The following is a 57671-nucleotide window of genomic DNA, read 5'->3' on the forward strand; positions in this document are numbered from 1 at the left end:
ATCAATTAAGATCATTACGTCATCAGCAGGAGGAGCATTATGCTTGAACAAATTCTTGAAACAAAAAAAGAGGAAATTAAACAGTTAATCATACCGGAAAATGAAGGACTGCCACATCGTTCTTTTTTACAGGCTTTAACCAAACCGAATCGTAGATTAGCATTGATTGCTGAAGTGAAAAAAGCATCACCTTCAAAAGGATTAATTAAACCTGATTTCCATCCGGTTACCATTGCAAAAGCATATGAACGAGGAGGAGCGGATTGTTTATCCGTTCTTACCGATACCCCATATTTTCAAGGGAAAAAAGAATACCTTACAGAAGTGAAAAAAGCTGTGAATTTACCTGTCTTAAGAAAGGACTTTATTATTAACTCTAAACAAATAATCGAGGCAAAGCACATCGGTGCAGATGCTGTATTGTTAATAGGTGAAGCACTAGAGCCGGCTTTATTAAAAGAATTATATATCCATGCAGAGGAAAGTGGACTGGACGTTCTTGTGGAAGTACATGATCAACATCATCTTGAACAGGTTTTGAAGGTAATTAAGCCAAAAATTCTTGGGGTTAATAACCGAAATTTGAAAACATTTGAAACGAATATTCATCAACTAAGTCGAATGATTTCATCTATTCCACAAGATACACTTCTTGTTAGTGAAAGTGGTATTTACACAAATAATGATTTGGACTTGGTCCAACAATTTGGGGCGAATGCTGTTTTGGTCGGTGAATCATTAATGAGAAAAGAGGATCAAACAATCGCTATAAAAGAATTATTCGGAGAGCCTGTTTATGAATAAACCTGTTATCAAGTTTTGCGGCGTTCAAAGTCTAAATGATCTTAAAGTGGTCTGTCATTCACTTGCTGATTATATTGGATTTATATTTGCTGAAAGCAAGAGAAAGGTCGATCCATTATTAGTTGCAGAATGGTTAAAGGAAGTAGACACAACAAAGAAAGTTGTCGCAGTCTTTGTAAATCCTACTGATGAAGAAATTGAGAACGTTTTGAAACATGTGCCTGTTGATGTTATTCAATTTCATGGTAACGAAACAATTGATCAAATCAGACGCATTGGTCATTCCTTCGATGGTCAACTTTGGAAGGCACTTCATCATCATGACAAAACAATAGACGAGATGGAGCATTATCATTCGGTTATTGATGGTTTTGTTATTGACTCTAGAACGAAGGGTCAGTGGGGTGGAACGGGTGTAAGGTTTGATTGGGATGCTGTTCCACAATACATTGATTTGACAAATCGGCTCAAAAAGCTTTGCTTGATTGCAGGTGGTGTGAATGAAAAAAATATTAGTGAATTATTATCCCTGCATCCACAAGGAATTGACTTATCCAGCGGAATTGAAATAGATCAAAAGAAGAGTAGCGAAAAGGTCAATAAGATCGAAGAAAGGGTGTTACAGTATGTCAATATATCCAGATGAAAATGGTCGTTACGGTGATTTTGGAGGACGTTTTGTTCCGGAAACTCTTATGACACCATTAGCACAAATTGAACAAGCGCATAAAGAAGCTATGAATGATCCTGAATTTTTAGAGGAATATCATTATTTGCTAAAAGAGTATTCAGGTAGACCAACAACGGTTACTTTTGCCGGGAATGTAACCAATAAATTGGGTGGAGCAAAAATCTATCTGAAGCGTGAAGATTTAAACCATACTGGAGCACATAAAATTAATAATGCAATCGGGCAGGTTTTATTGGCTAAACGCATGGGAAAAACGAAAGTCATTGCTGAAACAGGAGCAGGACAGCATGGAGTTGCTACTGCTACAGTTGCAGCAAAGTTTGGCATGGAATGTAAGGTATTTATGGGAGAAGAAGATGTTAGACGCCAAGAGTTAAATGTGTTTAGAATGCAACTTCTAGGTGCTGAGGTAATTCCTGTAACAAGTGGAAATAAAACGTTAAAAGATGCAACAAATGAAGCTATGCGCTATTGGGTACAGCATTGTTCAGATCATTTTTATATCATAGGTTCTGTAGTAGGACCACATCCTTATCCATATATCGTTCGAGAATTTCAACGTGTGATAGGGGATGAAGCAAGGGAACAATTCTATAATATCGAGGGCTCTTTACCAACAAAGGTAGTAGCTTGTGTTGGTGGTGGGAGTAATGCGATAGGAATGTTTGCAGCTTTCTTACCGGATGAAGTTGAATTAGTAGGTGCAGAAGCAGCAGGAAAAGGTGTGGAAACTGATTTACATGCTGCTACAATCACAAAGGGGACAAGGGGTGTTCTCCACGGATCATTAACATATCTCCTGCAAGATGAATATGGTCAAATTATCGAACCATATTCAATTTCAGCGGGATTGGATTATCCAGGTATAGGACCTGAACATGCACATTTAGCAAGTACAGGGCGTGTGAAATATGAAAGTGTTACAGATCAAGAGGCACTCGATGCATTAGAGCTTCTAGCAAGAGAGGAAGGTATTTTAGCTGCAATAGAGTCAGCACATGCTCTTTCCACCGCGTTTAGTCATGCAAAGAAAATGAACCAGGACGAAAGTATATTGGTTTGTTTATCTGGAAGAGGAGACAAGGATGTTCATACATTAATGGCTCATTATAAGGAGGTTGGAAAAGCATGACCCTTTTTAAACAGTCGGTAAACAGCCAATTATTTATCCCGTTTATTACAGCAGGTGATCCACATTCTGATGTAACTGTTGACTTGGCTATTGCACTTCAAGATGCCGGAGCATCAGCGATTGAGTTAGGTATCCCATATTCTGATCCAGTTGCAGACGGGCCGGTTATTCAAAAAGCATCTAGTCGTGCGTTGAAAAATGGAATGAACATTATAGAAGCAATGAAACTAGTTCCGAAAATGAGAAAAAAAGGCCTGAACATTCCAATAATACTCTTTACGTATTATAATCCTGTGTTACAATTAAATCAGGAATCCTTTTTCGCTTTACTGCGGGAAAATACAATAGACGGTCTATTAATTCCCGATATTCCATTTGAGGAAAGTGAAGAATTAAGACAAAAATGTAAGGAACAATCTATTAATTTTATATCGTTAGTAGCTCCTACATCATCAAGTAGAATTAAGATGATTGCAGAGGCTGCAGAAGGATTTATTTATTGTGTTTCATCTTTAGGGGTAACAGGTGTTAGAAAGAATTTTGATGAATCAATAACATCGTTTCTTAGAGAAGTAAAAAGTTACAGTTCTGTTCCTGTTGTAGTTGGTTTTGGTGTATCTTCACGCGAACAAGTAGAACAACTCTCAAACATTTGTGACGGAGTTGTAGTTGGAAGTGCTTTAGTACGAGAAATTGAACGCCTTCAAACAACTCTAATGGATAAAGAGGGGCGTCAACAAGCAATTGAAGACTTTCAACAGTTTGCCAAAACATTTGTTTTGGTCAACGAAATGAAATGATTTTCATAGAATGATAATTTCATGATAGTAAACAATAGGGAGTGTTTAATAGGTATTTGAACTCAAATATTGTTTACTTACTTAAAAGAGGTGTTTGCTTTGCATGTAAAAGAACAGTTATTAAATTTAAAACCGTATCAGCCTGGTAAACCTATAGAAGAGGTAAAAAAAGAATTTAATTTATCTAAAGTTGTAAAGCTTGCTTCAAATGAAAACCCTTATGGGTGCTCACCAAAAGCAAAACAAGCAATTATAGATGAGTTGGAGCAGTTGGCTATTTATCCTGATGGATATAGTGCTTTGCTTCGTACGAAGCTGGCTGACCATCTAGGTGTAAAAGAGGAACAATTGATCTTTGGAAATGGATCAGATGAGATTGTTCAAATAATTTGTCGTGCTCTATTAAACCAAGAAACAAACACAGTGATGGCTGCTCCAACATTTCCCCAATATAAACATAATGCTGTGATAGAAGGAGCTCAAATTAGAGAAGTTCCATTAGTAGAGGGACATCATGACTTAGACGCAATGCTTAAGCAAATTGATGAAAAAACAACAGTTGTATGGGTATGTACACCTAATAATCCAACGGGTACATATATAAACCGGGAAAATTTATTGGATTTCATAAATAAGGTACCTAAACATGTACTAATAGTCGTAGATGAGGCTTATTTTGAATACGTAGTTGCAGATGATTATCCACAAACAATAGAATGGCTTAATGATTATCCAAATCTTATGATCCTGCGTACATTTTCTAAAGCGTATGGACTTGCTGCATTACGTGTAGGTTATGGAATTGGGAATACAGAACTAATAAGAAAAATAGAACCTGCCAGAGAGCCTTTCAATACAAGCAGAGTTGCCCAGGCTGCTGCAATAGCTGCATTAGATGATGGAGAATTTGTAGCTGAGTGTCGCGAAAAGAATAAAAAAGGCTTAAAGCAATTTTACGATTTCTGTGAAGCGCTGGGCCTTGAATATTATCAATCAGAAGGGAACTTTATCTTAATTAACTTTAACAGAGATTCTGATGAGGTCTTTCAAGCGTTACTGAAAAAGGGATATATTGTTCGCTCAGGTAATGCTCTTGGTTTCCCAACACACTTACGTATTACAGTAGGAAATACGCAGCAAAATGAAGAAATCATTGAAGCATTAAAAGATTTTGTTCAATAAGAATCCAGAGGGTACTAGTCTAAATTTAGTCTAAGCTTAGAAGTACCCTCTTTTTAAATGAAACATTAATTAATGAATAGCCTCATTGATGATAGGCCAAAAAAGGTGATTAGAGAAATGGTAAATAAAGTTTATTTAATAGGCCTTGGGTTAATAGGAGGCTCAATAGCATTATCTATAAAACAAAAAAATCCGTCTATCCATATCATCGGTTTTGATATAAATGTTGAACAAGCTAATCTTGCCAGGAGAATAGGTGCCATTGATGAGGTATCTACAGAGCTATTTCCTGACCTTTCAACAATTGATATGATTTTTCTTTCTACGCCAGTTCAACAAACAATAAACATTATTGAAGAACTTAAATCACAAAACCTAAAAAAAGATGTGATCGTGACAGATGTTGGGAGTACGAAAGTAAAGATTGTAGAGTGTGCAAACAAACATCTGAATGGAAAAATAAAGTTTATAGGCGGTCATCCAATGGCCGGCTCACACAAATCAGGAATTTTAGCAGCAAAACCACATTTGTTTGAAAATGCGTTTTACATATTAACTCCTTCTAAATATGTAACCCCCCATGATGTACAAAGCTTAAAAGATGTCCTTGAAGGGACAAAAGCTAATTTTATTGAAATGACTCCAGAGGAACATGATGAAGTAACAGGAGTAATTAGTCATTTTCCACATATTGTTGCTGCCAGCCTGGTGTATCAAGCAAAGAATCATGAGGAGGAATTTCCACTTGTTAAGAGATTAGCTGCTGGTGGTTTTCGGGATATTACTAGGATAGCTTCAAGTAATCCTTCTATGTGGCGTGATATTTTGCTTCACAATAAAGGCCCATTATTACATTTATTTGACGAATGGATCTTAGAAATGGAACGAATAAAGGATCTTGTTGCAAAGGAAGAAGCAGAAAATCTATTTACTTATTTTCAACAAGCTAAACAATATCGTGATGGCCTTCCTGAAAAACAAAAAGGGGCAATTCCTTCCTTCTATGATTTATATGTAGATGTTCCTGATTATCCGGGAATTATTTCAGAAATTACTGGATACTTGGCGAAGGAAGAGATTAGTTTAACGAATATACGTATTATTGAAACACGTGAAGAAATCTATGGTGTTCTAGTATTGAGCTTTCAAACTGAGAAGGACCGGGAGCTTGCTATTAAATGTATTAATAAATACTCTTCTTATGAAACGTTTATGATGTAACAAGTTAAAATATCCAATAGGAAGAATGGATGAGGTGGAGTCATGGTAGAGACAAAAAAACTATCGAAGATCAATCAGCTTACAGGCACAATCGAGATTCCTGGTGATAAATCTATATCTCATCGTGCTGTTATGTTTGGATCGATAGCAAATGGTAAAACAGAAATATCCAACTTTTTAATGGGAGCCGATTGCCTAAGTACGGTTTCGTGCTTTAAAAAAATGGGAGTAGCAATTGATATTCAAGAAGGACATGTAACTGTTGAAGGAAATGGTTTTGATGGCTTAAAGGAACCTTCAGATATATTGGATGTTGGAAATTCAGGTACAACAACCAGATTAATGATGGGAATATTAGCAGGAGCACCTTTTCATTCGTGTATTATAGGTGATGAATCCATCGCTAAAAGACCAATGTCCCGTGTAACAAACCCACTAAGAATGATGGGAGCAAAAATTGATGGGAGAGAAGATGGTCAGTATACACCACTATCTGTTAGAGGGGGAAACTTGCAAGCAATACATTACCATTCACCAGTTGCAAGTGCTCAGGTAAAATCAGCCATATTGTTAGCTGGTTTAAATACTAAAAATGAGGAAACAACGGTAACTGAACCTCATAAATCCAGGGATCATACTGAAAGAATGCTAAGAGCGTTTGGTGTAGACGTGAAGGAAGACGAAAACTCTGCTTCAATTATTGGCGGACAAAGCCTACAAGCAACAAATATATTTGTACCAGGTGATATTTCTTCTGCTGCCTTTTTTCTTGTCGCTGGAGCCATTGTTCCAAATAGTGAAATTTTATTAAAAAATGTTGGCATTAATCCAACAAGAACCGGCATTTTGGATGTTCTGGAACAAATGGGTGCTTCAATTGAAATTACACCAAAAGAAGGTCACACTTTTGAACCTGTAGCTGACATTGTTATAAGAACTTCTTCATTAAAAGGTACGACAATTAGTGGAGACCTTATTCCTAAATTAATTGATGAAATACCAGTAATTGCTTTATTAGCTTCACAGGCTGAAGGAGACACCATCATTAGGGATGCGAGTGAATTAAAAGTTAAAGAAACAAATAGAATTGATACGGTTGTTGGTGAATTGAAGAAAATTGGTGCCTCAATTCAAGCAACTGACGATGGAATGATTATTAGCGGTAAAACTAAACTAACAGGAAATGCTAAAGTATCCAGTCATGGTGATCACCGAATTGGCATGATGCTTGCAATTGCATCGTGTATTACGGAAGAACCAATTGAATTGGAAAGTGTGGATGCAATTGATGTTTCGTACCCTACATTTTTTGAACATTTAGATTCATTAGCAAAATAATAAAAAGGCCTTTCACATTTTAAGTGAAAGGCCTATTTGAACATAAATTATCCCCATCTGGCAAACCCCATAGTTATGACATAAATATTCGTCTTTCATCATAGCTTGTCTTAAGAGGTTGAAAGGAGGGGACTTAAGATTATGTGTTATATTATGGACAAAGTCGGTATACTGAAGAGTGATCGTATTGAACAGACCACACTACTAGTAAACCAAAATAAAATTGAATTTATGCGGCAGTCGATGGATAATATCAAGTTTATGAGGATGGATTTAAGTTCGTATCTGATTACCCCTGGCTATGTTATGCTCGATTTTTCTCTTCATTCATTACTTCCTTTTCAAGACTTTAAACAACAAATCATACGGTATTTAAAAAAAGGCTGTACTTCTCTTTTAACAGTTGTCGACATTAAGTATGAAAAAGAGTTAGTATCAAATGTGAAAAAAAGAAGACATTTAATGATTAATTCCCCGATTGATTATTTTATGGCAGTTAAACTTTCGTTAAAAAGTTTAAATCAATCTGTGCTGAGAAAATGCAAGCAACAACAAGTTTCAATTGTTTTTGTTGAAATAAACAAGGATGATAGACTGGATTTAACTTCCTGGGGGTGGATAAGAGATGCGATGTTTTCAAATCCGATAACTCTTATTCCATTCACGAGTGATGAGTCGTTGTCTCCATTTAAAAAAAATAGACTGTTACAGGAATGGAATCGGATCGTTAGAGAGCATCGAATTTCCTCATTATATGAATTTCTAGAAGAAGGAACACCTCTTTCAAAAGAAATACTAATGAAATTAGGCATTTATCCGGTTAAAGGAGATATTCGAGTAGGTAATAAATTGAATTATAACTTGTACAAACTAGAGGAACTTAAATACCATATAGATGGGAAACCAATTATTCAACATAATGAAATCTCACCTACCTTTACTTCTCATAATGGCAAGCTTATAAATATTAATGGCAATATTTTATTTCTCCCTGGAAAAGGAGAGGAATGTTTTATTTCCATTTCAGGTCGTTTTATACCACAATCAGCTTCATTTTGATGTATGATATAGACAGAATATAATATAGCTAGAGAACATAAAACCAGTTATGGTTAAGGAAAGGATCGTTTATGTTTAATCAAGTATTAAATGAAGCAATAAACCTCGTAAATAAAGGAGAAACAGAAGAAGGACTGACTCTTTTAGAAAACATAACACCTACATTACATGATGAAGAAAAGCTTCAATTAGCAGATCAGTATTATCAGTGGGGTATAATTGATAAAGCACATGAAATAATTGAAGAACTTCATTTCCTATACCCTGATGAAATTCAAATCACTTTATTTTTAGCAGAGCTTAAGATTGATTTGGAAAATGAAGAAGAAGCGATAGAACTTTTAAACATGGTTTCTAAAGAACATGAATCATATCCACATGCTTTACTCTTATTAGCAGACTTATATCAAATGCAGGGTTTGCCAGAGGTGAGTGAGCAAAAATTAAAAGAGGCAAAAGAAATATTACCCCAGGAACCGGTACTTGACTTTGCATTAGGGGAGCTCTATTTTCATCAGGGACAGTATAAACATGCTATTTCATATTATCAGGGTCTTTTAGAAGAACATGACCTGATTTCCGGCGTTAATTTGCATCAAAGAATGGCAGAATGCTTAAGTGCAAATGGACAGTTTGAAGAAGCACTTGATCATTATAAGCAAACAATTGAGTCTCAAGAAGATGCTGATACACTGTTTGGTTATGGATTTACCGCCTATCAAGGGGGGTTCTACAAAACAGCTATACAACAATTCCTAACCTTAAAAGAAGCGGATCCTTACTATACTTCCTTTTATCTATACTTAGCAAAGGCATATGAACAAGAAGGTCTTTTAGAAGAAAGTCTTGAGACAGTTCAAGAAGGTATAAAGGTAGATGAATACAATAAGGACTTATACTTATTTGGAGGAAAGATAGCGATAAAAGTTGGGCAAATTCCAACTGCAGAGAATTTATTACGTGAGTCACTGGCAATAGATCCTGGTCATATCGAAGCTGCGATAACCTTATCCCATGTTTTCCTTCAGGATGAACGATATGATGATGTGGTTGATCTTATTACCGAAATTAAAAGATATGGTGAAGATGATCCGCAATTTGAGTGGAATTTAGCCAGAGCTTATCATCAAAAAGAAGAATATACACAGGCATTAAAACATTATGACCTTGCATATACTTCTTTCAAGGATCAACGAGATTTCTTACATGAATACGGTTATTTCTTGTTAGAAGAAGGAAGAAGACAGCAAGCGAAGGAAGTTTTTCAAGAAATCCTTAAACAAGACCCATCAAATGTCGAAATCGATGAGATTTTGCTACAATTAGAAGATGAATTTTAATGGAAAAGAGAAGGATTTTATTTTTATTTTGTGGAATTATCAAAGTAAGAATATACTCGATATTGCAGAGGAGGGAATAGTATGGTGGCCCCTGTATCTGTCCATGAAAAGAAAGACTTCATCAGGTGGTTTCTAAACCATTATCAATTAAAAAGAAGAGAATGCGTATGGATATTAAATTATCTAATGAGTCATGACACTCTAATGGAAAAGGTACATTTTGTCGAGCAGGCTCAATATTGCCCAAGAGGAATTATTATGTCCACGCATTGTGTTGAAGAAGTTCCATTCCGCTTTTATAAAGAAAATGTGATGACGACAGATGCTGAGAAGTCTTTTCATGATATAAGACTAAATAAAGACGAAGAGCTTTTTATTCAGCTTAATTTCAGGTCAGCTTATCAGTCGCCACAATATGCTGCAGTTCTCGAATCAAATCCTTTCATGCCGGAACATTTGAATGAAAATGAAAAAGATAAAGAAATAGCAGAACAAATTCTTGATTACTCTATCCAGCGTTTTCAAAAAGAAAAGCTTCTACATTTAATTGATCAAGCACTTGACCAACAAGATAAAGAAATGTTTCAAACGTTAACACATCAATTAAAGCAATTAAAAGAAAAATAATCCATATAGGTAACTCATTAGAGTAATCACCGGGACAAAAGAATGTTGATGTCCAGTGTGTGATTGACTTAAAGTGAGTTACCCTTTTTATTTTAGAACATGTTTTAAACTACTTACTTTACTAATCATTTAACAATATTTCGTACAAGCTTTATAATAACAATATAAAAAAATGCCAATAGGGAGTTGTGGATAATGAAGTGGGTTTCAAATGATGTAGATTTATATAATCAAACGAAGGAATATATTGATACGGCGGTTATACCGCTGATAGCTATTTCAGTCGGTTCAGATTTTAAGAACACCGTGTCAAAAGGAGAATTTATCAATTTGGTAAGTATGGACCTTGAAAGACAGTTGAAGGGGAGAGTTTATCTATTTCCAACGTATTCTTACTTAAAAAAATCAGAAAATGTGATTGAAAATTTAATAGAGTGGAAAACTGAATTACAACAAGAATTTAAACATGTAGTCTTCTTAACGAGTGATACGGAATTAAAGGAAGAAAAGAATGAACAATTGGAGGGAAAACTAATTTGGCTTCCAACAATACCTCTTGAGAATATGGATGAAAACTTAAAAAGAAAGCTGTTACAAGATCAAGTCGAACAAATTTTGAACATTTTATTACAATCTTGGAACAAATCATAAAAACCTTTTCATTTCCAAGATTAGAAAACAGGATTTTATTGACCTCATGGAAAGATTGATATATCATGAGTATGTCCTAGTTTTATATATCATTTCCGTATGTCCGTAACGGACAGAGCTTAAGATAGAGGGGGGAAAATGATGAGCGAGAAAAAACATCGAGTTTCTAGACGTCAATTCTTGAACTACACGCTTACCGGTGTAGGCGGTTTCATGGCTGCAGGTATGCTTATGCCAATGGTCCGCTTTGCACTTGACCCTGTGCTCCGACCAGCAGAGGAAACCGATTTGGTTCAAGTAGTAAAGGTTGACGAAATCACTGAAGAACCTCAACGCTTTGACTTTAAAATCAAACAAAAAGATGCTTGGTATGAATCAGAAGAAACAAAATCAGCTTGGGTTTTTAAGGAAGGCGATAAAATTACAGCCCTTTCACCAATCTGTAAGCATCTTGGATGTACAGTAGGATGGAATAATGATCCAGGAAATCCGAACAAATTTTTCTGTCCATGTCATTATGGATTATATGAAAAAGATGGTAAAAATGTTCCTGGTACACCGCCTCTTGCACCACTTGATGTTTATGTACATGAAGTGAAAGATGGCTATTTATTCTTAGGTAAAGCGAAACCACGAGGGGAGGCGTAATCAAATTGCTTAACAAAATTTATGATTGGGTTGACGAACGGTTAGATATTACGCCTATGTGGCGCGATATTGCTGACCATGAAGTTCCAGAGCACGTAAACCCTGCACATCATTTTTCTGCCTTTGTATACTGCTTTGGCGGATTAACGTTCTTTGTTACCGTTATCCAAGTTCTTTCTGGTATGTTTTTAACGATGTACTATGTACCGGACATTAAAAATGCTTGGGAATCAGTTTTTTATCTTCAAAATGAGGTAGCTTTCGGTCAAATTGTTCGTGGTATGCACCACTGGGGAGCCAGTCTGGTTATTGTCATGATGTTCCTACATACACTTCGTGTCTTTTTCCAAGGGGCATATAAAAAACCTCGTGAATTAAACTGGGTAGTTGGTGTACTTATTTTCTTTGTTATGCTTGGACTCGGTTTAACAGGTTATTTATTACCATGGGATATGAAAGCATTATTTGCTACAAAAGTTACTCTGCAAATTGCAGAATCTGTTCCATTAATTGGACCAACAGTTAAGACATTGTTATCAGGACACCCGGATATTGTAGGTGCTCAAACACTTACCCGTTTCTTTGCTATCCATGTCTTTTTCTTACCTGCTGCATTATTCGGTCTAATGGCAGCTCACTTTATTATGATTCGTAAGCAAGGTATTTCTGGTCCACTATAAGAAGAAATATGATTAATCAGTGTAATTTTATTTATATCGGAAACCACCTTAGTAAGGAGGGGAAATCATGCATCGCGGAAAAGGTATGAAATTTGTCGGTGACTCTCGTATTTCAGCCGAGAGAAAACCTAACATTCCGAAGGATTATTCGGAATACCCTGGGAAAACAGAAGCATTCTGGCCGAACTTCCTCCTCAAGGAGTGGTTAGTTGGTGCTGTTTTCTTAATCGGATTTTTATGTTTAACCATAGCGCATCCATCACCGCTTGAGCGTGTAGCAGATCCTACGGATGCTGGCTATATTCCATTACCAGACTGGTACTTCTTATTCTTATACCAATTGTTAAAATATTCGTTTGCATCTGGTCCATATACAGTAATCGGAGCAATCGTTATTCCGGGACTTGCATTTGGTGCATTAATGTTAGCTCCATTCTTGGATCGAGGGACTGAACGTCGCCCTGCTAAGCGACCTGTTGCAGTAGGTATGATGATTCTTGGTGTTGCGGCAACATTCTTCTTAACTTGGGAATCTGTTGCAACACACGACTGGGAAGCAGCAGCTGAACAGGGGAAAATAAAAGCTGAAGCGGATATTGATAAAGAATCTGAAGGATATGCTATCTATCAGGAGCAAGGCTGTATTTCATGTCATGGTGATAACCTTGAAGGAGGAGCTGCCGGTAAAGCTCTTGTTGACAATGGTTTAGAGCCTGATGCTATTGCAGATATTGCTAAGAATGGTCAAGGTAGTATGCCTGCTGGAGTATTTAAAGGTACTGACGAAGAATTAAAAGTACTTTCAGAGTTTATCTCTGGTGTGACTTCAAAATAAAAGCTGACATTTGTCAGCTTTTTTTTGATAAAAATAATATAATTTGGTGTAAGAAATTAGCTAGTATCAAAAAAATACTAAGTGTGGTGTGTGGAATTAATGAGAGTATTCCAATATCTATTAGGACAGAGGCCAATCATATTTGTTATGTTCATCATTAATTTGTTTGGTACGATATACGGATATTATTGGTACAGATATCAATTGGCAGAAACACCTGCTCATTTTTATATATTTGTTCCAGATAGTCCAACAGCAAGTCTGTTTTTTACGATTGCCTTATTTGCTTTCTTATTTAAACGGAATTTACCAATTATTGAAGCCTTAGCAATTGTTACGTTATTTAAATATGGTATTTGGGCTGTTATTATGAATCTGCTTGTATTAGCGGTAAATGGTACTTTACCTTGGGAAGGTTATATGCTTATTGCCTCTCATTTTGGCATGGCTGTTCAGGGGTTATTATATGCCTCATATTACCGGTTTAAAGCATGGCATTTGATAGTAGCTGCAATTTGGACTTTACATAATGATGTCATAGACTATGTATTTGAAATGATGCCCCGCTATAGTGTTTTAATGGATTATTTAAATGAAATCGGTTATATGACATTCTGGTTAAGTTTAATGTCAATAGGAATAGCTTACTATTTAGTGATAAAAAATCAACTCAAGCAACTCGAAATAACCTAGCACTTTTGCTGCTAGGTTTCTTTAATTAGTCTAATAAATAGATAACAAAAATTACAGACATTCAAGGTAAATTGTTGGTCTAACCTTGTCCCAATGAACATACGTTTTAATAGATGTTCTAGGGGGGACAAGGATGAAGAAATTATTAGTCGTCATTATTTTTAGTATGTTGCTTCTACATATAAAACCAGCATTTGCAGATGAATCGTACGACTGGAAATCACTTAATGAGATAGCTGATACGGCCCTGCAACTAGCAAAGCAGGAACGGTTTAACGAGTCTGTCCAACTACTAGAGTACTTTGCTGTCAAATTTGAAGAAATTCCAATTGACAGACAAGTACTATCACTCGATCATTACCGGACTCTTTCGAATACCCATCAAAATGCACACGAGCTGTTATTAGACGATAAAGTAAGTACGACCGAAAAGGTAAGATCTTTAACGAAATTTCGTTTAGTGGTCGATGCAATGGTATCTGAGCATCAACCATTATGGGGCTCAATGGAATCGTCCATAATGGAGACTTTCTCTCAAATGAAAAGCGATGTACAAGAAGGAGATAATCAATCCTTTCAACATGATTTTAATGAATTTCTTGCACTTTATGAAGTCATATATCCCAGTATTCAAGTGGATCTGGATATACAACACATAAAACGTATGGATGAACATATCTCTGTTGTGGAAAATCAACTCTTTCAAGAAATACCTGAAACGAGTCAAGCAAAACAATTAGCTATTATGGAAGAAGAATTAAAAGCAATTTTTGAAAGAGTCAAAGAGGATGAAGCAGACCCATCATTATTATGGGTTATGATCTCAACAGGAAGTATTATCTTTTTAGCATTATCTTACTCTGGTTTTAGAAAGTATCGAGGAGAAAAAGAAAAGCTTGTAAAACGAGAAAAAGACAATAGTAAAGAATAAAGTATCACCAATAAGAGAGTGACTTTTTTATCACTCTCTTTTAGCATGTTACCTTGATAAGGGTTTTTTATTTTCGTCTAAGGTAAAACCTTCACCTAACACATCATGAACATCACTCACCGCAACAAATGCATGAGGATCTACCGAAGTAATAACATTTTTCAAACGAACAATTTCATTTTTTCCAACAACACAATAAAGGACATTTCGATCTTGTTTGGAATAAGATCCTTGCCCTTTTAAAATTGTAACTCCACGATCCATTTCCTTCATTATCTTAGCAGATATTTCTTCAGGAAGATTTGAAATAATCGTTGCACCTTTTGCAGCATAAGCACCCTCCTGCATAAAGTCGATTACTCTGGCTCCAACAAAAACAGCTACAAGTGTATACATAGCTTCCTTATAAGAAAGGTATGCTACCCAGGATATCGTGATCACGCATAAATCAAATAAAAACATTGTTTTTCCCATGCTCCAACCAATATATCGATGAGTCAACCTTGCAATGATATCTACACCACCAGTTGTACCTCCGTACCGGAAAATTGTTCCAAGGCCAATTCCGATTGAAACACCTGCAAATAGTGCGGCCAAAGTAAGGTCATCTTTCAATGGCATCTGGATTTGGTATCTCTGAAATATCCATAAATATAAAGAAAGACTAACTGTTCCAATAATTGTGTAAACAAAAGAAGTCTTCCCAAGTACCCGCCAACCTATTATGAAAAGAGGGATGTTTAAGACCAGGTTAGATATGGAAGGGTCAATATGAAAAAGAAAATAAAGCAAAAGTGTTATACCGGTAAATCCGCCTTCTGCCAAGTTGTTCTGAATGTTAAAATGAACAAGACCAAAACCAAAAATACCTGAACCAATCAAAATAAATACGATGTTTTTTATCCTAAGATCTTGTAGCATGTTCCACCTCCGCTAATACATCACAGCGTAAATATTATAGTTGATAGAATGTCAAGGTGCAAATTTTGATAAATTCATGACGAAATAATTGTAAATTAATGATGATTTAGCTAACATTGAATAGAAAAGAATGAGGTGATAAAAGTGGAGAATAAATCTATGAAAGACCTTCAAAAAGAAGTAGATGATTACATAGGTCAATTTAAGGAAGGTTATTTTTCACCATTAGCCATGATGGCTAGAATTACTGAAGAAGTTGGAGAATTAGCAAGAGAAATAAATCACTCCTATGGTGAAAAACCGAAAAAAACATCGGAAGAAGAGAAAAAGACTGAGGAAGAGATTGGAGACGTATTATTTGTCCTGATTTGCCTTGCTAATTCTTTACAAATAGATTTGGAACAAGCCCATAATCTAGTTTTGGAAAAGTTCAATACTAGAGATAAGGACCGTTGGACAAGAAAAGAAAATTAAAGGAGATTTATTTATGTCAGAAATTAAGATTGTTATTGCTGGTGCACGTGGGAGAATGGGCAGTGAAGCTGTAAAACTCGTAGAAGACACAAAACAATTTCAACTAGTTGCAGTTGTCGACCATAAATACGAAGGAATGAGACTTAATCAAATTGAAGGTTTTAATGCAGATGTTCCGGTTTATACAGATATAGAAAAATGTTTTTTTGAGACAAACCCTGATGTCTTAATTGATTTAACTACACCTGAAATTGGGAAGGTACATACAAAAAAAGCGTTACTGCATGGCGTACGCCCGGTTGTTGGCACAACTGGTTTTTCTGAAGCAGATTTAAAGGAGCTTCAACAACTAACAGAAGAAAAAGGGATTGGTGCGATTATTGCTCCTAACTTTGCAATCGGCGCTATTTTGATGATGAAATTTTCACAGATGGCTGCCAAGTATTTTCAAGATGTTGAGATAATAGAACAACATCATGATCAAAAATTAGATGCTCCATCAGGAACAGGTTTAAAAACAGCGGAAATGATTTCTGAAGTAAGAGAAGAAAAACAACAAGGTCATCCTAATGAACACGAAATCTTACCAGGTGCACGAGGGGCGAATATGAATGGTATTCGTATCCATAGTGTTCGCCTTCCGGGTTTAATTGCTCATCAGGAGGTTCTTTTTGGAGGCGATGGTCAAACATTAAAGATTCGTCACGACTCCTATAACCGTGCTTCATTTATGTCTGGAGTTAAATTAGCTGTTGAAAATGTTATGAATGTAGATTTATTAGTATATGGATTAGAGAATATTATTGAATAATAGATAAAGGGGAAATGTTCATGAAAATTGCATTAATAGCTCACGATAAAAAGAAAAACGATCTTGTTCAATTTGTGATGGCTTACCAACCGATTTTTTCCGAGCACCAACTGTTTGCTACAGGTACTACAGGTTTTCGTATTAATGAGGCTACTGACTTACCTGTTCATCGTTTTCAATCAGGCCCTCTTGGAGGAGATCAAGAAATAGGGGCTTTGATCGCCAAAAATGAAATGGACATGGTTATTTTCTTTAGAGATCCTTTAACAGCACAACCACATGAACCGGATATTACGGCATTAATTCGTCTTTGTGATGTTTATTCAATACCACTAGCAACAAATATGGGGACAGCGGAGATATTAGTACGTGGATTGGATCGCGGAGATTTCCAATGGCGTAATGTCATTCACGAAAAGAAAGAAAAATAAACTTTATATGATTGTATACTATGTTACAAGGAGAGGAAAATGAGTAAACAATTGGATTTCCTTGCGATTGGTGCCCATCCTGATGATGTCGAAATCGGGATGGGGGGAACAATTGCTAAGTATAGTCAAAAAGGATTAAAGATAGGTATCTGTGATTTAACTAAGGCTGAATTATCGTCAAATGGCACAGTTTCAACTAGACAAAAAGAGGCAAAACTTGCTGGTGAAATTTTAGGCATTACAGAGAGAATTCAGCTATCAATTCCAGATCGGGGTCTCTATTTATCAGATTCAACCATAAAAGAAATTGTTGAAATTATTAGAACATACAAACCACGAGTAGTCTTCGCTCCTTATTTTAAAGATCGTCATCCAGATCATGGGAATTGTTCGAGACTGGTTGAAGAAGCAGTTTTTTCAGCAGGGATCAAAAATTATCAAGACAGTCAGGGTTTACCTGCCCATCGTGTTCAACATGTGTATTTTTATATGATTAACGGATTTCATAAACCGAATTTTGTAATTGATATATCTGATACTATTGAGATCAAACTAAATAGTTTACGTGCATATGATAGTCAATTTGAAAAAGTAGAAGGTTCAGCAGATACACCTTTAACAAATGGTTATATCGAAGCTGTAGAAAGTAGAGAACGAATTTATGGAAAAGAGGTTGGTGTCATGTTTGCTGAGGGGTTTTTATCAAGAAAGCCAATCCTACTTTCTAATGATTTGATAGGTGATGCATAATGAAAAAGAAACTAAAAATAGGAATAACATGTTATCCATCTGTTGGCGGTTCAGGTGTTGTAGCAACAGAGCTCGGAAAATTATTAGCCGAAAAAGGACACGAAGTACATTTTATTACCTCAAGTCTTCCTTTTCGATTAAATAAAGTATATTGTAATATTACATTTCATGAAGTAGAGGTTAATCAATATTCAGTCTTTAAATATCCACCATATGATTTAGCGTTAGCGAGTAAAATGGCGGAAGTTGCAAACAGAGAGGATTTAGACCTGCTTCATGTCCATTATGCTATTCCACATGCAATTTGTGCATATTTAGCTAAACAAATGGTGAAAAAAGATTTAAAAATAGTTACAACATTACATGGTACCGATATTACGGTGCTCGGGTACGATCAATCTCTGGCTGATATGATTCGATTTGGAATTGAATCATCAGATCAGGTAACGGCAGTATCAAATGCATTGGTTAATCAAACACATGATTTGCTGCATCCTGATAAAAAAATTGAAACAGTCTACAACTTTATTGATGATCGTGTTTATTATAAAAAGGATGCCATGCATTTGAAGAAAGAGTATAAAATTGCAGAAGATGAAAAGGTTATTATCCATGTATCAAACTTCAGAAAAGTAAAACGGGTCCAAGATGTTGTTTACGCTTTCCACAAAATACATAGAAAAGTAAATTCAAAGCTTCTTCTGGTTGGAGACGGTCCTGAAATGACATATGTCAATAGACTGGTACGAGAATTAGGCCTTGTTGAACATGTTTTATTTCTTGGTAAACAAGACAGTTTAGAAGAACTTTACTCAATCAGTGATTTAATTTTATTATTATCAGAAAAGGAAAGCTTTGGCTTGGTGCTCTTAGAAGCTATGGCGTGTGGTGTCCCTTGTATCGGGACGAATGCAGGTGGAATACCTGAAGTAATCCTTGAAGGTGAAACAGGATACATATGTGACGTAGGTGATATTGAGACTATTGCTATTAGAGCCATTCAAATATTATCTGATCAAGATTTACATAACAGAATGGCAGAAAGCGCCACAATTCTTGCTAAGGAACGTTTTCATTCTGATAAAATTGTTTCTCAATATGAATCAATTTACTATAAGTTACTAGAAGGTGTAAAAATTGGAGACTCCATTTGATGAAGCCAAACCGATTTTAGAAAAACTACATCAATCAGGCTTTGAGGCCTATTTTGTTGGTGGGGCAGTCCGTGATTTCTTATTAGGAAGAGAAATTGGAGATATAGATATCGCGACCTCAGCTAAACCAGAAGATATTAAGAACATCTTTCCTAAAACGATAGATGTTGGAGCAGAGCATGGCACAATTATTGTTTTGCATGAAAAAGAGCAGTATGAAGTCACGACATATAGGGCGGAATCAGGATACGAAGATTTCAGACGTCCAAAAAATGTCCAATTTATCACCTCATTAAAAGAGGATTTACGTAGAAGAGATTTCACCATTAATGCAATGGCTATGAACATTAATGGTGAAGTTTTTGATTATTTTCACGGTAAAAATCATATGAAACAAAAGTTGATTCATACTGTAGATTCGCCCAAAGAAAGATTTAATGAGGATGCCTTAAGAATGCTGAGAGCTCTTCGATTTGTAAGTCAATTACATTTCACCTTGGCTTTAGAAACAGAAGAAGCAATCAAACATCACGTTCATTTACTTGACGCAATCTCAGTTGAAAGAAAGACAACAGAAATAGAGAAGCTGTTAAAAGGTGTAAATGTTAAATCAGCTTTAAATCTTGTTATTCAATGCAAAGTATATAACTATTTACCAGGTTTTGTTGGAGGAAAATTGATGTTAGAAAAGCTTTCCTCCTTTCCGTTTAAATACCTTACTACAAGGGAAGAATTTTGGACTGTATTAACATATTATAGAAGCCCTTCTTCAGTTGAAATTTTTTTGAGAAAATGGAAACTACCAAATAAATTAATAAATTCTGTAAAAAAAAATCTTTCCTTCCTTACTATACAATTGAAAAATCGAGTATGGACAGATTTATTATTATATGAGGCTGGTCTTGGTACAGCAATTGCTGTTGAAAGGATCCGGTCTATTTTACTAAACTCGCAACAAATAAATGAAAATGTAAGTAAATTGAAAGTTTCTTTTAATCAATTACCTATCAAAACAAAAAAAGAAATAGCAGTTAATGGACATGATTTAATTAAATGGATAAATAAAGAACCAGGTCCTTGGGTCGCACAGGTAATGGAAGAAATTGAAAAAGCAATATTGTTGAAGAGAATAGAAAATAAAAGATCAGAAATAAAGGAGTGGCTATCAACATGCAGTCAGGACTTCGATCAAAATTATTAGAAGCCTTTTCAAACGCAGAAGGCGGTTTTGTATCAGGTCAAAAACTTAGTGAATATATTGGCTGCTCTAGAACAGCAGTATGGAAGCATATAGAGGACCTAAGAAAAGACGGATACGAATTAGAAGCAGTAAGGAGATTGGGCTATCGCATAACAAAAAAGCCAAATAAAATTAGTGATAATGAAATTAAAATTGGGCTTAAGACTATGAAAATGGGGCACCATGTTCATTTTGAAGAAACAGTATCTTCTACTCAAAAAATAGCTCAAACATTAGCAAATGAAGGAGCGGAGGAAGGGACCATTGTAGTTGCAGAACGACAAACAAATGGCAGAGGGAGAATGGCGAGACAATGGTATTCTCCCAGCGGGACAGGAATTTGGATGAGTCTTATTATCAGACCAAATATAGCTGTTCAGGCAGCTCCACAGTTGACCCTTTTAACGGCAGTAGCCATTGTACAAGCTATTGAGGAGATTACTCCACTAAAGCCTGATATAAAATGGCCAAATGACATTTTAATTAATGGAAAAAAGCTGGTTGGTATTTTAACAGAATTACAGGCTGAAGCCGATAGGGTACATTCGATCATAATTGGAACAGGAATAAATGTAAATCAATCCATATCTGATTTTCCAGAGGAGCTGCATCATGTTGCAACGTCCATTCATTTAGAAACAGATAAACAATGGGATCGAGCCCAATTGATTCAAGAGATACTCTTGAAATTTGAGAATCTCTACTCACTTTATTTAGCACAAGGTTTTAGACCAATTAAGTTACTTTGGGAAGGCTATGCTGTTAGTTTACAAAAGCCAATTACGGCAAGAACAATAAATGGCACTGTTGAGGGGAAAGCAATTGGGATAAATGATGCTGGCGTTTTATTAATTCAAACAAGTGACGGTTCGGTAAAACAGATTTATTCAGCAGATATTGAACTTCAGTAATATAAAAATGAATGTTTTTTATGCTGTAACACAATGGTGTTTAGCAAATTTTTCTGCTATACTTTTCTATGGGTAGTATCTAAATTAGAACTACACCGTTAAAAGAAAAATATTGAGTAATAATTGCTTATTATCAGTAATAATAAGAACAAAAATTTCGTTAATTTAACCTGCCTTGATCCATGAATGGACTAGGACAGAGGGATGAATCTGACTATAAAAACTTCTAATCCTTCTATCTTTGTTGATATGAAGGATTTTTATATTAAATTAATTAAGTGATTATGGGAGCATATTTTTTACCAAATATTCAGGTCATTCATCTTCTCTCCTTAGTTTTTCTTTTAATGTACTACCCAACAATACTGTTAAAGTCATAAGTTCCACATCTATTGACTGGGAGGGAAAACATGAAAACAAGACAAGATTTTATGAAGATGAAGGAAAGAAATGAGCCGATTACCATGTTGACAGCATATGATTTTCCTAGTGCTAAGCAAGCTGAACTTGCAGGAATTGATATGATCCTTGTAGGAGATTCACTGGGGATGGTTGTACTTGGTTATGACTCTACAATCCCGGTAACCGTTAATGATATGATTCATCATACTAAAGCTGTTAAACGTGGTGCAAAGGACACTTTTGTTGTAACAGATATGCCGTTTATGTCCTACCATCTTTCAAAGGATGAAACAATGAAAAATGCGGCTAGAATTATGCAGGAAGGTGGGGCGGATGCTGTTAAATTAGAAGGAGCTGATGGTGTAACTTCTGTTATCGAAGCGCTTACTTTCGGAGGGATTCCAGTTATTTCCCACTTAGGTTTGACACCACAATCAGTTAATGTACTCGGTGGATATAAAGTGCAAGGAAAAGATACGGAAGCAGCAAAAAAACTAATTGCTGATGCTAAACGATGCCAGGAAGCAGGTGCGATCGCTCTCGTATTAGAGTGTGTTCCGCAACAATTAGCAGAAGAGATTACAAAATTACTAACAATCCCTACTATTGGAATTGGTGCTGGCCGTCAAACAGATGGTCAAGTCTTGGTGTACCATGATTTAGTAGGCTACGGATCTGGATATGTCCCGAAATTTGTCAAACAATACGGAACCATTTCTGAAACAGTTCAGACCTCAATTAGTCAATATATATCAGATGTCAAAAATAGAGCATTTCCTGAAGAAAAACACTCTTTTAATATGAAAGAGGAAGTATTGCACAGCTTGTACGGGGGAATAAGTAAATGATTGTCGTTGAAACAAAACAAGATCTTATAAATAAATTGGATAGCTATCAAAGTTATCAGACTATTGGATTTGTACCCACAATGGGCTTTTTACATGAAGGACATGTAAAGCTTATTGAAGAAGCCAGGAAGGCAAACGATATTGTGGTCTTGAGTATTTTTGTTAATCCTCTGCAGTTTGGTCCTAATGAGGATTTTGAGTCATATCCAAGAGATGCAGAACGCGATGAAGCGATTGCCAAACAAGCGGGTGTAGATATGCTGTTTAGACCTCAAGTAGATGAAATGTATCCCAAGAAACCTTCATATACAGTTTCTGTTCAGAATCGCGTAAATGTTCTATGTGGAAAATCCAGAAGTGGGCATTTTGACGGAGTTGCAACTGTACTTACAAAGCTATTTCATTTAGTGCAGCCTAATCGGGCTTATTTTGGAATGAAAGATGCTCAGCAGGTTGCTGTTATTGATGGATTAATCAAAGAGTTTCATTTTCCAATTGACTTAGTACCTGTTTCGACAGTTAGAGAGGAAGATGGCTTAGCAAAAAGTTCTCGCAATGTTTATTTAAATGAAGAAGAACGATCACAGGCACCTATCTTATATAAAAGCTTAAAAATAGCAGAGGAAACGATTTTAAATGGAGAAAGAAATAAACAGGCAATCATTGAGCAAGTTTCATCATTAATTAAAACAGAAACTTCCGGTATAATTGATTATATTGAAATTTTATCGTATCCCGAGCTTAAGGAACTAGATGTAATTAACGGTAAAATCATTATTGCCTTAGCAGTTAAGTTTACAAATGCAAGACTAATTGATAATATAACGATTGAAATTTAATGAAATATAAAATAATGACAATATAGATAAAAAAATTGTTTGGGGGAAAAAATGAATGTTTCGTACAATGTTGAATGCTAAAATTCATCGTGCACGAGTAACAGAAGCGAATTTAAACTATGTTGGCAGTATAACAATTGACCAGGATATTATAGATGCAGTAGGTATGCTTCCAAACGAAAAGGTGCAAATAGTGAACAATAACAACGGTGCCCGCCTTGAAACTTATATCATACCCGGAGAAAGAGGGAGCGGGGTAGTATGTCTAAATGGGGCAGCAGCAAGACTTGTTCAAGAAGGTGATGTTGTCATCATCTTAACTTATACAATGATAGCTGAAGAGAACATTACTAGTCACCAGCCAAAAATAGCAATTATGGATGAGAATAATAAAATTGTTGAAATCTTAGGGCAGGAACCAGCTGCTACAATCCTGTAAAGGTAAAAGACCTACCTCATAATTGACTCTTTCGGACAGTAACCTTCGAAAAAGTCTTTTATAGATAGGTCTTATTTAATTTTTACATCATTTTATAGATAAGCCGCCCTTTACATTTTTGAAAAGTTATTCAAAACTCCTTCAGATTAGGGTAAACTATTACAACAGGCAATGAGAAAAAGATACTTCGGTGAATATTATTCGGTGAAGCTTTTTGAAATAATAGAGGTGTTTAATTTGAAAGTACAACGTTATGTTGTTATTGACTTAGAAACGACTGGAAATTCTCCCAAAAAAGGAGATAGAATTATACAAATTGCGGCTGTCGTCATTGAGAATAATAAAATTGTTGATCGATATATGAGCTTTGTTAATCCATTACAAAGCATTCCTTTGTTTATTGAACAATTAACAGGGATAACAAACGAAATGGTTGAGAATGCACCGACATTCGATGAAATTGTAAAGGATATTCATACATTACTCAAGGACTCGTATTTTATAGCACATAATGTGTATTTTGACTTATCATTTTTACAGGAAGAATTTATGAGATGCGGTTACCAATTTTCGGGACCGGTAATTGATACAGTGGAATTATCAAGAATGGCATTTCCTACTGAGAAAAGTTATAAACTCTCGGATCTTAGTGAAGAGTTCAAAATGGATCACGAAAACCCTCATCGCGCTGATAGTGATGCCGAAGCCACAGCCTTGCTGTTTTTACATATTATAAAAAAATTAACTGTGTTACCAATTATCACACTTCAACAGCTTTCAAAGTTGTCAAGGTCATTTATTAGCGATATGGAAGATGTATTTGAACAGATCCTCTCAGAAAAATTAGTGAATTTAGAACAACAAATACATCCTGAAATTGAGATTGTAAGAACATTGGCATTGAGAAAAAGAATGAAAGAAAATGAAGCATCATCGACTCCAATTTTATCAAAAGAACAATTTTTGGACCTTTTTTCGAATAAAAATGATGAGATAAAAAGAGCATTCCCTTTATTTCATGAAAGGGTAGGCCAGATAAAAATGATTGAAGATATCATTGAGGCCTTCTTAACTCATCAACATGTATTAATTGAAGCTGCAACAGGAATCGGGAAAACGATGGCTTACCTGGTCTCAGCCATCTTTTATTCTCTACAAGAATCAAGACCCATTGTTATTAGTACGTATACGAATAACTTGCAGATGCAAATAATGGAGCAGGAAATTCCTGTTTTAAAGAAGCTTTTACCAGTATCTTTTTCAGCAACACTTTTAAAAGGCCAAAGCCATTATTTATGTTTGCAAAAGTTTGAACAATCGTTAAAAGATTCAGATGATAATTATGACTATATTTTAACTAAAGCTCAAATATTAATATGGTTAACAGAAACTGTCAGCGGAGACTTGGATGAATTAAATTTACCTTCTGGCGGTAAAACAATATGGGATAATCTACATGTTGATCAATCATCATTTTTAAACAATCCTTTTCAAATGTTTTGTTTTTATCAACAAGCAAAGGAAAAAGCTTTATCCGCAAATATAATCATTACGAACCATGCTATGTTATTATCCGACTTATCCCGTGACCAAAAGCTTTTACCAACATACCAGGAAGTAATCATTGATGAAGCACATCACTTTCACCATGTAGCAACTGAACAGCTTGGTGTAAGATTTCATTATTTAGATCTGCATCACTTGATACATAACCTTGGAAATACACATTCAACAGGACTATTAAAGCAATTTGTGAAAATTCAAAATGAGCATAAATTCTCAGCTTCATTTTATAAAATTGACGATCTACTTATTCAGTTACAAGAAGAAAATCACCAATTTTTTGCAGGGTTGCATTCATATGTATTAAAACAGAAAAAAGACAACCCATTAAACCGAGCATCCTATCGATATCTTCCAAATAAGGAGAATAACCGGACTTGGGATTCATTATTAGAGTTAGCTAAAAGACTTCAATTCATGATGAAAGATATCATTCATTTAATGGAAAAAGAAAGTCAGGGAATTGATGAATCTTATATAATGTCTAAGTCTATAAAGGAAAAGTTAGTTCTTGAAGACTTTAAGCAGAGCATTTCATTGCTGGAAACGTATAAAAATCACTTTGACTTTTTATTTTTTGATCAAAATGATTTGGTCGTAAGGTGGATTGAAATAGATACTAAAGGTGCGAAAAATGCAGTATCTATTTATGCACAACCTATAGAAGTAAACGATTATTTAGCTGATGAATTTTTTTCACACATTCAAAGTGCAATTTTAACATCTGCAACATTAACAATAAAAAAATCGTTTTCATACATGTTGCAAACTATAGGCCTGTCAGATTTTTATCCAAAGCAATTACGAATTGAAACACCATTTAACTATGAAAAACAAGTTAAAATGTTTATTCCTAGTGATATGCCAAATGTGAATGATGTTACACTTGAGGAGTATTCAGAAGCAATTGCTGTACATATAAGTACTGTTTCACAGATAACAGAAGGTAAGCTGCTTGTTTTATTTACCTCTTATGAAATGTTAAGAAAAACATATGCATTGTTAAAGGAAGATGAAACACTAGAGGATTTTGTTATCATGGGACAGGGTACAGGAAGTGGAAGCCGAAGTAAGTTAACCAAAAACTTCCGTCAGTTTGATAAAGCCATTTTATTAGGGACAAGCAGTTTTTGGGAAGGTGTTGATTTTCCCGGTAATCAACTAAAAGCACTAATGATTGTGCGTCTTCCGTTTGCTTCTCCAGATGAACCAACTGTTGCAGCTACATGTCAACTTTTAGAAAGCAAAGGAATGAACTCTTTTTACCACTATTCACTTCCAGAGGCTATTTTACGATTTAAACAAGGATTTGGAAGATTAATTCGAAATGAAAAGGATAAGGGAATTTTGTTTATATTAGATAATCGGATCCTATCCACTAAATATGGAAGAGATTTTATCACATCTATTCCAAAATTAGAAATTGAACATAAACCAATGCACCTTTTAACACATTCAATCGATGATTGGATTAATGAGTAGCATGTCTTTACGATATGATCTTTACACATGAAATCTTTCTAATAAAAAAATGGCTGATAAAAGGATCAGCCATTTAAAATGTGGGTTAGGAGAAAATTATGTTCACGTACATGTTTTCACTTTATAATTAATCAATATATACAACAAAATATAGGTTGTTGTAATGTTATTGTGTCCAGAGCTAACTGACATATAAGTTACAATATTTGTGTTTGACAGGAGGAATATTACATGGAAAGTAAAATTGAAATTGTTTCAACGGTCACTGTTGATCATTCTGATGATCTATATAAAATTGTTGACTTATTAAATAGAACATTGAAAAGAAATGACTTAATGTTTGGTCTTGCACTTGATCAAGAGGACAAATCTAAAGCAGTATTTACAATATACCGTACATAAGGATGTAAATTACAATGGAGAAAAAAATTGTTATACCATTATTTATTTTGGGAGTTCTTATCATATCCGGAATTTGGATTTTAACATCAAGTTATTTAACTGCAAGAGGGCAGTATGAGGATGGACATGAACAATCCAAGCAGTTTGCTATGGAAGAAGCAAACCTTAAAAACATCAGTAAAATTAACACATTTAATTCAGATCAAAAATACCATGTTATTACAGCCACAAACAATGAAAATGAACAGGTATATGGATGGATTTCAAATATTAAAAAAGAAAGAAAAATGATAGTAAAGAAAAAAACAGTTGGAATAACAAAAAATGAGGCTTTGGAAAGTGTAAATGAAGAGCATAATCCCTCAGAAATTATTAGTGTCCAGCTTGGTATGGATGAGGGAATACCTATTTGGGAAGTAAAATACCAAGATGAATCAGATCGATATACATTTGATTATGTCAACTTTTATGATGGGAAAATCATCAAGCATATGGCCTTAAAAAAATCGTAGCTGTAAATTATCCGAAAGTTTCGCCTTATCTCCGTTATATTGCGGCACTTCAGAAAAAAACGTATAATAATACGATGTAAAGTACATAAAAGAGATATACATCGTGCTTGATGGAGGGAACAAAGTGAAAACAACAATTGCAGAAGTTGGAAAATATGTTGGACAAGAGGTAACGATTGGAGTTTGGCTTGCAAATAAGCGCTCCAGTGGTAAAATTGCATTCCTTCAACTTAGAGATGGTACAGGATTTATCCAAGGTGTCGTCGTAAAGGCAGAAGTAGAGGAAGAAATATTTAATAAAGCAAAATCAATTACCCAAGAAACATCTTTATATATATCTGGAATAGTTAGAGAAGATGAGCGTTCTCCGTTTGGTTATGAGCTCGGGATCACAAATATTAAAGTGATTACAGAATCTGTAGATTATCCGATAACACCGAAGGAACATGGAACTGAATTCTTAATGGATCACCGTCATTTGTGGCTACGGTCAAAACGTCAGCATGCTGTAATGAAAATTAGAAATGAAATCATCCGTTCCACATATGAATTCTTCAATAATGAAGGGTTTGTAAAAGTGGATCCACCTATTTTAACTGGAAGTGCTCCAGAAGGTACTTCTGAGCTTTTCCATACCAAATACTTTGATGAGGATGCATACCTTTCTCAAAGTGGACAGCTTTATATGGAAGCAGCAGCAATGGCATTAGGAAAAGTTTTCTCTTTTGGTCCGACTTTCAGAGCTGAAAAGTCCAAAACACGTCGTCATTTAATTGAATTTTGGATGATTGAACCAGAAATGGCCTTTTATGAATTTGAGGATAATCTTAAAGTTCAAGAAGAATATGTATCGTTCATCATTCAAAATGTTTTAGAAAATTGTTCCCTTGAACTAAATACTTTAGGAAGAGATGTAGCTAAATTAGAAAAAGTTAAAGCTCCATTCCCTAGAATTACTTATGATGAAGCGATTAAGTTCCTTCATGAAAAAGGGTTTACTGAAATTAAATGGGGCGATGATTTTGGAGCACCACATGAAACGGCAATTGCAGAAAGTTATGAAAAACCGGTGTTTATTACACATTATCCTACAAGTCTAAAGCCGTTTTATATGCAACCTGATCCGAACCGTGACGATGTGGTTTTATGTGCAGATTTAATTGCACCTGAAGGCTATGGAGAAATCATAGGCGGTTCAGAACGTATTCACAATGCCGAGCTACTTAAACAGCGAATTGATGAACACAAACTGGATGAACAAGCATATGATTGGTATCTTCAATTAAGAAAATATGGATCTGTTCCACATTCAGGATTTGGACTAGGTCTTGAAAGAACAGTTGCTTGGTTAAGTGGTGTAGAGCATGTTCGAGAAACCATTCCATTCCCGCGTTTATTAAATCGACTTTATCCGTAATATTAAGAAAACTGACTCTCTCATGTGGGTCAGTTTTTCATTTTTCATTTTCCTTAATTGGCAATATCAACCGAAGCTTATTATATACAATGTGAAGAATTGTCATGGTATACTACCATAAGGTAAGGGGTGTTTTTATGAATAAAGAGCAATTTATTGATCTACAAGAAACAGGAAATATATCTGTTCCGGTTATTTTATTAAATTACTATGTAAAGTTAGGTTTAAACGAACAAGAACTCATTTTGCTTCTTCAAGTAAAAAAATTCAAAGAAATCGGAAATCAATTTCCTACTCCCACAGAACTCTCAGAGCATATGTTCATTTCAACCGGAGAGTGTACCGGAATCCTCAGAAAATTAATTCAAAAAGGCTTTTTAATGATAGAAGAACATCAACATGAGTCTATTCTTTTTGAGCAATATTCATTAAAGCCGTTATGGGACAAGCTTTATACTTTTCTAATTAATGAAAGCAACCGAAAAATTCAGGAGCAAAACAAAAAAGAGGACGAAAGTTTATATACTGTTTTTGAAAATGAATTTGGTCGTCCGCTTTCTCCTTTTGAATGTGAAACACTGTCTATTTGGATCGATCAAGAAGATTATGACCCTGTTATTATTAAAGCAGCGTTAAGAGAAGCAGTTATGTCAGCAAAGCTTAATTTTCGGTATATAGACCGAATTCTTTTTGAATGGAAGAAAAACGGTATTAGGACGATAGATCAAGCTCGTAATCATTCCAGAAAATTCCGTCAACATCAGGGGACTCAAGGAAATAAGCCAGACCAGCAAGAAGAGTATGAAAGAAAGGTTCCATTTTATAACTGGCTTGAAAATTAACGCAGTAGTTTGTATCGAAAGAAGGTGAAAATGGTGTTAACAAAAGTACAGATCCGAGAATGTTTGGATACGATAGGGGAAATGTTTCCTGACGCACATTGTGAATTGGTACATGAAAATCCGTTCGAATTAGTAATAGCTGTTGCGTTATCAGCCCAATGTACAGATGCACTTGTAAATAAAGTAACGAAAAACTTGTTTGAGAAATATAAAACTCCTGAAGACTATCTTGCTGTTTCTCTGGAAGAATTGCAAACAGATATTAAATCAATTGGCTTATTTAGAAACAAAGCAAAAAATATTCGTAAGCTATGTGAGACATTGCTTGAACACTACAATGGTGAGGTACCAAATGATCATACAGAGTTAACGAAACTTGCCGGAGTAGGTAGAAAAACAGCAAATGTGGTCATGTCTGTTGCCTTTGGTGTACCGGCAATTGCAGTGGATACTCATGTTGAGAGAGTGAGTAAAAGACTCGGTATATGCAAGTGGAAGGATTCCGTTTTAGAAGTTGAGAAGACGCTGATGAGAAAAGTACCTGAAGAGGAATGGTCGCTTACTCATCATCGATTAATCTTTTTTGGAAGGTATCATTGTAAGGCTCAATCGCCTAAATGTGAGAGTTGTCCATTATTACACTTATGCAGAGAAGGACAAAAGCGAATGAAAAAGGAAAAAATAATAAATGCAAAATAGCAATGAATTATGGGAAATTCCTGCATCATTTCGCAATCCTCTTTTTTATCCCGATAAGAATAGCTTCCAACAACAAGATACAAGCGTTATTTCACAAGTCCTCTCACATGAACCTTTTTATTTTGATATGTTATATGCTCTTAAAGAAACACTAGAATGTAATCCTTGGGAAAATCCTAAGGATTTTGTTTCAATAATTTTGGGTGAGTGGAAACAATTAAAGGGAAATGCAAGAGAGATATACAAGCAAAAAGAAAGATCCAATAAATCGGAACGTATACTTGTCCACTGTGTCTCTCTTTTTATAGCTTGTTTATTTTGGTTAAACCGTTCACCTGTACCTGGACTGCGTCCTTCCGATATGGAACTGGATGACTTTTATAGAAAGCCGGTAAATTGCAAAGAACGGCTTTTATTTATTATGTCAAAACCTACTCAGTATCACGCTTTTATTCAGCTAGAACAACTTTTTAATGAATGTGAAAAAATATATGCAAAGGCAATTGCACTTAAACAAATTTAAGGAGATTATTTCATATGAAGTAATCTTTTTTTGTGAAAACAAAAAGAAAAGAACCGATCATAAATCGGTTCTTTAGAAATATTGTTTATTGTCCTTCTTCAGGTTCTTCCTCTTCTTCGTTACTTCCATTTGAGTTAGTAGGAGGAACTGTTGTTTCTACATCTGGTGCGGTTGGTGTTTCACCATTTCCGTTATCCTGACCATCTTCGTTCTGGTTGTCCTGGTTACCATCTTGATTATTGTTATCTGTATTGCCATTTTGACCGTTGCCGTTATTCCCGTTATTTTCATCCTGATTATTTCCGTTATTTTCCTCATTACCTTCTTCGTCTGGTTGAGTCTCTTCGTCAGTACCATCTTCAGGTAATTCAGGAACATCAATTTCAGGTTCAGGTACCTGTACCTTTGTCGCTGCAGCAGCACTGCGGTTATTATCATCTTCATCACTTACAGCTACAACCTGGTATGAATAAATAGCTCCAGGAATAACATCACTAATTGTAAAACTCTTGTCTTTTGATTTGTTTACAACTTCATATGGACCCTCATCAATCGATTGTTTCACTTCGAATGAAACATTCTCTGTGTCTCCATATTCCCAATTTAAACTAATAGAATTATTTACTTGATCATAGTTAATCGATAAATTTGATGGTTTATCAATTTCAACTTTTTCAAATTTCTTAGAAACAGTCGTTGGTTCATCGCCTTTTACGAAGTATTCATACGTAATATTGCTGGATGGCGTGTATTCACTTGCTAATTTGGCAGGATTTGAGCCTTTTTCAATGGCTTTTTCAACAACACTGTTTGGTTGTTCAAAATCAGAATCATCATCACCTGCTATTTCTTGGAATACTTCTCTAAACATCGCTCTTGCTAGTCGTTGGTCAGAAGAATCTAAATATACTTTGTCACTGTCTTCCGTAATATTATACCCGGTCCAAACAGCAGCCGTATAATTTGGATTATATCCTACAAACCAGGCATCCTTAGAGGCCCCAGATGGAACATTGTATTTTGCTTTATCATCTTCCGAGAAATTGGTTGTTCCTGTTTTACCTGCTATATTTACATTTGAAATTTGAACAGATTTACCTGTGCCGTATTCCACAACAGATTTCATCATATCCGTTACCATGAAGGCTGTATAATCACTCATAGCCGGTTCCGGATCTGGAGCTAGACTGATTTCTGTACCATCACTTAATACAATTTTCTTAACGGCATATGGCTCATTGAAAATCCCGTTATTACCAAATGCACTGAAAGCACCTGCCATTTGAAGAGGGGATACTCCATGATCAAATCCTCCGATTGCATAGGATTCATAGATTTCTTCCAATGGGATACCTAATCCTTGTGCGAAGTCTTGGGCTTTTTCTAAACCAACTGCTTGTAATGCTTTTAATGCAGGGATATTACGTGAATCTGCTAAAGCATCACGAATGGACATCCATCCTTTAAATTTTCGATCCCAGTTATTAATTGGTGTTCCATTACTGTAAGTATATGATTCATCGTTAATTTGTTCATAAGTCGACCATTTCTCATGTTCAATAACCGGGCCGTAATCTAATACAGGCTTAATTGTTGAACCAGGCTGACGTCTTGTATCAGTAGCATAGTTATAACCGCCTACAGGCTGATTACGGCCTCCACCGATTGCTCGAATTTCACCTGTTTTTGTGTCGATTAAGGCGATTCCAGCTTGAAGTTTATCATCAGGAAAATCAACTGCATCACCATTCATAACATTTTCAACCGTATCCTGTGCATCAGGGTCCAGTGTCGTATAAATCTGTAATCCGGCTGATCCTGCATCAATATCTGTTTTTTCTTTTACTTCTTCTATTACTTCTTCTACAAATGCATGATATGGATTCGCTTTTTCAGTATCCTCAATTACTGTTGATTGAACAGGGATACTTTTTGCTTCATCGGCTTCAGCTTTTGTAATAAATCCGTGCTTAGCCATTAGTGTTAACACAATGTTACGACGTTTTTCAGCACTTTCAGGATTTGTCCTAGGGTTGTAGTTATTTGGACTTTGCGGAATGCCCGCAATCATTGCTGCTTCATGAAGTTCTAACTCACTTAAGTCTTTTCCATAAAACGATTCAGCTGCTTGTGCTACTCCATAAACATTACCAGGAAAATATATTTTGTTTAAATACATCTCAAGAATTTCCTGCTTAGAATATTTTTGTTCTAGTTGAAAAGACAGCCATAATTCTTGAACTTTACGTGAAATTGTTTTTTCTGGAGTTAATAAAGAGTTCTTAATAACCTGCTGTGTGATCGTACTTGCACCTTCTGCACCAAACCCTTCTTGAATATTGGCAACAAGAGCTCCGCCAAGACGTATGACGTCAACACCATTATGTTCATAAAATCGTGCATCCTCAGTTGCTAAAACAGCATTCTCAAGCACTTTTGGAATTTCATCGTACGGTACATATGTACGCTTTACTTGACCAAATTCGGTGATTTCGTCACCATTCATATCATATATCTTTGATGAAAATGAATCTTTTAGTTTTTTATCATCCAGTGGAGGTGCCCCGGCAACCATTACAGCAAATGTAACACCGCCGGCCAACATACCGACAATACCAATTGCTAAAAGGCTTATAAGGATCTTTTTCCATAATCCAGCTTTTGGTTTTTTATTCTTTTTTTTCTTTGAACTTTGTTGAGCCTGTTTTTTTCTTCGTTCTTCACGACTCTTATATTGTTCAGACATGTAATTCCAACCTTTCATTTTAGGCTATACTCATTTTTCTCTCATTAGAAATTTAGTTCAAATTTAAGGATCTTTAAAAATATAGTTTATCTATTATTTTGATATAGTCAATCCTTGCTTGATATCCAGTAGGGATGATATGGCCACTTTCATTTAATTCGTCTATAGTGATAGATTTTCTACCGCCATTTAATTGCCGATCCCAAAAGGTTAACAGATGTTTAGAATCCAAATAATAAAATTGATTGAATGCAGATAAAATAACAAAACAAATTCCATCTTGAAATAGGACATTTTTCATATGCTCAATTTGATGGGCATGGAAATTTTGTAAAGGAAATGATGTTTTATTTTTTGTTTCCTTTGCTTCAAAATCAATATATTTTCCACGATAAATGCCATTATAATCCGTTGTTGAACTTTGCTTAAAGTATGCTTCTTTAATGACAGCGGCACTTCTTCTGGGATAGTCCACATTCACAATTTGCACAGGTGTTGGTTTTTTATGTATTACAGCTACTTGATTTTCAAGATAATATTTATTTGTCTCGTTTAAATCATCTTCAAGTGACATACCACGGTTACTGTAGGTAATAGAAGGTGGCTGTTTTTTCTTTTGTTCAACCTTTGGTTCATAAGGCTTTCCGTTAGGATAACGAAAGATCATACTTTACCTCCTCTTTAAAACTACTACCTATCATACCAAAAAAAATGAAAAAGGAATGATAAAAAAGTTTCAATTTTGTTAATGCGTACATACTTCTTTATCGGGTAACAATAGAAGTATGAGGAGTGTAGAGGATGAAAATGATTAAAAATAGTAAAGAAACAATAGTAAATGAACCATCATTGCTTGCTCATATTCATCATGATACGAATAAATATAATATTGACAATATTACAAGAACAAGTGCCTATGAAAAAATTTATTTTAGGCATCCTGAGATAAAATGGGCTTTCTTGGCAAGCATGGTCTCCAGAAATGCCGGTTGGAATATGACAGACCTTGAAGGTAATTGGTTTAGAAAAGCCCTTAACTCAGAGAAAAGAAATTTATTATTTATGACATATGAACGCGCAAACTGGACCATTTTTCAAGATGCCTATCCACAGTTACTTATTTATGAATATTCAAAACGATATAAGAAACCATTATTTTATCTTTTAACCCATTTTAGTGTCTCAAAGTTTATGGTAGAAGAATGGGAATATTTTTGGGAACATCAATCAATGGAACGCCTTATGACATCACTTATTATTAATGAACAAAACGTTATACAACAACCCGTTATTAAACAAAAAATTTATAAACAGCATGTCTTTCATTCAGCCCCGTATAAACTTCAAGATTTGTTTCATTTCAGTACAGTCATTTTTCCAACTTTACAAGGGAAATTATATGGTTTTTCCGTTTATAACTTTCAAAACCTAACTAATCGGATAGACTTGGGAAAACGATTGGGCTGGCTATTATTTCATGCTGGTTTATATCAGCAGTTTGAAGCATTTGCAAAAACTGTTCCTCATACTGGATCAAGATATGATTATGAAAAATACTTTCCCGAAAAGAGAAGAAGAGAAACTCCTTTGTTACGAATGGCATATCCAATTGTCTCCCATACATTAGACGGAAAAAGAAAAGATTGGTTTCATGGTCAGAATATAAAAAAATGGTTTAAGGAAAAGAAAATACCACAAAATTATGAGGTAACGGATTGGTTTAAACATAAACAAGATCAATTACACCTTTTGACTCTATTGCAAGAGTATTGGAGGAATGGATAAAAAGAGCTTGAAAATAGGTAAAAGCAAGGCAATTGAGCCTTGCTTTTTAAAAGACTAGTTGCCCTTATGTAGAAGGACGATTTGGACCGTCTAACTTTTTATCAGTAGGGATTTTTGTTTTGTCTTCAGCTGTTTGTTGTTTACCTTTAGGTTTTTTTGCCATTTTTAGCACCTCCTACAGTTATTTTGTGCGATCATCCTCATTTCCATACAGGTCAAAAGAAGGTGTCGAAAAATGCATAAATTCACTTTCTTTGCCGAATAGAAACTAGTTTTGTCAAGCTTGAAGGGGGAAAGAATGAAATGACGAATACATAGCAATAGAGGAGGGAGAATGATGAAAAATATGATTGAAAAAAGTGTAATTGAGGAAAAGTTAGCAGAATTGGAAACTGAATTAATAAAACTAGAGATGGCCTTAGATCACCATAAAACACCAGCAAGACTTGAGAATAAGATCATGGATAAAGTTAATCAAATAGATCGTCAACTAACAACAATATCAAAAGCATCAATTACAAACAAAGCACATCATAAACAAGATCATTATAAGCAATATCAATTCCCTGTCGCTGCAACGAATGCGTAATGAAAAAAGTGTAATATAGAGGAGAATTTGATATGATTAGCTTGAGGTGAACAAATTGAGCTATATAAATCTAATCAAATCCTCACTACATCTGTTAAAATGTTTAACTGAATGTAAGCACAGATTTGAGTCTTTACAAACTAAGCCTGAAAAAACAGAGATATACTTTTATGAACAGGTTAAACCAACTTTTGAACTGGTTAAACATAAAGCAAATGCTTGGGAACAACATGCATTAGATTGGATAAAAAAGGAGAAACCTAAATATATCCATCAAACACAAATTGAGTCCGCCATGGAAAATATAGAGCAAGTAGTTCTCCAATCGTTTTATAAAGACGTAAACAAACAACGATTTCATAACCTACATCACTCAGTTGAATATGTATTAAATACAATTATGGATGAAATAGAAAAAAAGGACGCCTCTCAATAAGAGTACGTCCTTATTCGTTTTATTTCACTCATCAACCTTTATACTAACAGGACGTTCGTTTTCGGTCCCAACTGTTTTTATGTCATATTCTACATGTTCTGTATTTTTAGCTGTAACTTCTTGACCATGATTTGGAATTGTAGGAGCATGTCCTTTTTCTTTATGATTAAAATGTTTACCTCGTGCCATTGTATAACCTCCTTTTCATGACTCATTCCTAATATGAACTAACCTAAAGATATTCATGTATGAACATAGATAAATTATTATTAGTGAATCCTTTCGATTAGCGGCTTTCCTTTCACATTATAGGCAAATGAATCATATAATACAGTACCATTAATAAGCTATAGGGAGGTTTAACTACATGCACCAAACATACCCGTATTTCAATAGAAGGTCCCGGAGAAGAGAAAATGAATACTTTCAAACATTTCCTTACTATGAACACCAATCTGTTGGATATCAAAATCAGCAATATATAAATCCATTGTTGTCTCAAGCACATTCATTCCATCAAAATGGTTACCAACAACCATTTCAGTCCTATCAACAGCCATATGCTAATGGTAGTTATAACGGAAATGTTGAAAATACTTTTACGAATTATCCTTATCCTACGCCATATCCAAAGCCCTTACCTTATTTTAAGCAGCCTCAGCCTAGTGGATTCCAAAACGTCTTATCACAATTTAAGAAAACTGACGGACAGTTAGATTTTAATAAAATGATGGACACAGCAGGTCAAATGATGAATGCTGTTAATCAAATGGGCGGGCTTTTTAAAGGTGTAACATCTATGTTTAAATAGTGTGTAGCATTTCATAGAAGGCTATTTAAAAGGGACTGTCAAGTTGAGACAGCCCCTTAAAATCATGAGTTATTTTTTAAATATTTCTTAGCAAGAAGTTCTTTTACTTCACGATAAGATAGACCTGAATTAGCATTTAACCTTTTAACTTCCTCTACATCTGTATTTGAATATTTCTTTGTATTAAAATGTTTCATTTGTTTCAATACCTCTATGTTTGTCTTCCATCCGTTCTTTTCTAACTCTTAATGCATAATTCGCTGTTTGAAGATTAGAAATAGCGATCGAGTTTTCCGGGCAGGCGAAATCACCATTTTGATGAGATTTTAATTGGTCTACGAGAACGCTAATAACATCTTCTACTTGACAGCCATTCACACCTTCACGATCAATTGCCCCGGTTTGGAACTTGATATTAATGTAATGATTACTATTTCTATTCATTAGAACCTCCTGTTTAAAGACTATAATAGCAGCTCATAAACTTCATTAAGCTGATTACCTCTTATAAAGTCTTGTTCATTAAACGCATATTTAATTTCATCAGGTAAAACATTATTTAAAAATTGAATTTCATCTTCTTCAAGTATTCGAACAAAGTCTAATTCAGTATGGAATTTTCCATTTGTTAACTTGTTAGTAATTCTCTTACATACTGAGCTTCTATCGTAATTTGATAATGCTTCTCTTAAGTATCCCAGAGTAAAGTCCATCTTTCATCATTCCTTAAAAAAATTTTCATATGCAGGTGAATTTGAATGATCTGTTGCATAAGGATTATCTTCTTTCACATTATCCTTGTCCAAGTTCGTTTTAATGACGAGAGATGGTGAATGTGATGGCTCAGCTATTAATCGGTCATCAAGCTCTTTGAAATCGGGTAATTTGTTATTTTTATTAGGCATATTCTATGCACCTCCTTCATTTATTGTTTGATGTGAATCGTTTTTCTCTCACGACAATTTTTGGATTTTTTTTAACGTGTAAATTCGTGTGATTAAAGTCATCATAAGAAGGAGGTGATGTAGATGAAGAAAAATACAATCAAAAATCAAGAAGTTACAAGATCAGCCAAGGATTTAGCAAAGGATCCAACTCCTGAAGAAAATCCAAAATACGGGAGTAAATCTCACAAAAATAGTTAAATGAAAAAACGCCAGCTCTCGTTTTAGTGCCTATTAAAAGAGAGTCGAGCGTTTTTATTTTGATTTGAAATTTGCTTAAGCGTACCTATTTACGAAATTTAATTAAACATTGTAGAATATTTATATAGAATCATCTTCAAGTAATATTTGTGTAGACTTCTTAGGAATTGTAACAAGCAAAGATCCGTTTTTATATTTGGTTTTTATCTCGTGTTCTTCTACCTTATAGGGAAGGACAATGGTTTTTGACAAACTGTCAAGTGATGAGTAACTTCTAAAAGTTGAAGAATTTTCGTTATACTCTTTGATTTCTTCCCGATTGGTAATGGAAATCGTCAAATATTGATCCATGAGCTCCAGTTTTATCTGCTCTTTTTTAACTGGTGGAATTTGCATATCAATTACACATGTTTGATCTGTTTCGTAAGTATTAACATGTATCGATTTTTGTGGAAATGAACCTTCAAACATAGAATCAAACTCATTCATAAATTGTCTGATTGGTTCAGAACGAAAGAAATGATCAACTATTTGAAAAAAATCCATTTGTTCGTTTTGAGGGTCTTGTTTATTATTTGTCAATTCATTTTTCTTTCTCATAATGTAACCTCCTTGCCTTGTTATGTCAGAGTATTATATGTTGAGGAAGATCTAAGTGTTATTTAATTGTAAAATATTACCTTACATATGTTAAAAGGAGATCATATTATGCTGAGGTCGATTTTTGGTAAAAAAGATAAACGTACTGTTGAACAGATTTTTGCGCCTTTATCTGGAAATATAATTGAACTTGAACACGTTCCTGATCCAGTTTTTTCTCAAAAATTAATGGGTGAAGGAATTGCCATAGAACCAGCTGAAGGTAAACTTGTGGCACCAATCGATGGACATGTTATTCAAATCTTCCATACTAAGCATGCGATTGGACTCCGTTCTGAAATAGGAATAGAATTGCTTATTCATATTGGGCTTGAGACTGTAGGTTTAAATGGCAATGGTTTTGATGTGATTGTTAAAGAAGGTCAGAAGATTAAAGCAGGGGATCCATTAATGACATTTGATCTCAAATTGATTAAAGAAAAGGCAGCAAGTACGATCTCTCCTATTATAATTACGAATTCCGATATTGTAGAGAGAATTGAACGTCAAGAAGTTGGGAGTGTAATAAAAGGTTCCACACATATTGCAAATATACATACTAAATAAATAAGTCGCGTGAAGGCAGAATGAATCTGCTTTTTCTTTTGCAATCCGAGCCTGTAAAAAAGAAAGAAACATTTGTTTCTAAACAATACCACTTTATTAACGAACGTTTATTCGGTAAAATAGAATATAAAGGCTACATTCAAGCAAAAGGTAGTGAAATTGATGGAATTTAAGAAATCATTGGAAAGCATCCTGTTTTCATTGAAAAACAGTCAGGAATTTAATGAGCAGATTGTTCATTGGCATACAATACCTTCAAGAGAGGCTGAATATGTAAATTTCCCACTCAATATCGATACGCGCTTAAAGGAGGCACTTGAAAAAAGAGGTGTTTCACAACTTTATACACATCAGTATGAAGCGTATCAGTTAGCTAAACAAGGTAACAACTTTGTCGCAGTTACTCCGACCGCATCAGGTAAAACGATTTGTTATAATCTTCCAGTTTTACAACAGATAATAACTGATGAAAACAGCAGAGCTCTTTATTTATTTCCTACGAAAGCACTAGCTCAGGACCAGAAATCTGAAATAAACGAAATTATTGAAGAAATGGGTGTTCAGATTAACTCTTATACATATGACGGAGATACATCACCAGCTATTAGGCAAAAGGTTAGAAAAGCAGGTCATATCGTTATAACTAATCCAGATATGCTACATTCTGCCATATTGCCTCATCACACAAAATGGGTATCATTGTTTGAAAATCTCAAGTATATAGTGATTGATGAATTACATATTTATAGAGGGATATTTGGAAGTCATGTTGCAAATGTTATTCGTCGACTAAAACGAATTTGTGAATTTTATGGAAGTACTCCACAATTTATTTGTACATCTGCAACAATTGCCAACCCGCAGGAATTAGGTGAAACATTAACTGGAACGACCATGAATCTAATAGCTAAAAATGGTGCACCTTCAAGTAAGAAGCATTTCATTTTTTATAACCCTCCAATCGTAAATAAGCCGTTAAACATTAGAAGAAGTGCTACATTAGAGGTAAGAAGGCTAGCAGGAGAATTTTTGAAAAATAAGATTCAAACAATTGTGTTTGCCCGTAGTAGGGTACGAGTGGAAATCATTTTAACGTATTTACAACAATTAATAAAAAATGAGCTTACAAAAAAATCAATTCGGGGATATCGTGGAGGATACTTACCGAAGCAGAGAAGAGAAATAGAAAGAGGTCTCCGAATTGGAGAGATATTAGGTGTTGTTAGTACAAATGCACTTGAATTAGGTGTAGACATCGGAAGTCTTCAGGTTTGTATTATGACAGGATATCCGGGAACCATTGCAAGTGCTTGGCAACAAGCCGGCAGGGCTGGCAGAAGACAAGGTGAAGCGGTTATTCTAATGGTGGCGAGTTCCAGCCCTCTTGATCAATACATCATTCAAAATCCTCGTTACTTCTTTGAACAAAATCCGGAAACAGCTATCATTAACCCGGATAATTTAGTTGTGCTGGTAGACCATTTAAAGTGTGCAGCATTTGAATTGCCGTTTAAGGAAGGAGATACATTTGATGGATTGGAGCTCGAAGATATCTTGCAATTTTTAGCAGAAGAACGAGTGTTGTATTTCAATAATCAAACGTATCATTGGATGAATGACGCTTTTCCGGCACACAATATTAGTCTTCGCTCTGCATCACAAGAAAATGTAATTATTATAGATCAATCGGATATTGCCAATATTAAGGTTATTGGTGAGATGGATCGTTTTAGTGCAATGACTCTACTTCATGATGAAGCCATTTATTTGCACCAAGGTGTCCAATTTCAAGTTGAAAAACTGGATTGGGAAGAGAAAAAAGCATTTGTTAGAGAAGTAAATGTAGATTATTTTACTGACGCAAATTTAGCTGTGCAATTAAAGGTTCTTGAAGAAGATGAAACATATGTAAAAGACCATGCAGTTTTTGGTTATGGAGATGTGACTGTCCAAGCAATGGCTACTATTTTTAAAAAAATAAAGTTTGATACACACGAAAACATAGGTTCAGGACCAATTCATTTACCTGAAGAAGAACTCCATACAAATTCAGCATGGATGAGTTTCCAATCGAACATGATAGAAGATCTGGGTGAAAAACGTATGGAGGAATCATTAATAGGTGTTGCAAACGTACTGCAACATGTTGCACCATTAAAAGTAATGTGTGATCCATCTGACTTACATGTTGTAGCTCAAATCAAGGCTATTCATAATGATAAACCGACTGTATTCCTATATGACCGATATCCAGGTGGTGTAGGTCTTTCTAAAAAAATCCATGAAACGATGAGACCTGTCCTCTCAGAGGCTTTGAGATTAATAGATCAGTGTCCTTGTTATTCAGGCTGTCCATCATGCATTGGGGTAGAAGGTTCATCTGATACATCGAAAAAAGATGCTTATTTACTTCTAAGCATATTAAAGGATGAAGCAAATGTCAGTAAAACATAAACTAAATCGATTAAAAAAACACGTGATTCGAGAAGAAGAAGAGATTGTTCCTGAAAAACCTGCTAAAGATTCTAACACCGATCTTTGGGAGGATTACCAAACATCTGTTTTCACTTATGATAACCAGTATTGTTTGATAAGGGAGGTAGTTTATCCACTTGATTACAAACACGGGCATTATAGATTAAGAGAATTTAAAGAAGTTGTGGCAAGATGGAATGAAAGTGAACTCCAACATCCGCTTTCTTCGAAGAATCACCATCCTGGTGAATTATTTTTCTTTGATACAGAAACAACAGGTTTAGGAGGAGGAACTGGAAATACCATATTTTTATTGGGGCAAGCCCAAGTGTTGGATAATTGTGTTGTCGTTAAACAACATTTATTACCTAAACCGGGCAATGAAGTTGCACTTTATCAAAGCTTTTTAAAAGGGATTAATAGCAAGACTCTTGTTACGTATAATGGCAAAGCGTTTGACTGGCCTCAGGTCAAGACAAGACATACATTAATTCGCGAACAAGTACCGAGTCTCCCTCCTTTTGGTCATTTTGATTTATTTCATGCTGCTCGAAGATTATGGAAAAATGAGTTGGAATCAGTGAAACTTTCGAAGGTAGAAAGTGAAATATTAGGAATACAACGCGAAAATGATATTCCGGGGTTTTTAGCGCCGATGATCTATTTCGAATTTGTTAAACAGCAAAATCCGGAAATTATCGCAGGTGTATTAAAACATAATGAAATTGATGTTTTATCACTTATCACACTATACACTCATCTCTCTACTAAATTACTAGATATAAATAGTAAAACAACAAACTCTGAACACTATGAAATTGCAAGGTGGCTAGAGTATATTGGAGAAAAAGATTCAGCACTTCATGCATACTCTTCATTTGTTAAAAAAGAATCAAGTCAGGAACCTCAAGCAAAATTTGCTCTTTCCCTTCTTTACAAAAAGCAGAAGAATTGGAAACAAGCTGTCATGCTTTGGGAAGAAATAGTGAGTGAACCAAACAAAAAAGAGGTATCTTTTATGGCCGCAGTAGAACTAGCTAAATTTTATGAGCATCAGGAAAAAGATTTTTTAAAAGCGATGGAATACACAGATATACTGAGACAACAATCTGAAAAAAATATTGAGTTGAATAAGTTAATAAATGCTGAGGAAATTAGAAAAAGGATAGAAAGAATTGAAAGGAAATATTATCGATATATTGCCCGGGCAAGCGCAAAAAATGAGTAATTTCGCCATTTTTTTGACGAAATCATGAACTTTTTTGAAAGTTATTAATAAGAATTGTAGGATTATAGGGAACGATGTAAAATAAGGGACTGTAGTTTAATTTTTATAAGGGAGAGACAACTGTGTATAAAAGTGTTTTATACTTATTTTTCATCGTGATCGTATTAACCATCTTCATATTTACTAACTTTAAAGAAAGCTTTTTAACGTTTCTATAAAAATTAGGTTTTTGAATTAGTACATGTATGTACCTTTCATCATAGGCTAAAAGTGTAAGACATGATAAAAAGATGAAAGGAGAATGCAACATGCATTGTAGACCAAAAGTTATGGCACCAATCGTACACCCAACAAAATGTTGTGTTAACAATACGTACTCTGAAACAATCGTACCACACATTCATCCACAACACACAACAACTGTAAACCATGAATTTTATAAGCACCAACACTATTTCCCTCAAACTCAGTCTGTACAAAATGAGGTTACACACCAACATTTTAATGTGTACGGTCCAACACCGGGTTTTGGACCGGGAGCAGGTCCAGTTCCACGTCCGGGTTTTGGTCCAGGACCATTTTTTAGATAACAGAAAAGCACTAAGGAGCTGAATTTCGGCTCCTTTCTGTTTATTTATGAAATGATGAAGGAAACTACATCTTTATACAAAACATTTATAAGTTCAGATCAGCTGGGAGTATAATATAATTACTAACATGTTCGTTATAATTAGAAAAAAAGTTCGTATAATGATAAAGGTGATTAAATGAAAGTTTTAACTGTTTCAGGATATAAATCTCATGAATTAGGCGTCTTTAAGCAAGATGATAAAGCTGTTGAGTATATTAAAAAGGCGATTGAAAAGTCTTTGATAGGATATTTAGAGGAAGGGTTAGAATGGGTGATCATTAGTGGACAAATGGGTGTGGAACTATGGGCAGCAGACGTGGTTTTTGACCTTCAATTGCAATATCCCGAGTTAAAACTTGCCATCCTCACTCCATTTCTAAATCAAGAATCAAAGTGGAATGAGAAAAACCAGGAATACTATGAATTGATTCTTTCACAAGCAGATTTTGTGGATAGTATTTCAAAAAGAGAATATGATAGTCCACTGCAATTTAAACAAAAAAATCAATTTCTTGTAGACAAAAGCGATGGTTTATTACTTTTATATGATGAAGAAAAAGAAGGGACTCCTAAATTCCTTCTGGAAACAGCAAGAAAAAAACAGCAATTAACATCCTATATGATCAGTACGATTAATTTCTTAGATTTACAAAGTGTTGTCGAGGAAGAAACAATGAAAAATAATGATTTTTGGTAAAAAGTAGGAAATTTACTAAATTTACATGACAATGAAATTGACAATTTACATAATTTCTGAAAAAATATAAATTGAGGACTTCGCTATAATGAGGTGAAAGAAATGCTTGCCGATAAATTAAAGTTAACTGCTAAAGAAATATTAGAAAAAGAATTTAAGTCAGGTGTTAGAGGTTACAAGCAAGAAGAAGTAGACAAATTTTTAGATCAAGTTATAAAGGATTATGAAACATTCCACCAAGAGTATGAAGATCTACAGCAGGAGAATTTACGCTTGAAAAAGCAGTTGGATGATACATACAAAAAACAAACGCCTGTACAAACAAATACCACAAATTTTGATATCTTAAAGCGATTATCAAATTTAGAAAAGCATGTATTTGGTAGTAAATTGTACGATTGATCACTAATTATTTCCACTTGTTTTGTGTGTAATGATTAGGTATACTAGTGTTACTGTTTCGTTAATAACGTTCAGGTAATCGCTGCAGTCTTAAGGATTGTAGAGGAAAGTCCATGCTCGCACGGTGCTGAGATGCCCGTAGTGTTCGTGCCTAGCGAATTCATAAGCTAGGGCAGCCGGGTTCGCTTGGCTGACGGCAGGGAAAAGGCCTAAGTCCAATTGGATATGGCCTGAATACCTTGAAAGTGCCACAGTGACGGAGTCTTACGAGAAATCGTAAGAGTGGAACGAGGTAAACCCCACGAGCGAGAAACCCAAATTATGGTAGGGGCACCTTCTTGGAGGAATTGAACAAAGAGAAGGACAAAAGTTTCATAACTTTTGTAGATAGATGATTACCACCTGAGTACGAGGCTTATGCCGTTTGAAGTACGATGGAACAAAACATGGCTTATCGAACGTTATTTGAAATCAGTATCATTTGATAAAGAACAGGGGCTGATCATATCAGCTCCTTTTTATTTAATTAATTTTGTTGGATATACTTGGATATATACGAAGAATATGGCCGAAGATATATAATGATTTACAAGAATTTTCTGCATAAGGGTAGGGTATACAAATGAAAAATTTAACATTAATTGCAACCTCGGCAATGGGGCTGGAAGCCATAGTCGGGAAAGAAGTAAAGGATTTAGGATATGAATGCAAAATTGAAAATGGGAAGGTAACATATGAAGCTGACGAGTTGGCAATCTGTCGCTCCAATCTTTGGCTTCGGACTGCAGACCGCATTAAAATAAAAGTAGGAGAATTTCAGGCAAGAACATTTGATGAGTTGTTTGAAAAAACAAAAGCCTTAAATTGGGGTGACTATCTTCCTGAAAATGCTGAATTTCCGGTTATCGGAAAATCAGTCAAATCAACATTAGCCAGTGTTCCCGATTGTCAGGGAATCGTTAAGAAAGCAATTGTGGAAAAACTAAAATTACATTATAAAAAAACAGGCTGGTTTAATGAGGATGGGCCCCTATACCGTATTGAGGTTGCCTTGTTAAAAGATGTGGCAACAATTACAATAGATGCCAGTGGAGCAGGGTTACATAAACGAGGATTTCGCATTGAACAAGGTGGTGCACCACTAAAGGAAACATTAGCAGCTGCACTTGTACTTCTGACAAGATGGACACCTGATAAACCATTTGTTGACCCTTTCTGCGGTTCAGGTACTATTCCAATTGAGGCAGCACTTATCGGTCAAAATATTGCTCCCGGATTTAACCGTGAGTTTGCATCTGAAGAATGGGACTGGATTGGAAGAGAAAAATGGGATTTAGCTCGACAAGAGGTTGAAGATAAAGCGGATTATGACCGACAACTGGATATACTCGGTTCAGATATTGATCATCGAATGGTCAATATCGCAAAAGGAAATGCAGAAGAAGCTGGCTTTGGCGATATTATTTCTTTTAAACAAATGCAAGTAAAGGATTTTACAACAACTAAAGAATTCGGTGTAATAGTCGGTAACCCTCCTTATGGGGAACGATTAGGTGAAAAAAGAGAAGTTGAGCATATGTATAAGGAGATGGGACAAGCATTTTCTAAATTAGATACATGGAGTATTTATATGCTTACTTCACATGAAGGATTTGAACAGTTCTATGGCAAACCGGCTACTAAGAAACGAAAACTTTTTAACGGTTTTATTAAGACAGATTATTACCAGTATTGGTCAAATATAAGACCGCCAAGAAATAAATAAAAGGATAAATATTTTAGAATCATTTACAAACATGTTAAATGTTATACTAGTTGAAAAAGGAGGTGGCTAGTTTGTCATCATTATCAGATGTTTTAGGACCTAAATATTTTGCTCTTGAAGCAGCACGTGTGGATGCCAGTCCTACAGAAATCATTATTACAAATGATAAGGGAAATACATACTATATTGTAACACCTGAAAATTTAACAACTGATTTAGAAGAACAAGGATTTATAAAAGTAGAAGAATAAACATAAAAAAGAGATTCAACCGTTGGTTCGAATCTCTTTTTTATCGTCTAGGAAATTATAAAATCCTTGAACTGTGGATAAGTGCGCGACATCCAGCTCCAGCGCCTAGCCCCTCTAGGGTCTAGCCACAAAGGAATTGAAGACAAAGAACGTCTTCTATTCCTTTGCGTCTTATTTGCCCGAGGCTGATCAAGGCGCTTGCGCTTTTGTTCTTTGATAGCCGATTTCTCTTTTTCTTGGGAATAAATTACCTCCAATTTGTTAAATATATTATTTAGGTATTAGGATTTCGAAATTATGGAATATTTAATGAATTGTGGATTATATTTAATTATCCATATTTTATTCCCTAAAGAGGAGAGAAAAAAGAGTGTATGAAAACCAAGATTTTCACCTTATAAATAAAGCTTTACTTTCAACGAAAAAGTCATTAGAAAATGAAATAGGTCAAGACTCACATGCTGTAATGCAAATTGGTCAAGCAAAGGAAGATATGATTCGAGCTTTATCTCATGTAACATCAATTGACCACCAATTAATTTTTGAAACAATGTTCGATGAAGTTAAAGATATCTAGGTGTAGCCACGTCGGCTGCCTCTTTTTTTTGATTTGATTCAATTTAATTTAATAAACTACGAGACAGTGTCATTCAACGATTGTTTCAGATAATTTGATGTAAATTATTTGACTTTTTATCAATTCAATATGATAATTATTATTTGCAGTAATTTTGAAGTATGGAGGTAGCGTTTATGGTAACATCACGTTTGCCTTTTACCATATCAAAGGATGAGAGCTTTTATCAAGCCTTAAGCAATTGGATAGGAGATGTGTTTTACGATATTCTTCCTGAAAAGGGCTTTGAGTTGAGAGATGAACAAATTTTTATGGCTTTTCAGCTGGAAAAAGCATTTCAAGAAAAAAAAGTCATGTTCGCAGAAGCAGGAGTAGGAACAGGGAAAACGATTGTTTACCTGCTTTATGCTTTATCTTATGCTAGATATACTGGTAAACCGGCAATAATTGCTTGTGCAGATGAAACATTAATAGAACAACTAGTTAAACAAGAAGGCGATATTGCCAAATTGTCTGAGCATTTAGATATCAATATGGATGTCAGGCTAAGCAAAACACATAGTCAATATCTTTGCTTAAATAAGTTAGATGAAACCATGAAGAAAACCGGGGATGAAAAGTATCTTGACCTTTATCAATCACTCCCTGCTTTTGTTCATGAACCAGGCGGAATGCAACAATTTTCTGCTTATGGTGACCGAAAAGAATTCGGCCATCTTTCAGATGAAGAATGGGAAAATGTAGGATGGGATTCTTTTCAAGACTGTTTCACATGTTCTCAGAGACATCGTTGTGGTTTAACGTTAACAAGAGATTATTATCGTAAAGCAACAGACATCATTGTTTGCTCACATGATTATTTTATGGAACATATTTGGACATTTGACTCTCGTAAACGAGAAGGACAAATCCCTTTACTTCCTGACTATAGCAGTGTCGTATTTGATGAAGGACATCTGTTGGAATATGCTGCGCAAAAAGCCTTAACATATCGTGTAAAACAGAGTACTTTACAAATATTCTTAGAAAGATTATTACAAAATGAAATTCGCGAAGAATTGGCTTATTTAGTAGAAGACGCACTTTCTGTTAATGATTTATTTTTTGATGATTTAAAAGAATGCACTAGCAGTGTTGAAGGTTCTAATCGCTTACGAATTGACCGAAAAGGAAAGCTTCAAAAAACAGCACATAGTCTGCAGGGCAAATTGTCTGAAATTAGTGAGGCACTTGTATTTGAAGGTGAATTATACACCATTGGTGAATATGAACTGAAAATTGTAGAAGAATTCATTGATCAAATGGAATATTCTCTCTCACTATTTAACAAAAACACAAACGCAGTAAGTTGGGTTGAAGAAAAAAGTGATGATTATACATTAGTCATAATGCCTCGAAAAGTAGAGGAGGTTTTAAAGGAAAAAGTCTTCTCGAAAAAAATACCAATTGTATTCTCATCAGCAACATTGTCTGATAACAAATCGTTTGATTTTATTTCTCAGAGCTTAGGAATTCAAGATTATTTGTCCCTTTCAGTCGATTCTCCTTTTGATTATGAAGAACAGATGAATATCCAAGTAGTGGAAGAGGACGAAGCTGAGAAAAAATTTCAACTAACAATCCAAGAATTAACGAAATCGGAAGGGAAAGGATTAGTACTCTTCCGTTCATTAAAAGAATTGAAGTGGTTTAAACAAAAAGTCTCAGAAATATCCTTCCCATTTTCGATCATCTTTGAAGGTGATAAAGAAATTAGTTCGTTAGTGAAGGAATTTCAGGAAAATGAACATTCTGTACTTTGTGCTGTGCACCTTTGGGAAGGTCTTGATATTCCTGGTCCATCCTTATCAAATGTTGTGATATGGACGTTGCCATATCCTCCTGATGACCCTGTATTTGAAGCGAAAAGATCTGATAAACAAGATCCTTTCAAAGAAGTAGATATTCCTTATATGATATTAAGATTACGACAGGGTATCGGGAGACTAATTCGTACAAGTAATGATCAAGGCTCAATTACGATTTTCCATACGAAAAAAGACAAAGATATATTGTCAATGATTGAATCAGTACTGCCTGTTAAACCGTCAATAAAATAACACCTTAATATTCTCCCTGCTAGATGAGTTTCTAGCAGGGAACTATTCTGTTCCAACCTATTTGTTCATAGAATAAACCTAAGCATATACATAAAAAAATAGTACTCTAATTAATGGGAGTGAGAAAAAATGAATCATATGGAAGAAGAGTTTTTAGACTATATTCGAAAAATGCAAGCATATGAAGAAGCTATTAATGTAATGTACTGGGATTTACGTACAGGTGCCCCGAAAAAAGGAGTGCAACAACGATCAGAAGTGATTGGAATGCTATCAACAGAAGCATTTGAAATGCTCGTTTCAGATCAAATGAATGAATATCTTACAGACTTATCAAATGAAGGTGTTTATGAAAACTTACAATTCAAAACGAAAAAAGCAATCGAGATTCTGAAAAAAGAATACAAAAAAAATAAAGTTATTCCACCTGAAGAATATAAAGAATATGTTATTCTTTGCTCTAAGGCTGAGTCCATTTGGGAAGAAGCGAAAGAAAAGTCTGATTTTCAACTGTTTGCTCCATATTTACAAAAGCTGGTTGACTATAACAAAAAATTAATCAATTACTGGGGATATGAAGGCAATAAGTATAATACTCTTTTAAATGAATATGAACCAGGTATAACAGTCGAAACATTGGATCGTGTGTTTTCGCAGGTTCGAGATAGAATCGTACCACTTGTGAAAAAAATTTCGCAAACATCCTTTAAACCGACTACAGACTTCATCTTTGAAAAATTCCCTAAAGAAGACCAAAAACAATTAAGTGAGTTTTTATTGAGTGAACTTGGTTATGATTTTGATGCAGGAAGATTAGATGAGACAGTTCATCCATTTGAAATAACGTTAAATAGAAATGATGTAAGGGTAACCACGAAGTATGATGAAAATGATTTCCGTACCGCTATTTTTGGAACAATACATGAATGCGGTCATGCGATTTATGAGCAGAATATATCCCAGGAATATGAGGGGACTATACTAAGTAGTGGAACATCAATGGGGATTCATGAATCCCAATCACTATTTTATGAAAATTTTGTTGGGAGAAATAAAGGATTTTGGAGCCGCTATTTTACAAAACTAAAAGACCATTCAAAAGAACAATTTAGTGACGTAAGTCTTGATGAGTATTATGTGGCAATTAATGAATCAAAGCCCTCTTTAATTAGGATTGAAGCAGATGAGTTAACATATTGTCTTCATATTATGATCCGTTATGAAATAGAAAAAGGGCTGTTTAACGATGACATTTCAGTTGAAGAACTTCCGCAGATATGGAATGAGAAATATGAAGAATATTTGGGAATAACACCACCAAACGATGCTCAAGGTGTATTACAGGATGTTCATTGGGCAGGAGGAAGCTTCGGATATTTTCCTTCCTATGCATTAGGTTATATGTATGCTGCCCAAATAAAAAATGCCATGTTAAAGGATCTACCTAATTTTGATGAACTTATAGAAACAGGTCAATTTGAGGAAATAAAGGATTGGTTAACTTATAAGATTCACCAATTCGGAAGAACGAAGCAGCCTTTAGAAATTATGACTGATGTAACGGGAGAAGAATTAAATGCACAACATTTAATTGAATATCTCGAAGAAAAGTATCAAAAGATTTATAAACTATAACAAATATATATATTATTTTACGAATATTCAAATAGATAAATTAAATAAAGTTCGTGTTTTTATTAAAAAACTCTTGAAAATATTGAATAAGTTGATATAATTTTAATTAATTGCATAGCACTCATATAATCGTAGGGATATGGCCTACAAGTTTCTACCGAACAACCGTAAATTGTTCGACTATGAGTGGATTTATTTGTTGTTTTTCATTTATGATTTTTTAGATATTGTAAATCGATGACGACATTGCTTCCACTTTTAGTTGAAGCAATGTCGTCTTTTTTTTGTTATTTAGGCTATATGTAATTCTGACTAGGTTTAAGTTTATTTTGATATTAGCCTAGTTACTGAAAATTAATGGGTTAAATTCGTTAGGGGGATACTAAAAAATGAGACTACTAAGAGAAAAAATCGAACAAGAAGGTATAGTTCTTTCTGACGGTGTATTAAAAGTTGATTCATTTCTTAATCATCAAATTGATCCGATCCTTATGAAAGAAATAGGATTAGAGTTTGCAAGACGCTTTGAAGCTGATGGCATAACAAAAATTGTTACAATTGAATCTTCCGGCATATCTCCGGCAGTGATGGCTGGATTGGAGTTAGGGGTAAAAGTTGTCTTTGCTAGGAAGAGAAAATCATTAACATTAACGAATAATTTACTGGTCTCTTCTGTTTATTCTTTTACAAAACAAGAAGAAAACAATATAGCTGTTTCCAGTCAATTTTTAAGTCAAGAGGATCGTGTCCTTATCATTGATGACTTTTTAGCGAATGGTGAGGCTGCAAAAGGCCTTGTTGACATTGTGAATCAGTCAGGTGCAACTGTGGCTGGTATAGGAATAGTGATTGAAAAATCCTTCCAAAAAGGTGCACAAGAATTAGTGGATTTAGGACATAGAGTCGAATCTTTAGCGAAAATAGCTTCTTTAAAAGAAGGAAAAGTTAGTTTTGTTGAACAGCTTGAGGAGGTTACATCATGAAACAAACAGCTAAAAATATTTCACTAGGAATTCAGCATGTACTCGCAATGTATGCAGGTGCAGTTGTTGTACCGCTAATTGTTGGTAGTGCTATTGGTCTATCAGGTTCGCAATTAACGTATCTAGTTGCTATCGACATTTTTATGTGTGGAATAGCTACATTTTTACAAGTGTGGAAGAACCGCTTTTTTGGAATTGGGCTACCAATTGTTTTAGGTTGCACGTTTACGGCTGTTGGACCTATGATCGCAATAGGAAATGAGTATGGTGTTTCTTCCATATATGGAGCAATTCTTGCATCAGGCTTAATTGTTATTTTAATTTCTTCAGTATTTGGAAAACTCGTAAGGTTTTTTCCACCTGTTGTGACTGGTTCTGTTGTTACAATTATAGGGATTACGTTAATACCTGTTGCAATGAACAATATGGCAGGTGGTGAAGGTAGCCCCGATTTTGGTTCACAAGAAAACTTACTTTTAGCATTTGGTGTCCTCATCTTAATTATTCTTTTAAATCGTTTCTTTACCGGATTTGTACGAGCTATTTCAATTTTAATCGGAATCCTGGCAGGAACTGTTGCTGCAGGGTTTATGGGAATGGTTGATTTACAACCTGTTCAAGAGGCTTCTTGGTTTAATATTGGAAAACCATTTTATTTTGGAACACCTACCTTCGAATTGACTCCTATTTTGACGATGACCATTGTAGCAATCGTGAGTATGGTAGAATCAACAGGTGTATATTTCGCATTAGGGGATATTTGTAATAAAAAAATTACTGAAAAAGACTTGGCGAGAGGATATCGTGCAGAAGGTCTTGCATATATGCTAGGAGCTATTTTTAATGCATTTCCATATACAGCATTTTCGCAAAATGTAGGTCTTGTTCAAATGTCAGGGATTAAAACAAACCGAGTGATTTACATTACAGCCATGATGTTAATTGGTTTAGGGTTAGTTCCTAAGATTGCTGCATTAGCTACAATTATCCCGTCTTCTGTATTAGGCGGTGCAATGGTTGCAATGTTTGGTATGGTTGTTGCATACGGTATTAAGATGCTTGGACAAGTTCAATTTGCATCACAAGAAAACTTACTTATTGTTGCATGTTCTGTAGGACTGGGGCTTGGAGTAACAGTTGTACCAGAAATGTTTGCAGGTCTTCCTGAATCAGTTAAAATTCTAACGAATAGTGGAATTGTGGCAGGTAGTTTAACTGCGATTATCTTGAATATTATCTTTAATATTATTCCATCACCTTCGAGACAAAAGCAATCAGAAGAGAGAGTTGTTCAAAGTCAAGCTTCATAAAAAAGAAGGTAAAAGTATTAAATTCCCCAAGCAATACCCAACATTCTATAAAAAAAAACGTTAAAACGTTGCCTACATTTTCATGTCTAAGACATGTATTTGGAGGTGGCGTTTTTTCTTTATGAAGAGAAAAAGAATGACAGTAAGAGTCAAAACAGATAAGACAAAAGAAGACAATTCATTTAACTTTACTTTTCAACAAGCATTCGAATATTTTATCTCTGATAAAAAGTCAGAAGGGCTAAGAAAAAGCACAATCAAATCTCATTATGAACTTTTTCATTTTTTTCTTGGGTGGTTAGATTACAATTATCCAGAGATAACAAAAGTAAATGATCTTGATACGAGTTTAATAGGAGAGTATATCAACTACATGAGGGATGATCATTACAACTATAAAACTAAGGATTATGGACTTGCTACTCAAACCATAAACGCACAAATTCGATTTCTTAAAACTTTTTATAATGTATTGTTTAAAGAAGAAATATCAAACAATAACCCAGCAGAACAAATTAAGCAACTTAAGACGGATGAAACACCATTTGAACCTCTTACGGAAGATGAAATGAAAAACTTGTTAAATGTTCCTGATCATAATCAATTCCCACAGTGGCGTGATTACTGCTTAATGATGCATTTGTACGATTCGGGAATGAGAATAAAAGAAGCGATTGATCTCACGCGGAATGAGATTGATATTAAAACTAGAAGAATAGTATTACCTGCTGAAAGAAGTAAAAACACGTAAGCCAAGGATTATTACTCTTTCTAATCATGTTATAAAGCTGTTAATTGAATCAATGAGTGAAAATGAAGAACATTTCGAAAGTGAATACGTTTTATTAAATTGGTACGGTGGACAATTAGCAGAGGATACATTTAGAAAGAATTTAAAAAGGTATGTAGTTAGGGCAGGAATTACTAAACAATTTTCATGTCATGATTTCCGCAGACAATATTGCACAGAATTTTTAAGTCATGGAGGATCTCTCTTTGCTCTACAATCCATAGTTGGTCATTCGCAAATATCAACCACAAGAAAGTATGTAAGGTTCGATGAACAAACGATCAAAAACCAACATGAGTTATATAGCCCGGTAGCTAAAATGAGGTACAGACACAACAGAAGATAATTGAGGAGGAATTTAAACATGGAACAAGTTTTATTGATTGCTTATTTTTTTGAGCTTTCAATAAGGTAGACAATCTTGCAGCCTTACGTTTTCCTTGCGTCTAACCCGATTCAGTCAAAAGTCAAAACCAAAATCAAGATAAAAATTCAAAAGATTGTAATAAATATAGTAAAAAAGATTTAGTATATTGTAGAATATTGTTGAAATTCAGTACAAAAGACTTTAGAATTCTAATAGTACTATTGATAAAGGCAAACTTACCGAAAGGTAAGGACGCAAAGCTACGAGTCTAAAGTCCTGTGGATTATGACAGTCGGGTTGCCAATATAATAATGTTATTTACTATGTGCTGGTAACCCCTATTTTTAAGGGGGAGAGAAAAATTAAGTATAATGAGGTTCAAATTGCTTTAAAGAAATTCAAACAATTATTAGCAAGATATCCTGATAAACAAGAGTCTGCTTTCTACTTTGCTAACTTTGTAAAACAGTTCTTAAGAATTAAAAGTAATGATAGTGAGCTTTTAACTCAAGTTATTATTACGCTGATTAAACAGGAAAAACCAATTGTATTTTATGAATTACGTATACGTGGAGATTATGACAGCATGTTTGAATTTTTAGTTCACTTGACCATGGACTATAATTTGGCAAAAGATAAGTTTGAAGAAATCCTTACTGAAGAAAAAAAGAAGGTTAGTATATAGGATTAAGAGTCATGTTACTGTGGCTCTTTTTTTAATTGTTAATTTATGTCATGAGCGAAAAATTGGAAAGGGATATTTTCAGGTGAGATAATTAGTTTAAAGAGGATAAGGCACATTAAATTTATAAACAATGTGCCCTTATTACGGATTTAATTATTAAATCAATATCTAACACCTATAAATACTGTGTTTGTGGACGATAATGAGGTCTAATATTTTTTAAATTAATTATTTGGAGGAATCATATGATATCTAATCAATTTTTCTTTTGTTATTCAAAAGAATTAGCAATACACTTACATAGAAGTGGAATACAATCAATTACTACTGCGCTTAGTCCTTCATCAGGTAAGAAATTTACATTATTTGTGAAATCACCGGAGTTACAAGAAGTAATTAATAATCATAACAATTCCAAACAACAGACTATTCAGTAGGAGGTAATCCTAAGGGGGCTATTCAAATAAATGTCTATTCAATTATCGTTCAAAGATCAATACTCAGAAGTTTACGGTAAGACTTATATAGATAAAATGAATTATTTAGTAAATGTAATTACTGAATATAAAACTGGCAGAGATAAATTTAATGTATTTATTTTTGAAACAGGACTAGGGAAATCATTTACAGTTGATCGAGTTTTAAGTGAAATAATCAATTGGATTGGGATAATGAACAAAAATTTCTTATAGTTAAACGTTTTAATGATGAATCAAATAAAAGTATGGATTATGTAGAAATTAACAGTCAATTTGTAAAAGGTTCAGCTTTAGCTATAACACATGAAAACTGGTCAGAATACAGATATAAAATAGATTACATACATAAAACATTTATTTACATCTCTCAACAACGCTACATTTCTCTTTGTGAAAATGAAGAATTAAGAGAAGCGATAACTAAAGGTCGAGACACCTTAATTATTGATGAAAAGATTAATTTTCCTGTCTATACATACAATGACAAACGATATACGGAAATATTTAAGATATTACCTAATGGTTTACGGACTTCGTTGACAGAAGTATGTAAGAAGTTTAATGAATTTATCGATTTCCAAAAGTCTATTAAGCACACGGATAAAGTGTTTACTCATAAATTTAAAATACATCCAGCAACACTGAGAAATTTTATAAATGATGTTCAAGTAGCTTTAGACAACTTCACTATAAAAGATACTGTTGACAGAAATAAAATAATTGATTTCACCAATGAGTTGAAACTATTTTACAGTAGTCAATGCGTTTATAATTCAGGAAACATTTCTACACATAACTCGGGTTCTTCTTTTTTACATAATAGATTAATTTACTTATAAAATTTTTAATATTTATTAGGTATTCTAGAAATAGTGTGTTATGCTTTAGCTAACCATTTAGTACCTTTTACATGTTTAGCCTCTCCCCATTCATTAATGAGTGGGGATTTTTATGTTGTTTTATGACTTTTCACCCAAAAGAAAAAGGACTCTAGAAAAGAGTCCTTAATTAATTATGCTTTGTTTACGTTAGTTGCTTGAAGACCACGTTGGCCTTGCTCAGTGTCAAAAGTTACTTTTTGACCTTCATCTAATGATTTAAATCCTTCGCCTTGGATAGCTGAGAAATGTACGAATACGTCGTCTCCACCTTCAACTTCGATGAATCCGAAACCTTTTTCTGCGTTAAACCATTTTACTGTACCTTGTTGCATAATTGTTGCCTCCTGTGTGGATCAAATCCACAATTTATTACTATAGTTGTTCAATTAGATATCAAAGGCGAAAA

At 34.6% G+C, this 57671-nt stretch carries 67 protein-coding genes, 1 other RNA gene and 2 riboswitches (1 of these 70 only partly in view); of the genes, 58 read left to right on the top strand and 10 right to left on the bottom strand.

Going from position 1 to position 57671, the window contains the following annotated elements; translation table 11 throughout:
* The 17 genes from trpD to ypjB form a co-directional block, all read left to right on the top strand.
* Window positions 1–47: the end of an anthranilate phosphoribosyltransferase gene (gene trpD, locus BK577_RS10195; protein ID WP_078432782.1), read on the top strand. It extends 973 nt beyond the left edge of the window; only the last 47 of its 1020 coding nucleotides appear in the window; its start codon lies beyond the left edge, outside the window; the stop codon is at window positions 45–47.
* Window positions 40–804 (top strand): indole-3-glycerol phosphate synthase TrpC, encoded by a 765-nt coding sequence (trpC, locus tag BK577_RS10200; RefSeq protein ID WP_078432783.1) that lies wholly within the window; start codon window positions 40–42, stop codon window positions 802–804. The genes trpD and trpC overlap by 8 nt, the downstream gene beginning before the upstream one ends.
* Window positions 797–1450: a phosphoribosylanthranilate isomerase gene (locus tag BK577_RS10205; RefSeq protein ID WP_078432784.1), complete on the top strand. Its 654-nt coding sequence runs from the start codon at window positions 797–799 to the stop codon at window positions 1448–1450. The genes trpC and BK577_RS10205 overlap by 8 nt, the downstream gene beginning before the upstream one ends.
* Window positions 1431–2627 (top strand): tryptophan synthase subunit beta, encoded by a 1197-nt coding sequence (gene trpB / locus BK577_RS10210; RefSeq protein WP_078432785.1) that lies wholly within the window; start codon window positions 1431–1433, stop codon window positions 2625–2627. Before BK577_RS10205 ends, trpB begins: the two co-directional genes overlap by 20 nt.
* Entirely contained in the window at window positions 2624–3427 is an 804-nt protein-coding gene (trpA, locus tag BK577_RS10215) for a tryptophan synthase subunit alpha (RefSeq protein ID WP_078432786.1), read from the top strand. Before trpB ends, trpA begins: the two co-directional genes overlap by 4 nt.
* A gap of 99 nt (window positions 3428–3526) precedes the next feature.
* Window positions 3527–4609: a histidinol-phosphate transaminase gene (hisC, locus tag BK577_RS10220; protein WP_078432787.1), complete on the top strand. Its 1083-nt coding sequence runs from the start codon at window positions 3527–3529 to the stop codon at window positions 4607–4609.
* Window positions 4610–4726: 117 nt separating this feature from the next.
* The gene (locus BK577_RS10225) at window positions 4727–5830 is read left to right on the top strand and encodes a prephenate dehydrogenase (RefSeq protein WP_078432788.1); all 1104 of its coding nucleotides are present in this window, start codon (window positions 4727–4729) and stop codon (window positions 5828–5830) included.
* Window positions 5831–5872: 42 nt separating this feature from the next.
* Complete coding sequence (gene aroA, locus BK577_RS10230) at window positions 5873–7168, top strand: 3-phosphoshikimate 1-carboxyvinyltransferase (protein ID WP_078432789.1); 1296 nt, start codon at window positions 5873–5875, stop codon at window positions 7166–7168.
* A 141-nt stretch (window positions 7169–7309) separates the two neighbouring features.
* Entirely contained in the window at window positions 7310–8227 is a 918-nt protein-coding gene (locus BK577_RS10235; RefSeq protein ID WP_078432790.1) for a hypothetical protein, read from the top strand.
* Window positions 8228–8298: 71 nt separating this feature from the next.
* On the top strand, window positions 8299–9567 hold the full coding sequence (locus BK577_RS10240) for a tetratricopeptide repeat protein (protein WP_078432791.1): 1269 nt from the start codon (window positions 8299–8301) through the stop codon (window positions 9565–9567).
* Between the two features lie 81 nt (window positions 9568–9648).
* Window positions 9649–10194, top strand: coding sequence for a ReoY family proteolytic degradation factor (locus BK577_RS10245; protein ID WP_078432792.1), 546 nt, complete (start codon window positions 9649–9651; stop codon window positions 10192–10194).
* Between the two features lie 195 nt (window positions 10195–10389).
* Window positions 10390–10845, top strand: a complete 456-nt coding sequence (locus tag BK577_RS10250) for a YpiF family protein (protein WP_078432793.1) — start codon at window positions 10390–10392, stop codon at window positions 10843–10845.
* A 141-nt stretch (window positions 10846–10986) separates the two neighbouring features.
* Window positions 10987–11493, top strand: coding sequence for a Rieske (2Fe-2S) protein (locus BK577_RS10255; protein ID WP_026560196.1), 507 nt, complete (start codon window positions 10987–10989; stop codon window positions 11491–11493).
* 5 nt (window positions 11494–11498) lie between these two features.
* Window positions 11499–12173, top strand: a complete 675-nt coding sequence (gene qcrB, locus BK577_RS10260; RefSeq protein WP_026560195.1) for a menaquinol-cytochrome c reductase cytochrome b subunit — start codon at window positions 11499–11501, stop codon at window positions 12171–12173.
* Window positions 12174–12240: 67 nt separating this feature from the next.
* Window positions 12241–13008: a menaquinol-cytochrome c reductase cytochrome b/c subunit gene (locus BK577_RS10265; protein WP_078432794.1), complete on the top strand. Its 768-nt coding sequence runs from the start codon at window positions 12241–12243 to the stop codon at window positions 13006–13008.
* 99 nt (window positions 13009–13107) lie between these two features.
* Window positions 13108–13701, top strand: coding sequence for a lipoprotein heptaprenylglyceryl N-acetyltransferase LhaT (lhaT, locus tag BK577_RS10270; protein ID WP_078432795.1), 594 nt, complete (start codon window positions 13108–13110; stop codon window positions 13699–13701).
* Window positions 13702–13834: 133 nt separating this feature from the next.
* Window positions 13835–14632 (top strand): sporulation protein YpjB, encoded by a 798-nt coding sequence (gene ypjB, locus BK577_RS10275; RefSeq protein ID WP_078432796.1) that lies wholly within the window; start codon window positions 13835–13837, stop codon window positions 14630–14632.
* A 48-nt stretch (window positions 14633–14680) separates the two neighbouring features.
* Here the strand turns inward: ypjB and BK577_RS10280 are convergent, their stop codons facing one another.
* Window positions 14681–15553 carry a YitT family protein gene (locus tag BK577_RS10280; protein WP_078432797.1) on the bottom strand — a complete coding sequence of 291 codons (873 nt, stop codon included), beginning with the start codon at window positions 15551–15553 and terminating at the stop codon, window positions 14681–14683.
* 159 nt (window positions 15554–15712) lie between these two features.
* Between BK577_RS10280 and BK577_RS10285 the strand changes: the two genes are divergently transcribed.
* From BK577_RS10285 to BK577_RS10365, 17 genes are all read left to right on the top strand, one after another.
* A complete protein-coding gene (locus BK577_RS10285; RefSeq protein ID WP_078432798.1) occupies window positions 15713–16027 on the top strand; it encodes a nucleotide pyrophosphohydrolase in 315 nt (104 codons plus the stop codon).
* Between the two features lie 13 nt (window positions 16028–16040).
* On the top strand, window positions 16041–16838 hold the full coding sequence (dapB, locus tag BK577_RS10290) for a 4-hydroxy-tetrahydrodipicolinate reductase (protein ID WP_078432799.1): 798 nt from the start codon (window positions 16041–16043) through the stop codon (window positions 16836–16838).
* Between the two features lie 20 nt (window positions 16839–16858).
* Window positions 16859–17269, top strand: a complete 411-nt coding sequence (mgsA, locus tag BK577_RS10295; RefSeq protein ID WP_078432800.1) for a methylglyoxal synthase — start codon at window positions 16859–16861, stop codon at window positions 17267–17269.
* 39 nt (window positions 17270–17308) lie between these two features.
* Complete coding sequence (gene bshB1 / locus BK577_RS10300) at window positions 17309–18019, top strand: bacillithiol biosynthesis deacetylase BshB1 (protein WP_078432801.1); 711 nt, start codon at window positions 17309–17311, stop codon at window positions 18017–18019.
* Window positions 18019–19173, top strand: a complete 1155-nt coding sequence (gene bshA / locus BK577_RS10305; protein WP_078432802.1) for an N-acetyl-alpha-D-glucosaminyl L-malate synthase BshA — start codon at window positions 18019–18021, stop codon at window positions 19171–19173. Before bshB1 ends, bshA begins: the two co-directional genes overlap by 1 nt.
* On the top strand, window positions 19157–20374 hold the full coding sequence (locus BK577_RS10310; protein ID WP_078432803.1) for a CCA tRNA nucleotidyltransferase: 1218 nt from the start codon (window positions 19157–19159) through the stop codon (window positions 20372–20374). Before bshA ends, BK577_RS10310 begins: the two co-directional genes overlap by 17 nt.
* Window positions 20344–21324, top strand: a complete 981-nt coding sequence (locus tag BK577_RS10315) for a biotin--[acetyl-CoA-carboxylase] ligase (RefSeq protein ID WP_078432804.1) — start codon at window positions 20344–20346, stop codon at window positions 21322–21324. The genes BK577_RS10310 and BK577_RS10315 overlap by 31 nt, the downstream gene beginning before the upstream one ends.
* A 410-nt stretch (window positions 21325–21734) precedes the next feature.
* Window positions 21735–22574 (top strand): 3-methyl-2-oxobutanoate hydroxymethyltransferase, encoded by an 840-nt coding sequence (panB, locus tag BK577_RS10320; RefSeq protein WP_078432805.1) that lies wholly within the window; start codon window positions 21735–21737, stop codon window positions 22572–22574.
* The gene (gene panC / locus BK577_RS10325) at window positions 22571–23413 is read left to right on the top strand and encodes a pantoate--beta-alanine ligase (RefSeq protein ID WP_078432806.1); all 843 of its coding nucleotides are present in this window, start codon (window positions 22571–22573) and stop codon (window positions 23411–23413) included. Before panB ends, panC begins: the two co-directional genes overlap by 4 nt.
* Window positions 23414–23468: 55 nt before the next feature.
* Entirely contained in the window at window positions 23469–23852 is a 384-nt protein-coding gene (panD, locus tag BK577_RS10330; protein ID WP_078432807.1) for an aspartate 1-decarboxylase, read from the top strand.
* 237 nt (window positions 23853–24089) lie between these two features.
* On the top strand, window positions 24090–26897 hold the full coding sequence (dinG, locus tag BK577_RS10335; protein WP_169908189.1) for an ATP-dependent DNA helicase DinG: 2808 nt from the start codon (window positions 24090–24092) through the stop codon (window positions 26895–26897).
* A gap of 231 nt (window positions 26898–27128) precedes the next feature.
* Window positions 27129–27299, top strand: coding sequence for a YpmA family protein (locus BK577_RS10340; RefSeq protein WP_078432809.1), 171 nt, complete (start codon window positions 27129–27131; stop codon window positions 27297–27299).
* A gap of 14 nt (window positions 27300–27313) precedes the next feature.
* The gene (locus BK577_RS10345) at window positions 27314–27811 is read left to right on the top strand and encodes a cell wall elongation regulator TseB-like domain-containing protein (protein ID WP_078432810.1); all 498 of its coding nucleotides are present in this window, start codon (window positions 27314–27316) and stop codon (window positions 27809–27811) included.
* A gap of 124 nt (window positions 27812–27935) precedes the next feature.
* Window positions 27936–29228 carry an asparagine--tRNA ligase gene (gene asnS / locus BK577_RS10350; RefSeq protein WP_078432811.1) on the top strand — a complete coding sequence of 431 codons (1293 nt, stop codon included), beginning with the start codon at window positions 27936–27938 and terminating at the stop codon, window positions 29226–29228.
* A 137-nt stretch (window positions 29229–29365) separates the two neighbouring features.
* Window positions 29366–30070 (top strand): DnaD domain-containing protein, encoded by a 705-nt coding sequence (locus BK577_RS10355; protein WP_078432812.1) that lies wholly within the window; start codon window positions 29366–29368, stop codon window positions 30068–30070.
* A 33-nt stretch (window positions 30071–30103) separates the two neighbouring features.
* Window positions 30104–30769, top strand: a complete 666-nt coding sequence (gene nth, locus BK577_RS10360) for an endonuclease III (protein WP_078433529.1) — start codon at window positions 30104–30106, stop codon at window positions 30767–30769.
* Complete coding sequence (locus tag BK577_RS10365; RefSeq protein ID WP_078432813.1) at window positions 30759–31292, top strand: YpoC family protein; 534 nt, start codon at window positions 30759–30761, stop codon at window positions 31290–31292. The genes nth and BK577_RS10365 overlap by 11 nt, the downstream gene beginning before the upstream one ends.
* An 85-nt stretch (window positions 31293–31377) precedes the next feature.
* On the opposite strand, the gene BK577_RS10370 is transcribed toward BK577_RS10365, so the two are convergent.
* Window positions 31378–34038, bottom strand: coding sequence for a transglycosylase domain-containing protein (locus BK577_RS10370; RefSeq protein ID WP_078432814.1), 2661 nt, complete (start codon window positions 34036–34038; stop codon window positions 31378–31380).
* 73 nt (window positions 34039–34111) lie between these two features.
* Window positions 34112–34702: a Holliday junction resolvase RecU gene (gene recU / locus BK577_RS10375; protein ID WP_078433530.1), complete on the bottom strand. Its 591-nt coding sequence runs from the start codon at window positions 34700–34702 to the stop codon at window positions 34112–34114.
* Window positions 34703–34839: 137 nt separating this feature from the next.
* Between recU and BK577_RS10380 the strand changes: the two genes are divergently transcribed.
* Window positions 34840–35823, top strand: a complete 984-nt coding sequence (locus BK577_RS10380; protein WP_078432815.1) for a DUF2515 domain-containing protein — start codon at window positions 34840–34842, stop codon at window positions 35821–35823.
* Between the two features lie 64 nt (window positions 35824–35887).
* Here BK577_RS10380 and BK577_RS10385 read toward each other — a convergent pair whose 3' ends face one another.
* A complete protein-coding gene (locus BK577_RS10385) occupies window positions 35888–35986 on the bottom strand; it encodes a hypothetical protein (RefSeq protein ID WP_034332300.1) in 99 nt (32 codons plus the stop codon).
* 174 nt (window positions 35987–36160) lie between these two features.
* Between BK577_RS10385 and BK577_RS10390 the strand changes: the two genes are divergently transcribed.
* The gene (locus tag BK577_RS10390; RefSeq protein ID WP_078432816.1) at window positions 36161–36412 is read left to right on the top strand and encodes a hypothetical protein; all 252 of its coding nucleotides are present in this window, start codon (window positions 36161–36163) and stop codon (window positions 36410–36412) included.
* A gap of 55 nt (window positions 36413–36467) precedes the next feature.
* Window positions 36468–36848, top strand: a complete 381-nt coding sequence (locus tag BK577_RS10395; protein WP_169908193.1) for a YppE family protein — start codon at window positions 36468–36470, stop codon at window positions 36846–36848.
* Between the two features lie 24 nt (window positions 36849–36872).
* Here the strand turns inward: BK577_RS10395 and BK577_RS25970 are convergent, their stop codons facing one another.
* Window positions 36873–37037: a hypothetical protein gene (locus BK577_RS25970; protein WP_169908195.1), complete on the bottom strand. Its 165-nt coding sequence runs from the start codon at window positions 37035–37037 to the stop codon at window positions 36873–36875.
* 178 nt (window positions 37038–37215) lie between these two features.
* Between BK577_RS25970 and BK577_RS10400 the strand changes: the two genes are divergently transcribed.
* Window positions 37216–37659, top strand: coding sequence for a YppG family protein (locus BK577_RS10400; RefSeq protein ID WP_078432818.1), 444 nt, complete (start codon window positions 37216–37218; stop codon window positions 37657–37659).
* A 183-nt stretch (window positions 37660–37842) separates the two neighbouring features.
* On the opposite strand, the gene BK577_RS10405 is transcribed toward BK577_RS10400, so the two are convergent.
* The 4 genes from BK577_RS10405 to BK577_RS10420 form a co-directional block, all read right to left on the bottom strand.
* Complete coding sequence (locus BK577_RS10405) at window positions 37843–38103, bottom strand: Acb2/Tad1 domain-containing protein (RefSeq protein WP_078432819.1); 261 nt, start codon at window positions 38101–38103, stop codon at window positions 37843–37845.
* Window positions 38104–38123: 20 nt separating this feature from the next.
* Window positions 38124–38372, bottom strand: a complete 249-nt coding sequence (locus BK577_RS10410; protein WP_078432820.1) for a sigma-G-dependent sporulation-specific acid-soluble spore protein CsgA — start codon at window positions 38370–38372, stop codon at window positions 38124–38126.
* 6 nt (window positions 38373–38378) lie between these two features.
* Window positions 38379–38564, bottom strand: a complete 186-nt coding sequence (locus tag BK577_RS10415; protein ID WP_078432821.1) for a hypothetical protein — start codon at window positions 38562–38564, stop codon at window positions 38379–38381.
* A 360-nt stretch (window positions 38565–38924) separates the two neighbouring features.
* On the bottom strand, window positions 38925–39404 hold the full coding sequence (locus BK577_RS10420) for an Hsp20/alpha crystallin family protein (protein WP_078432822.1): 480 nt from the start codon (window positions 39402–39404) through the stop codon (window positions 38925–38927).
* 108 nt (window positions 39405–39512) lie between these two features.
* Between BK577_RS10420 and BK577_RS10425 the strand changes: the two genes are divergently transcribed.
* The 20 genes from BK577_RS10425 to BK577_RS10520 all read left to right on the top strand — a co-directional run bounded on the left by BK577_RS10425 (window position 39513) and on the right by BK577_RS10520 (window position 57223).
* Window positions 39513–40010, top strand: coding sequence for a PTS sugar transporter subunit IIA (locus BK577_RS10425; RefSeq protein WP_078432823.1), 498 nt, complete (start codon window positions 39513–39515; stop codon window positions 40008–40010).
* A gap of 20 nt (window positions 40011–40030) precedes the next feature.
* Window positions 40031–40183 carry a hypothetical protein gene (locus BK577_RS25975; protein ID WP_169908197.1) on the top strand — a complete coding sequence of 51 codons (153 nt, stop codon included), beginning with the start codon at window positions 40031–40033 and terminating at the stop codon, window positions 40181–40183.
* A complete protein-coding gene (locus BK577_RS10430) occupies window positions 40173–42464 on the top strand; it encodes a DEAD/DEAH box helicase (protein ID WP_078432824.1) in 2292 nt (763 codons plus the stop codon). The genes BK577_RS25975 and BK577_RS10430 overlap by 11 nt, the downstream gene beginning before the upstream one ends.
* Window positions 42448–43713 carry a ribonuclease H-like domain-containing protein gene (locus BK577_RS10435; protein ID WP_078432825.1) on the top strand — a complete coding sequence of 422 codons (1266 nt, stop codon included), beginning with the start codon at window positions 42448–42450 and terminating at the stop codon, window positions 43711–43713. Before BK577_RS10430 ends, BK577_RS10435 begins: the two co-directional genes overlap by 17 nt.
* 308 nt (window positions 43714–44021) lie before the next feature.
* Window positions 44022–44303, top strand: coding sequence for a spore coat protein (locus tag BK577_RS10440; RefSeq protein WP_026560162.1), 282 nt, complete (start codon window positions 44022–44024; stop codon window positions 44301–44303).
* Window positions 44304–44480: 177 nt separating this feature from the next.
* Window positions 44481–45041, top strand: coding sequence for an SLOG family protein (locus BK577_RS10445; RefSeq protein ID WP_078432826.1), 561 nt, complete (start codon window positions 44481–44483; stop codon window positions 45039–45041).
* 102 nt (window positions 45042–45143) lie between these two features.
* Window positions 45144–45443 carry a cell division regulator GpsB gene (gene gpsB, locus BK577_RS10450; protein WP_026560160.1) on the top strand — a complete coding sequence of 100 codons (300 nt, stop codon included), beginning with the start codon at window positions 45144–45146 and terminating at the stop codon, window positions 45441–45443.
* Window positions 45444–45510: 67 nt separating this feature from the next.
* Window positions 45511–45902: RNase P RNA component class B (rnpB, locus tag BK577_RS10455), an RNA gene on the top strand.
* A 163-nt stretch (window positions 45903–46065) separates the two neighbouring features.
* Window positions 46066–47208: a THUMP domain-containing class I SAM-dependent RNA methyltransferase gene (locus BK577_RS10460; RefSeq protein ID WP_078432827.1), complete on the top strand. Its 1143-nt coding sequence runs from the start codon at window positions 46066–46068 to the stop codon at window positions 47206–47208.
* A gap of 71 nt (window positions 47209–47279) precedes the next feature.
* Entirely contained in the window at window positions 47280–47459 is a 180-nt protein-coding gene (locus BK577_RS10465; RefSeq protein WP_026560158.1) for a hypothetical protein, read from the top strand.
* Between the two features lie 370 nt (window positions 47460–47829).
* Window positions 47830–48036 (top strand): hypothetical protein, encoded by a 207-nt coding sequence (locus tag BK577_RS10470; protein ID WP_078432828.1) that lies wholly within the window; start codon window positions 47830–47832, stop codon window positions 48034–48036.
* Window positions 48037–48212: 176 nt separating this feature from the next.
* Window positions 48213–50135, top strand: coding sequence for an ATP-dependent DNA helicase (locus tag BK577_RS10475; protein WP_078432829.1), 1923 nt, complete (start codon window positions 48213–48215; stop codon window positions 50133–50135).
* Between the two features lie 129 nt (window positions 50136–50264).
* Window positions 50265–51770, top strand: a complete 1506-nt coding sequence (locus tag BK577_RS10480; protein WP_078432830.1) for a carboxypeptidase M32 — start codon at window positions 50265–50267, stop codon at window positions 51768–51770.
* A 101-nt stretch (window positions 51771–51871) separates the two neighbouring features.
* A riboswitch (purine riboswitch) is annotated at window positions 51872–51973 on the top strand.
* A 186-nt stretch (window positions 51974–52159) separates the two neighbouring features.
* Window positions 52160–52753, top strand: a complete 594-nt coding sequence (xpt, locus tag BK577_RS10485; protein ID WP_078432831.1) for a xanthine phosphoribosyltransferase — start codon at window positions 52160–52162, stop codon at window positions 52751–52753.
* A complete protein-coding gene (locus tag BK577_RS10490) occupies window positions 52750–54063 on the top strand; it encodes a nucleobase:cation symporter-2 family protein (protein WP_078432832.1) in 1314 nt (437 codons plus the stop codon). Before xpt ends, BK577_RS10490 begins: the two co-directional genes overlap by 4 nt.
* A gap of 121 nt (window positions 54064–54184) precedes the next feature.
* Window positions 54185–54814: a tyrosine-type recombinase/integrase gene (locus tag BK577_RS26590; protein ID WP_169908200.1), complete on the top strand. Its 630-nt coding sequence runs from the start codon at window positions 54185–54187 to the stop codon at window positions 54812–54814.
* A gap of 37 nt (window positions 54815–54851) precedes the next feature.
* Window positions 54852–55199 (top strand): tyrosine-type recombinase/integrase, encoded by a 348-nt coding sequence (locus BK577_RS26595; RefSeq protein ID WP_281252598.1) that lies wholly within the window; start codon window positions 54852–54854, stop codon window positions 55197–55199.
* 240 nt (window positions 55200–55439) lie between these two features.
* Window positions 55440–55525, top strand: a riboswitch (cyclic di-GMP riboswitch).
* 20 nt (window positions 55526–55545) lie between these two features.
* Window positions 55546–55905: a hypothetical protein gene (locus tag BK577_RS10505; protein WP_078432835.1), complete on the top strand. Its 360-nt coding sequence runs from the start codon at window positions 55546–55548 to the stop codon at window positions 55903–55905.
* 245 nt (window positions 55906–56150) lie between these two features.
* The gene (locus BK577_RS26810) at window positions 56151–56342 is read left to right on the top strand and encodes a DUF5659 domain-containing protein (protein ID WP_078432836.1); all 192 of its coding nucleotides are present in this window, start codon (window positions 56151–56153) and stop codon (window positions 56340–56342) included.
* A gap of 221 nt (window positions 56343–56563) precedes the next feature.
* Window positions 56564–57223: a hypothetical protein gene (locus BK577_RS10520; RefSeq protein WP_078432838.1), complete on the top strand. Its 660-nt coding sequence runs from the start codon at window positions 56564–56566 to the stop codon at window positions 57221–57223.
* 173 nt (window positions 57224–57396) lie between these two features.
* On the opposite strand, the gene BK577_RS10525 is transcribed toward BK577_RS10520, so the two are convergent.
* The gene (locus BK577_RS10525; RefSeq protein WP_026560151.1) at window positions 57397–57597 is read right to left on the bottom strand and encodes a cold-shock protein; all 201 of its coding nucleotides are present in this window, start codon (window positions 57595–57597) and stop codon (window positions 57397–57399) included.
* Between the last annotated feature and the right edge of the window lie 74 nt (window positions 57598–57671).

Source organism: Metabacillus halosaccharovorans (assembly GCF_002019635.1).
GTDB lineage: Bacteria > Bacillota > Bacilli > Bacillales > Bacillaceae > Metabacillus > Metabacillus halosaccharovorans.

What these genes read in the sequence shown, in the direction of transcription:
- trpC (WP_078432783.1), top strand. Translation starts at nt 40, where the DNA reads ATGCTTGAACAAATTCTTGAAACAAAAAAAGAGGAAATTAAACAGTTA.
- BK577_RS10205 (WP_078432784.1), top strand. Translation starts at nt 797, where the DNA reads ATGAATAAACCTGTTATCAAGTTTTGCGGCGTTCAAAGTCTAAATGAT.
- trpB (WP_078432785.1), top strand. Translation starts at nt 1,431, where the DNA reads ATGTCAATATATCCAGATGAAAATGGTCGTTACGGTGATTTTGGAGGA.
- trpA (WP_078432786.1), top strand. Translation starts at nt 2,624, where the DNA reads ATGACCCTTTTTAAACAGTCGGTAAACAGCCAATTATTTATCCCGTTT.
- BK577_RS10225 (WP_078432788.1), top strand. Translation starts at nt 4,727, where the DNA reads ATGGTAAATAAAGTTTATTTAATAGGCCTTGGGTTAATAGGAGGCTCA.
- aroA (WP_078432789.1), top strand. Translation starts at nt 5,873, where the DNA reads ATGGTAGAGACAAAAAAACTATCGAAGATCAATCAGCTTACAGGCACA.
- BK577_RS10235 (WP_078432790.1), top strand. Translation starts at nt 7,310, where the DNA reads ATGTGTTATATTATGGACAAAGTCGGTATACTGAAGAGTGATCGTATT.
- BK577_RS10240 (WP_078432791.1), top strand. Translation starts at nt 8,299, where the DNA reads ATGTTTAATCAAGTATTAAATGAAGCAATAAACCTCGTAAATAAAGGA.
- BK577_RS10245 (WP_078432792.1), top strand. Translation starts at nt 9,649, where the DNA reads ATGGTGGCCCCTGTATCTGTCCATGAAAAGAAAGACTTCATCAGGTGG.
- BK577_RS10250 (WP_078432793.1), top strand. Translation starts at nt 10,390, where the DNA reads ATGAAGTGGGTTTCAAATGATGTAGATTTATATAATCAAACGAAGGAA.
- BK577_RS10255 (WP_026560196.1), top strand. Translation starts at nt 10,987, where the DNA reads ATGAGCGAGAAAAAACATCGAGTTTCTAGACGTCAATTCTTGAACTAC.
- BK577_RS10265 (WP_078432794.1), top strand. Translation starts at nt 12,241, where the DNA reads ATGCATCGCGGAAAAGGTATGAAATTTGTCGGTGACTCTCGTATTTCA.
- lhaT (WP_078432795.1), top strand. Translation starts at nt 13,108, where the DNA reads ATGAGAGTATTCCAATATCTATTAGGACAGAGGCCAATCATATTTGTT.
- ypjB (WP_078432796.1), top strand. Translation starts at nt 13,835, where the DNA reads ATGAAGAAATTATTAGTCGTCATTATTTTTAGTATGTTGCTTCTACAT.
- BK577_RS10280 (WP_078432797.1), bottom strand. Translation starts at nt 15,553, where the DNA reads ATGCTACAAGATCTTAGGATAAAAAACATCGTATTTATTTTGATTGGT.
- BK577_RS10285 (WP_078432798.1), top strand. Translation starts at nt 15,713, where the DNA reads ATGAAAGACCTTCAAAAAGAAGTAGATGATTACATAGGTCAATTTAAG.
- dapB (WP_078432799.1), top strand. Translation starts at nt 16,041, where the DNA reads ATGTCAGAAATTAAGATTGTTATTGCTGGTGCACGTGGGAGAATGGGC.
- mgsA (WP_078432800.1), top strand. Translation starts at nt 16,859, where the DNA reads ATGAAAATTGCATTAATAGCTCACGATAAAAAGAAAAACGATCTTGTT.
- bshB1 (WP_078432801.1), top strand. Translation starts at nt 17,309, where the DNA reads ATGAGTAAACAATTGGATTTCCTTGCGATTGGTGCCCATCCTGATGAT.
- bshA (WP_078432802.1), top strand. Translation starts at nt 18,019, where the DNA reads ATGAAAAAGAAACTAAAAATAGGAATAACATGTTATCCATCTGTTGGC.
- BK577_RS10315 (WP_078432804.1), top strand. Translation starts at nt 20,344, where the DNA reads ATGCAGTCAGGACTTCGATCAAAATTATTAGAAGCCTTTTCAAACGCA.
- panB (WP_078432805.1), top strand. Translation starts at nt 21,735, where the DNA reads ATGAAAACAAGACAAGATTTTATGAAGATGAAGGAAAGAAATGAGCCG.
- panC (WP_078432806.1), top strand. Translation starts at nt 22,571, where the DNA reads ATGATTGTCGTTGAAACAAAACAAGATCTTATAAATAAATTGGATAGC.
- panD (WP_078432807.1), top strand. Translation starts at nt 23,469, where the DNA reads ATGTTTCGTACAATGTTGAATGCTAAAATTCATCGTGCACGAGTAACA.
- BK577_RS10340 (WP_078432809.1), top strand. Translation starts at nt 27,129, where the DNA reads ATGGAAAGTAAAATTGAAATTGTTTCAACGGTCACTGTTGATCATTCT.
- BK577_RS10345 (WP_078432810.1), top strand. Translation starts at nt 27,314, where the DNA reads ATGGAGAAAAAAATTGTTATACCATTATTTATTTTGGGAGTTCTTATC.
- BK577_RS10355 (WP_078432812.1), top strand. Translation starts at nt 29,366, where the DNA reads ATGAATAAAGAGCAATTTATTGATCTACAAGAAACAGGAAATATATCT.
- BK577_RS10365 (WP_078432813.1), top strand. Translation starts at nt 30,759, where the DNA reads ATGCAAAATAGCAATGAATTATGGGAAATTCCTGCATCATTTCGCAAT.
- BK577_RS10370 (WP_078432814.1), bottom strand. Translation starts at nt 34,038, where the DNA reads ATGTCTGAACAATATAAGAGTCGTGAAGAACGAAGAAAAAAACAGGCT.
- BK577_RS10380 (WP_078432815.1), top strand. Translation starts at nt 34,840, where the DNA reads ATGAAAATGATTAAAAATAGTAAAGAAACAATAGTAAATGAACCATCA.
- BK577_RS10385 (WP_034332300.1), bottom strand. Translation starts at nt 35,986, where the DNA reads ATGGCAAAAAAACCTAAAGGTAAACAACAAACAGCTGAAGACAAAACA.
- BK577_RS10390 (WP_078432816.1), top strand. Translation starts at nt 36,161, where the DNA reads ATGAAAAATATGATTGAAAAAAGTGTAATTGAGGAAAAGTTAGCAGAA.
- BK577_RS25970 (WP_169908195.1), bottom strand. Translation starts at nt 37,037, where the DNA reads ATGGCACGAGGTAAACATTTTAATCATAAAGAAAAAGGACATGCTCCT.
- BK577_RS10400 (WP_078432818.1), top strand. Translation starts at nt 37,216, where the DNA reads ATGCACCAAACATACCCGTATTTCAATAGAAGGTCCCGGAGAAGAGAA.
- BK577_RS10405 (WP_078432819.1), bottom strand. Translation starts at nt 38,103, where the DNA reads ATGAATAGAAATAGTAATCATTACATTAATATCAAGTTCCAAACCGGG.
- BK577_RS10410 (WP_078432820.1), bottom strand. Translation starts at nt 38,372, where the DNA reads ATGGACTTTACTCTGGGATACTTAAGAGAAGCATTATCAAATTACGAT.
- BK577_RS10415 (WP_078432821.1), bottom strand. Translation starts at nt 38,564, where the DNA reads ATGCCTAATAAAAATAACAAATTACCCGATTTCAAAGAGCTTGATGAC.
- BK577_RS10420 (WP_078432822.1), bottom strand. Translation starts at nt 39,404, where the DNA reads ATGAGAAAGAAAAATGAATTGACAAATAATAAACAAGACCCTCAAAAC.
- BK577_RS10425 (WP_078432823.1), top strand. Translation starts at nt 39,513, where the DNA reads ATGCTGAGGTCGATTTTTGGTAAAAAAGATAAACGTACTGTTGAACAG.
- BK577_RS25975 (WP_169908197.1), top strand. Translation starts at nt 40,031, where the DNA reads ATGAATCTGCTTTTTCTTTTGCAATCCGAGCCTGTAAAAAAGAAAGAA.
- BK577_RS10430 (WP_078432824.1), top strand. Translation starts at nt 40,173, where the DNA reads ATGGAATTTAAGAAATCATTGGAAAGCATCCTGTTTTCATTGAAAAAC.
- BK577_RS10435 (WP_078432825.1), top strand. Translation starts at nt 42,448, where the DNA reads ATGTCAGTAAAACATAAACTAAATCGATTAAAAAAACACGTGATTCGA.
- BK577_RS10440 (WP_026560162.1), top strand. Translation starts at nt 44,022, where the DNA reads ATGCATTGTAGACCAAAAGTTATGGCACCAATCGTACACCCAACAAAA.
- BK577_RS10445 (WP_078432826.1), top strand. Translation starts at nt 44,481, where the DNA reads ATGAAAGTTTTAACTGTTTCAGGATATAAATCTCATGAATTAGGCGTC.
- gpsB (WP_026560160.1), top strand. Translation starts at nt 45,144, where the DNA reads ATGCTTGCCGATAAATTAAAGTTAACTGCTAAAGAAATATTAGAAAAA.
- BK577_RS10460 (WP_078432827.1), top strand. Translation starts at nt 46,066, where the DNA reads ATGAAAAATTTAACATTAATTGCAACCTCGGCAATGGGGCTGGAAGCC.
- BK577_RS10475 (WP_078432829.1), top strand. Translation starts at nt 48,213, where the DNA reads ATGGTAACATCACGTTTGCCTTTTACCATATCAAAGGATGAGAGCTTT.
- BK577_RS10480 (WP_078432830.1), top strand. Translation starts at nt 50,265, where the DNA reads ATGAATCATATGGAAGAAGAGTTTTTAGACTATATTCGAAAAATGCAA.
- xpt (WP_078432831.1), top strand. Translation starts at nt 52,160, where the DNA reads ATGAGACTACTAAGAGAAAAAATCGAACAAGAAGGTATAGTTCTTTCT.
- BK577_RS10490 (WP_078432832.1), top strand. Translation starts at nt 52,750, where the DNA reads ATGAAACAAACAGCTAAAAATATTTCACTAGGAATTCAGCATGTACTC.
- BK577_RS26590 (WP_169908200.1), top strand. Translation starts at nt 54,185, where the DNA reads ATGAAGAGAAAAAGAATGACAGTAAGAGTCAAAACAGATAAGACAAAA.
- BK577_RS26810 (WP_078432836.1), top strand. Translation starts at nt 56,151, where the DNA reads ATGATATCTAATCAATTTTTCTTTTGTTATTCAAAAGAATTAGCAATA.
- BK577_RS10525 (WP_026560151.1), bottom strand. Translation starts at nt 57,597, where the DNA reads ATGCAACAAGGTACAGTAAAATGGTTTAACGCAGAAAAAGGTTTCGGA.